Annotated in this window: 53 protein-coding genes and 1 tRNA gene (2 of these 54 running past the window's edge); 23 read left to right on the forward strand and 31 right to left on the reverse strand. The window is 63.2% G+C overall.

Features of this window, described 5'->3' with window-relative positions; all coding sequences use genetic code 11:
• From AC1D3B_RS16290 to AC1D3B_RS16300, 3 genes are all read left to right on the forward strand, one after another.
• Window positions 1-184: the 3' end of a type IV pilus twitching motility protein PilT gene (locus AC1D3B_RS16290; protein WP_478191698.1), read on the forward strand. It extends 860 nt beyond the left edge of the window; only the last 184 of its 1044 coding nucleotides appear in the window; its start codon lies off the left edge, out of view; its stop codon occupies window positions 182-184.
• A gap of 28 nt (window positions 185-212) precedes the next feature.
• Window positions 213-1349, forward strand: a complete 1137-nt coding sequence (locus AC1D3B_RS16295; RefSeq protein ID WP_478191699.1) for a PilT/PilU family type 4a pilus ATPase — start codon at window positions 213-215, stop codon at window positions 1347-1349.
• 129 nt (window positions 1350-1478) lie between these two features.
• Window positions 1479-2399, forward strand: coding sequence for an NAD(P)-dependent oxidoreductase (locus AC1D3B_RS16300; RefSeq protein ID WP_478191700.1), 921 nt, complete (start codon window positions 1479-1481; stop codon window positions 2397-2399).
• Window positions 2400-2416: 17 nt separating this feature from the next.
• On the opposite strand, the gene AC1D3B_RS16305 is transcribed toward AC1D3B_RS16300, so the two are convergent.
• The 3 genes from AC1D3B_RS16305 to AC1D3B_RS16315 form a co-directional block, all read right to left on the reverse strand.
• Window positions 2417-3202 (reverse strand): BON domain-containing protein, encoded by a 786-nt coding sequence (locus AC1D3B_RS16305; protein ID WP_478191701.1) that lies wholly within the window; start codon window positions 3200-3202, stop codon window positions 2417-2419.
• Window positions 3203-3242: 40 nt separating this feature from the next.
• Window positions 3243-3878, reverse strand: a complete 636-nt coding sequence (locus AC1D3B_RS16310) for an SIS domain-containing protein (protein WP_478191702.1) — start codon at window positions 3876-3878, stop codon at window positions 3243-3245.
• 95 nt (window positions 3879-3973) lie between these two features.
• Window positions 3974-4330 (reverse strand): YraN family protein, encoded by a 357-nt coding sequence (locus tag AC1D3B_RS16315; RefSeq protein ID WP_478191703.1) that lies wholly within the window; start codon window positions 4328-4330, stop codon window positions 3974-3976.
• Window positions 4331-4369: 39 nt separating this feature from the next.
• Between AC1D3B_RS16315 and rsmI the strand changes: the two genes are divergently transcribed.
• A complete protein-coding gene (rsmI, locus tag AC1D3B_RS16320) occupies window positions 4370-5305 on the forward strand; it encodes a 16S rRNA (cytidine(1402)-2'-O)-methyltransferase (RefSeq protein WP_478191704.1) in 936 nt (311 codons plus the stop codon).
• An 18-nt stretch (window positions 5306-5323) separates the two neighbouring features.
• Here the strand turns inward: rsmI and AC1D3B_RS16325 are convergent, their stop codons facing one another.
• Genes AC1D3B_RS16325 through AC1D3B_RS16335 form a run of 3 tightly spaced genes read right to left on the reverse strand, consistent with a single transcriptional unit; the run spans window position 5324 to window position 7300 of the window.
• Entirely contained in the window at window positions 5324-6052 is a 729-nt protein-coding gene (locus AC1D3B_RS16325) for a glutathione S-transferase (protein WP_478191705.1), read from the reverse strand.
• Between the two features lie 3 nt (window positions 6053-6055).
• Window positions 6056-6322 carry a hypothetical protein gene (locus AC1D3B_RS16330; protein ID WP_478191706.1) on the reverse strand — a complete coding sequence of 89 codons (267 nt, stop codon included), beginning with the start codon at window positions 6320-6322 and terminating at the stop codon, window positions 6056-6058.
• A gap of 42 nt (window positions 6323-6364) precedes the next feature.
• Window positions 6365-7300: a pseudouridine-5'-phosphate glycosidase gene (locus tag AC1D3B_RS16335; RefSeq protein ID WP_478191707.1), complete on the reverse strand. Its 936-nt coding sequence runs from the start codon at window positions 7298-7300 to the stop codon at window positions 6365-6367.
• Window positions 7301-7473: 173 nt separating this feature from the next.
• Between AC1D3B_RS16335 and AC1D3B_RS16340 the strand changes: the two genes are divergently transcribed.
• The 3 genes from AC1D3B_RS16340 to AC1D3B_RS16350 are packed head-to-tail and all read left to right on the forward strand — an operon-like array spanning window position 7474 to window position 9675.
• Complete coding sequence (locus AC1D3B_RS16340) at window positions 7474-8295, forward strand: alpha/beta fold hydrolase (RefSeq protein WP_478191708.1); 822 nt, start codon at window positions 7474-7476, stop codon at window positions 8293-8295.
• A gap of 35 nt (window positions 8296-8330) precedes the next feature.
• Window positions 8331-9032 (forward strand): dienelactone hydrolase family protein, encoded by a 702-nt coding sequence (locus tag AC1D3B_RS16345; RefSeq protein ID WP_478191709.1) that lies wholly within the window; start codon window positions 8331-8333, stop codon window positions 9030-9032.
• Window positions 9033-9051: 19 nt separating this feature from the next.
• On the forward strand, window positions 9052-9675 hold the full coding sequence (locus AC1D3B_RS16350) for a cysteine hydrolase family protein (RefSeq protein ID WP_478191710.1): 624 nt from the start codon (window positions 9052-9054) through the stop codon (window positions 9673-9675).
• Between the two features lie 42 nt (window positions 9676-9717).
• On the opposite strand, the gene AC1D3B_RS16355 is transcribed toward AC1D3B_RS16350, so the two are convergent.
• Window positions 9718-10359, reverse strand: coding sequence for a Bug family tripartite tricarboxylate transporter substrate binding protein (locus AC1D3B_RS16355; RefSeq protein ID WP_478191711.1), 642 nt, complete (start codon window positions 10357-10359; stop codon window positions 9718-9720).
• Window positions 10360-10525: 166 nt separating this feature from the next.
• Here AC1D3B_RS16355 and AC1D3B_RS16360 point away from each other — a divergent pair, with 166 nt between their 5' ends.
• Window positions 10526-10786, forward strand: coding sequence for a helix-turn-helix domain-containing protein (locus AC1D3B_RS16360; RefSeq protein WP_478191712.1), 261 nt, complete (start codon window positions 10526-10528; stop codon window positions 10784-10786).
• Window positions 10787-10961: 175 nt separating this feature from the next.
• On the opposite strand, the gene AC1D3B_RS16365 is transcribed toward AC1D3B_RS16360, so the two are convergent.
• Window positions 10962-11156, reverse strand: coding sequence for a hypothetical protein (locus AC1D3B_RS16365; RefSeq protein WP_478191713.1), 195 nt, complete (start codon window positions 11154-11156; stop codon window positions 10962-10964).
• Window positions 11153-12796: an anti-phage dCTP deaminase gene (locus AC1D3B_RS16370; RefSeq protein WP_478191714.1), complete on the reverse strand. Its 1644-nt coding sequence runs from the start codon at window positions 12794-12796 to the stop codon at window positions 11153-11155. Before AC1D3B_RS16370 ends, AC1D3B_RS16365 begins: the two co-directional genes overlap by 4 nt.
• 211 nt (window positions 12797-13007) lie before the next feature.
• On the opposite strand from AC1D3B_RS16370, the gene AC1D3B_RS16375 reads away from it, so the two are divergent.
• The 7 genes from AC1D3B_RS16375 to AC1D3B_RS16405 all read left to right on the forward strand — a co-directional run bounded on the left by AC1D3B_RS16375 (window position 13008) and on the right by AC1D3B_RS16405 (window position 24424).
• On the forward strand, window positions 13008-13466 hold the full coding sequence (locus AC1D3B_RS16375) for a hypothetical protein (protein ID WP_478191715.1): 459 nt from the start codon (window positions 13008-13010) through the stop codon (window positions 13464-13466).
• A gap of 754 nt (window positions 13467-14220) precedes the next feature.
• The gene (locus AC1D3B_RS16380) at window positions 14221-16779 is read left to right on the forward strand and encodes a sigma-70 family RNA polymerase sigma factor (protein WP_478191716.1); all 2559 of its coding nucleotides are present in this window, start codon (window positions 14221-14223) and stop codon (window positions 16777-16779) included.
• Between the two features lie 38 nt (window positions 16780-16817).
• Window positions 16818-18269, forward strand: coding sequence for an ATP-binding protein (locus AC1D3B_RS16385; protein WP_478191805.1), 1452 nt, complete (start codon window positions 16818-16820; stop codon window positions 18267-18269).
• The gene (locus tag AC1D3B_RS16390) at window positions 18266-21175 is read left to right on the forward strand and encodes a Z1 domain-containing protein (protein WP_478191717.1); all 2910 of its coding nucleotides are present in this window, start codon (window positions 18266-18268) and stop codon (window positions 21173-21175) included. The genes AC1D3B_RS16385 and AC1D3B_RS16390 overlap by 4 nt, the downstream gene beginning before the upstream one ends.
• Complete coding sequence (locus AC1D3B_RS16395; protein WP_478191718.1) at window positions 21159-22169, forward strand: PD-(D/E)XK motif protein; 1011 nt, start codon at window positions 21159-21161, stop codon at window positions 22167-22169. Before AC1D3B_RS16390 ends, AC1D3B_RS16395 begins: the two co-directional genes overlap by 17 nt.
• A 53-nt stretch (window positions 22170-22222) precedes the next feature.
• Window positions 22223-23947 carry an AIPR family protein gene (locus AC1D3B_RS16400; protein WP_478191719.1) on the forward strand — a complete coding sequence of 575 codons (1725 nt, stop codon included), beginning with the start codon at window positions 22223-22225 and terminating at the stop codon, window positions 23945-23947.
• 18 nt (window positions 23948-23965) lie between these two features.
• Complete coding sequence (locus AC1D3B_RS16405; protein WP_478191720.1) at window positions 23966-24424, forward strand: very short patch repair endonuclease; 459 nt, start codon at window positions 23966-23968, stop codon at window positions 24422-24424.
• Here the strand turns inward: AC1D3B_RS16405 and AC1D3B_RS16410 are convergent.
• Complete coding sequence (locus AC1D3B_RS16410; RefSeq protein WP_478191721.1) at window positions 24402-25931, reverse strand: DNA cytosine methyltransferase; 1530 nt, start codon at window positions 25929-25931, stop codon at window positions 24402-24404. The two genes, AC1D3B_RS16405 and AC1D3B_RS16410, sit on opposite strands and share 23 nt — an antisense overlap.
• A gap of 589 nt (window positions 25932-26520) precedes the next feature.
• Here AC1D3B_RS16410 and AC1D3B_RS16415 point away from each other — a divergent pair.
• A complete protein-coding gene (locus AC1D3B_RS16415) occupies window positions 26521-28041 on the forward strand; it encodes a restriction endonuclease (RefSeq protein WP_478191722.1) in 1521 nt (506 codons plus the stop codon).
• Window positions 28042-28229: 188 nt separating this feature from the next.
• Here the strand turns inward: AC1D3B_RS16415 and AC1D3B_RS16420 are convergent, their stop codons facing one another.
• The 6 genes from AC1D3B_RS16420 to AC1D3B_RS16445 form a co-directional block, all read right to left on the reverse strand.
• Window positions 28230-28988, reverse strand: a complete 759-nt coding sequence (locus AC1D3B_RS16420; RefSeq protein ID WP_478191723.1) for a hypothetical protein — start codon at window positions 28986-28988, stop codon at window positions 28230-28232.
• Complete coding sequence (locus AC1D3B_RS16425; protein ID WP_478191724.1) at window positions 28921-29784, reverse strand: hypothetical protein; 864 nt, start codon at window positions 29782-29784, stop codon at window positions 28921-28923. The genes AC1D3B_RS16420 and AC1D3B_RS16425 overlap by 68 nt, the downstream gene beginning before the upstream one ends.
• Window positions 29785-30070: 286 nt before the next feature.
• Window positions 30071-30370 carry a hypothetical protein gene (locus AC1D3B_RS16430; protein WP_478191725.1) on the reverse strand — a complete coding sequence of 100 codons (300 nt, stop codon included), beginning with the start codon at window positions 30368-30370 and terminating at the stop codon, window positions 30071-30073.
• 632 nt (window positions 30371-31002) lie between these two features.
• Window positions 31003-31884 (reverse strand): tyrosine-type recombinase/integrase, encoded by an 882-nt coding sequence (locus AC1D3B_RS16435; RefSeq protein ID WP_478191726.1) that lies wholly within the window; start codon window positions 31882-31884, stop codon window positions 31003-31005.
• Window positions 31885-32060: 176 nt separating this feature from the next.
• Window positions 32061-32135, reverse strand: a tRNA-Arg gene (locus tag AC1D3B_RS16440).
• 44 nt (window positions 32136-32179) lie between these two features.
• Entirely contained in the window at window positions 32180-32818 is a 639-nt protein-coding gene (locus AC1D3B_RS16445) for a TetR family transcriptional regulator (protein ID WP_478191727.1), read from the reverse strand.
• Window positions 32819-32980: 162 nt separating this feature from the next.
• Between AC1D3B_RS16445 and AC1D3B_RS16450 the strand changes: the two genes are divergently transcribed.
• The 4 genes from AC1D3B_RS16450 to AC1D3B_RS16465 all read left to right on the forward strand — a co-directional run bounded on the left by AC1D3B_RS16450 (window position 32981) and on the right by AC1D3B_RS16465 (window position 39634).
• A complete protein-coding gene (locus tag AC1D3B_RS16450) occupies window positions 32981-34225 on the forward strand; it encodes an efflux RND transporter periplasmic adaptor subunit (protein ID WP_478191728.1) in 1245 nt (414 codons plus the stop codon).
• Between the two features lie 13 nt (window positions 34226-34238).
• Window positions 34239-37394, forward strand: a complete 3156-nt coding sequence (locus AC1D3B_RS16455; RefSeq protein WP_478191729.1) for an efflux RND transporter permease subunit — start codon at window positions 34239-34241, stop codon at window positions 37392-37394.
• 79 nt (window positions 37395-37473) lie between these two features.
• Window positions 37474-38877, forward strand: coding sequence for an efflux transporter outer membrane subunit (locus AC1D3B_RS16460; RefSeq protein ID WP_478191806.1), 1404 nt, complete (start codon window positions 37474-37476; stop codon window positions 38875-38877).
• A gap of 85 nt (window positions 38878-38962) precedes the next feature.
• Complete coding sequence (locus tag AC1D3B_RS16465; RefSeq protein WP_478191730.1) at window positions 38963-39634, forward strand: c-type cytochrome; 672 nt, start codon at window positions 38963-38965, stop codon at window positions 39632-39634.
• 63 nt (window positions 39635-39697) lie between these two features.
• On the opposite strand, the gene AC1D3B_RS16470 is transcribed toward AC1D3B_RS16465, so the two are convergent.
• The 4 genes from AC1D3B_RS16470 to AC1D3B_RS16485 all read right to left on the reverse strand — a co-directional run bounded on the left by AC1D3B_RS16470 (window position 39698) and on the right by AC1D3B_RS16485 (window position 42558).
• Window positions 39698-40243 (reverse strand): DUF2946 family protein, encoded by a 546-nt coding sequence (locus tag AC1D3B_RS16470; RefSeq protein ID WP_478191731.1) that lies wholly within the window; start codon window positions 40241-40243, stop codon window positions 39698-39700.
• Between the two features lie 35 nt (window positions 40244-40278).
• Window positions 40279-41256 (reverse strand): YheT family hydrolase, encoded by a 978-nt coding sequence (locus AC1D3B_RS16475; protein WP_478191732.1) that lies wholly within the window; start codon window positions 41254-41256, stop codon window positions 40279-40281.
• A complete protein-coding gene (locus tag AC1D3B_RS16480; RefSeq protein WP_478191733.1) occupies window positions 41256-41708 on the reverse strand; it encodes a YybH family protein in 453 nt (150 codons plus the stop codon). The genes AC1D3B_RS16475 and AC1D3B_RS16480 overlap by 1 nt, the downstream gene beginning before the upstream one ends.
• A 76-nt stretch (window positions 41709-41784) precedes the next feature.
• Window positions 41785-42558 (reverse strand): hypothetical protein, encoded by a 774-nt coding sequence (locus AC1D3B_RS16485; protein ID WP_478191734.1) that lies wholly within the window; start codon window positions 42556-42558, stop codon window positions 41785-41787.
• Between the two features lie 44 nt (window positions 42559-42602).
• Between AC1D3B_RS16485 and AC1D3B_RS16490 the strand changes: the two genes are divergently transcribed.
• From AC1D3B_RS16490 to AC1D3B_RS16500, 3 genes are read left to right on the forward strand one after another with little or no spacing between them, the layout of a single operon-like run.
• Window positions 42603-43199, forward strand: a complete 597-nt coding sequence (locus AC1D3B_RS16490) for a LemA family protein (protein WP_478191735.1) — start codon at window positions 42603-42605, stop codon at window positions 43197-43199.
• Between the two features lie 16 nt (window positions 43200-43215).
• Complete coding sequence (locus AC1D3B_RS16495) at window positions 43216-44163, forward strand: TPM domain-containing protein (RefSeq protein WP_478191736.1); 948 nt, start codon at window positions 43216-43218, stop codon at window positions 44161-44163.
• Between the two features lie 2 nt (window positions 44164-44165).
• Window positions 44166-44684: a TPM domain-containing protein gene (locus tag AC1D3B_RS16500; RefSeq protein ID WP_478191737.1), complete on the forward strand. Its 519-nt coding sequence runs from the start codon at window positions 44166-44168 to the stop codon at window positions 44682-44684.
• A 9-nt stretch (window positions 44685-44693) separates the two neighbouring features.
• Here the strand turns inward: AC1D3B_RS16500 and AC1D3B_RS16505 are convergent, their stop codons facing one another.
• From AC1D3B_RS16505 to atpG, 11 genes are all read right to left on the reverse strand, one after another.
• The gene (locus tag AC1D3B_RS16505) at window positions 44694-45251 is read right to left on the reverse strand and encodes a cyclic nucleotide-binding domain-containing protein (RefSeq protein ID WP_478191738.1); all 558 of its coding nucleotides are present in this window, start codon (window positions 45249-45251) and stop codon (window positions 44694-44696) included.
• A 123-nt stretch (window positions 45252-45374) separates the two neighbouring features.
• Entirely contained in the window at window positions 45375-47021 is a 1647-nt protein-coding gene (locus AC1D3B_RS16510) for an ATP-dependent DNA ligase (protein ID WP_478191739.1), read from the reverse strand.
• Entirely contained in the window at window positions 47018-48067 is a 1050-nt protein-coding gene (locus AC1D3B_RS16515; RefSeq protein ID WP_478191740.1) for a ligase-associated DNA damage response exonuclease, read from the reverse strand. The genes AC1D3B_RS16510 and AC1D3B_RS16515 overlap by 4 nt, the downstream gene beginning before the upstream one ends.
• A 66-nt stretch (window positions 48068-48133) precedes the next feature.
• A complete protein-coding gene (locus AC1D3B_RS16520) occupies window positions 48134-49300 on the reverse strand; it encodes a Gfo/Idh/MocA family protein (protein WP_478191741.1) in 1167 nt (388 codons plus the stop codon).
• 130 nt (window positions 49301-49430) lie between these two features.
• Complete coding sequence (locus AC1D3B_RS16525) at window positions 49431-50393, reverse strand: substrate-binding domain-containing protein (RefSeq protein ID WP_478191742.1); 963 nt, start codon at window positions 50391-50393, stop codon at window positions 49431-49433.
• Window positions 50394-50454: 61 nt separating this feature from the next.
• Complete coding sequence (locus AC1D3B_RS16530; protein WP_478191743.1) at window positions 50455-51477, reverse strand: ABC transporter permease; 1023 nt, start codon at window positions 51475-51477, stop codon at window positions 50455-50457.
• The gene (locus AC1D3B_RS16535; RefSeq protein ID WP_478191744.1) at window positions 51446-52954 is read right to left on the reverse strand and encodes a sugar ABC transporter ATP-binding protein; all 1509 of its coding nucleotides are present in this window, start codon (window positions 52952-52954) and stop codon (window positions 51446-51448) included. The genes AC1D3B_RS16530 and AC1D3B_RS16535 overlap by 32 nt, the downstream gene beginning before the upstream one ends.
• A complete protein-coding gene (locus AC1D3B_RS16540; protein ID WP_478191807.1) occupies window positions 52951-54120 on the reverse strand; it encodes an ROK family protein in 1170 nt (389 codons plus the stop codon). Before AC1D3B_RS16540 ends, AC1D3B_RS16535 begins: the two co-directional genes overlap by 4 nt.
• Before the next feature lie 275 nt (window positions 54121-54395).
• Window positions 54396-54815 carry a F0F1 ATP synthase subunit epsilon gene (locus AC1D3B_RS16545; RefSeq protein ID WP_435518178.1) on the reverse strand — a complete coding sequence of 140 codons (420 nt, stop codon included), beginning with the start codon at window positions 54813-54815 and terminating at the stop codon, window positions 54396-54398.
• A 44-nt stretch (window positions 54816-54859) separates the two neighbouring features.
• The gene (atpD, locus tag AC1D3B_RS16550; RefSeq protein WP_435518177.1) at window positions 54860-56275 is read right to left on the reverse strand and encodes a F0F1 ATP synthase subunit beta; all 1416 of its coding nucleotides are present in this window, start codon (window positions 56273-56275) and stop codon (window positions 54860-54862) included.
• Window positions 56276-56318: 43 nt separating this feature from the next.
• Window positions 56319-57158, reverse strand: partial view of a F0F1 ATP synthase subunit gamma gene (gene atpG, locus AC1D3B_RS16555; RefSeq protein WP_478191745.1) — the 3' portion only. 36 nt of this gene lie beyond the right edge of the window; the window shows 840 of its 876 coding nt (coding positions 37-876); its start codon lies beyond the right edge, outside the window — the gene reads right to left on this strand; the stop codon is at window positions 56319-56321.

A 57158-nucleotide genomic window follows, 5' to 3' on the forward strand; every position in this document is an offset into this window, starting at 1 on the left:
GCCCGCGATCCGGAATTTGATCCGCGAAGGCAAGGTGGCGCAGATGTATTCGTCGATCCAGACCGGCAGTGGCCAGGGCATGCAGACGCTGGACCAGAATCTGACCGACCTCGTGCGCCGCAGTGTCATTTCGGCAGCGGAAGCGCGCGGCAAGGCAAAGATCCCTGAGAATTTCCCGGGCTGAGCCTCGGCCAACGCATTCGGAGCACCACATGGAACGCGATCAAGCCAGCCAGTTCATCAACGACCTGCTGAAGCTCATGGTGAGCCGCAATGGCAGCGACTTGTTCATCACGGCCGAATTTCCGCCGGCGATCAAGGTCGACGGCAAGGTCACCAAGGTGTCGCAGCAGGCGCTCGGCGCACAGCACACGCTGGCGCTCACGCGTTCCATCATGAACGATCGCCAAACGGCCGAGTTCGAGCGCACCAAGGAGTGCAACTTCGCGATCTCGCCGACGGGCATCGGCCGCTTCCGCGTCAATGCCTTCGTGCAGCAGGGCAAGGTCGGCATGGTGCTGCGGACCATTCCCGCCAAGCTGCCGACCATCGACGGCCTCGGCATGCCGCAGGTGCTCAAGGACGTGGCGATGACCAAGCGCGGCCTGACCATCCTGGTCGGCGCGACGGGTTCGGGCAAGTCGACCACGCTCGCCGCGCTGATCGACTGGCGCAACGAGAACTCCTTCGGTCACATCGTGACGGTGGAAGACCCGGTTGAGTTCGTTCACCCGCACAAGAACTGCGTGGTGACCCAACGCGAAGTCGGCATCGACACCGACAGTTGGGAAGCCGCGCTCAAGAACACCCTGCGCCAGGCGCCGGACGTGATCCTGATGGGCGAAATTCGCGACCGCGAGACCATGGAACACGCGGTGGCCTTCGCGGAAACCGGCCACCTGTGCATGGCCACGCTGCACGCCAACAGCGCCAACCAGGCGCTGGACCGGATCATCAACTTTTTCCCCGAAGAACGCCGCGCACAGCTGCTGATGGACCTGTCGCTGAACCTGCGCGCGCTGGTCTCCCAACGACTGATTCCGACTGAAGATGGCCACGGGCGTATCGCCGCCGTCGAGATCCTGCTGAACACGCCTTTGATCTCCGACCTGATCTTCAAGGGCGAAGTCGGCGAGATCAAGGAGATCATGAAGAAGAGCCGCAACCTCGGCATGCAGACCTTCGACCAGGCGCTGTTCGACCTGTTCGAAGGCAACGCGATCAGCTTCGAGGACGCGATCCGCAATGCCGATTCGGCGAACGACCTGCGGCTGCAGATCAAGCTCAACAGCCAGCGCGCCCGCACGACGGACCTATCCGCAGGGACCGAGCACTTCGCGATTGTCTAGGCTCGCCCCCAGGCTTGCTCACTTCGTGTAGCCGCCCACCCCCTGCCGGGGGCAACACCGGCGGCCCGGCGGAGCCGGTTCCGCGGTGTTTCTGGAATGGGACCGACAGGCTCGCGCTAAGCTAGCGCCATGAGCAGCCTCAACCCCAAAACCTACGACTCCATCCCCTCGCAGAAGGTCGCCTTTCTCGGCCTGGGCGTGATGGGCTATCCCATGGCCGGCCATCTTGCGTTGGCGGGCCACAGCGTGACGGTCTACAACCGGACCGACGCCAAATCCAAGGCCTGGCAGGAAGAATTCAAGACACAGTCCAAGGGCGCCCTGACCCATTCGGCGACGCCGAGGGGTGCGGCCTCCAACGCCGACATCGTCTTCTGCTGCGTCGGCAATGACGACGACCTCCGTTCGGTCGTGCTCGGCGAGAACGGCGCCTTCGCAGGCATGGCCAAGGGTTCGGTGTTCGTCGACCACACGACCGCCTCGGCCGACGTGGCGCGGGAACTCGCCAAGGCAGCGCTCGACCGCGGCCTCCAGTTCATCGATGCGCCCGTCTCGGGCGGACAGGCCGGCGCCCAGAACGGCGCGCTGACGGTGATGTGCGGCGGCGATTCGGCCGCCTTCGATCGCGTCGAGCCCGTGATCGCCGCCTTCGCGCGCGCCTGCACCCTGCTGGGCGACAGCGGCGCAGGACAGCTCGCGAAGATGGTCAACCAGATCGCGATTGCGGGCCTCGTTCAGGGGCTGTCCGAGGCCATCGCGTTCGGCCAGCGCGCCGGGCTCGACATGAACGAAGTGCTGGGCGTCATCGGCAAGGGCGCCGCGCAGAGCTGGCAGATGGACAACCGCGGCAAGACCATGATCGAAGGCAAGTTCGACTTCGGCTTCGCGGTGGACTGGATGCGCAAGGACCTCGGCCTCGTGCTCGACGAAGCCAAGCGCAATGGCGCCCGGCTTCCGGTGACCGCGCTGGTCGATCAGTTCTATGCCGACGTCCAGCAGTCCGGCGGCAAGCGCTGGGACACTTCGAGCCTGATCACCAGGCTCAAGTAGCCAGCCAGCGGCCGACCTCAGCGAACCGGCGTAGTCGTCGCGCCGCCGCCGGGCGCCGACGGCAACGGTGGCAGCGGTTCCATCGGCGGCAGCGGCACGTTCGAGCGCGAAGCCGGTGCCGGGCTCGTCCCGCCCTGCGTCGCGCCTGACGCCGCCGGCTGCTGCTGTTGTTGTTGCTGCTGCTGACTCTGGATGTTCGCCAGCTCCTGCTCGCTGACGATCTCCACGACGCGCACCACCTTCTGCACGCCGGACACACCGCGCGCGACGTCGGTGGCGCGATCGGTTTCGCGACGGGTGGCGATGCCCATGATGTACACCACGCCGCGGTCGGTCACGATCTTGAACGAATTCGCAAAGATGTCCTTGGAGTCGAGCAGCGAGGCCTTGACCTTGCCGCTGATGAAGGTGTCGTTCGAACGATCCTGGAAGCTGCTGGGCGGCCCGACCACCAGCTCGTTGTAGACCGTGCGCACGTTGTCGACGCGGCGAATGACGTCCTCGGCCTTGCGGCGATCGGCCTCGGTGCCGACCGAGCCCGTCAGCAGCACCTGGCGATTGAAGCTCGTGATGCTGACGTACATGTTGTCGTTGGCGATCTCGCGGATACGCGCCCCGCCACGCAATTCGATGCCCTGGTCGTCCACCTGCGCGCCGGAGCTGCGGCGGTCGGTCGCCACCATGCCCACGCCGACGGCTGCGGCCCCTCCGACGACCAGCGGAACGCAGGCGGAAAGGCCAGCCACCAGAACGGCGCTTGCGGCCAATGCCATCGCGATGCGTTGAGTGGATCTCGTCGTCATAGGTAGGACCTTCCTGTTGATTGTTCGTATAAGGGGGACGTCAGGCGGACAGGAGCGACGAATCGCTGTCCTGGTCGCCGAGCAGTTGCGCATCGACGCCATCGCACAGGCAATGCAGCGCGAGCAGGTGGACTTCGTGGATGCGCGCCGCGCGCTCGTGCGGCACGCAGACCTGGACGTCGGTTTCGCGCAGCGCGCGGCCCACTGCCCCGCCCGTGCCGCTGCCCGGGCTGGCTGCGTTGCCGAGCAGCGCGACGACCGTCATGTCGCGCGCATGCGCTGCTTCGACGGCTGCGAGCACTGCCGCCGACTGGCCGCTCGCGCTCAGCACCAGCAGCACATCGCCGGCCTGGCCGAGGGCGCGCACTTGCCGTGCGAATCGATCGGCATCGAGGGCCTCCGGTGTGTCGGCCGCGGGATCGGTGGCATCGCCGGGCAAGGCGATCGCCGCGAGCTCAGGGCGATCACGCTCGAAGCGGCCGACAAACTGCGAAGCGAACTGCGCCGCCAGAAAGCCCGAGACGCCCGCGCCGCACGCGAGGATCTTGCCCCCGCTGGTGACGCACGCAAGCAGCGCCTGCATGGCCTGCGAAATCGGTTTGCCGAGGAGAGGACCCGCCTGGTATTTCAGGTCGGCGCTATCGATGAAGTGCTGCTGGATGCGTTGCTCAAGCATGGGGCGGGATGATAACTGCGCGATGGAGCGCGCCTCGTGAAACAAAACGTGTTGCGTTGTGGAGCCGCGATCGGCGCGTGGGTTCCCGAAAAGATTCAACCCGCATCGAAAGCGCCCTGGAGCCACTCGATGCGATCCTCGATCAGCACCACGTCGAAACGGCACGGAGGCATCGCCCGAAGCCGGCTGACGTAGTGCCGTGCCGCGAAGACGATGCGGCGTTGCTTCACCCCCGTGATGCTGCCACCGGCACCGCCATGCGTGCCGCTCGCGCGCTGCCGCACCTCGACGAACACCAGCGTGCCGTCGCGTGGATCGCGCATGATGAGGTCGATCTCGCCGCCGCCGCGTCCGGGGGTTCGATAATTGCGCGCGACCAGGCCCAGGCCCGCCGCCAGCAAGTGGTCGAGCGCGGCATCTTCCGCCGCGTCGCCTCGCTGCTTCGTCGTCATTGTCGCGACCTCCCTGTCGTCTTGTTCTGGAGAAAACCTTTGAACGCACTCGCTCCCGCTTCATTTGGCGCCGCCTTGCAGGCTGCGCGCGATGCCGCGGGCGCGCAGCATTATCCGCAGGCGACGCTTTACGTGGTCGCGACGCCGATCGGCAACCTGGCGGACATCACGCTGCGTGCGCTGCACGTCCTGCAGATCGTCGATGCGGTGGCCTGCGAGGACACCCGCCACACGCAAAGCCTGCTGCGCGCCTACGGCATCGAGCGGACTTCCGCCCAGCTTCTGGCACTGCACCAGCACAACGAGGCCGAAGCCGCGCAGTCGGTCATCGCAAGGCTCGCGAACGGTGAACGCATTGCCTACGTGAGCGATGCCGGCACGCCCGGCGTGAGCGACCCAGGCGCCCGTCTTGTCGCCGCGGTGCGCGAGGCTGGCTACCGCGTGCTCCCGTTGCCCGGGGCGAGCAGCGTGACCACGCTGGTCGGCGCGGCGGGGCTGGTTTCGGGGGGCGACGCTGGCAGCGCATTCGTCTTCGCCGGTTTCCTGCCGAGCAAGGCCGGGGAGCGCGATGCCGCCGTGCTCGAACTGGCCGATGAACCGCGCAGCGTGGTGCTGCTCGAAGCGCCGCACCGCATCGAGGCGCTGGCGCGCGCACTGGCGACGCTGGGGGAACGGCAGATCACCGTGGGCCGCGAACTCACCAAGCAATTCGAGGAGATCGCGACCATCACGGCAGCCGCCCTGCCCGACTGGTTCGCTGCGAGCCGCGATCGCACGCGCGGGGAATTCGCGCTGGTCCTCCATCCGAAGCCAGCGGCGGTCGACGATGGCGTCGAAGGCGAGCGCGTGCTGCGCCTGTTGCTGGAGGAGCTTCCGCTCAAGAGCGCTGTGCGCATCGCCGCGGAGATCAGCGGCGCGCCGCGCAACGCGCTCTACGACGCGGCACTGCGCATGCGCGAAGAGCCGAACGATTAGGCTCTCCGCGGCGCGCGTTCAGCCGTCGAGTTCGGCATACGCCCGGAAGATGCCGTCCTCGTTGAAAGCGATACGGCGCGGGCTCTGCAGATATTCGTGCACCCGCTGCCGGCGGCTGATGTTCGTCGCGAGCTTGGCGACGGCGGGCGTTTCCGCAAGTGCCCGCGCCGTCGCCTTGGGGAACGCATAGCGCAGACCCGACACGAGCTGAAACAGCGAGAGGTCGGCATAGGTCAGCACGTCGCTGACCAGGTGCACGTCGCCCGACTGATTGCGCTGAAGCACCGTCTCGAACCAGCCGAGGAACTTGGGGATGCGCTCTTCGCGAAACGATTTCGCCCGCTCCAGCGCCGCCTCGCGCTGGTCCTCGTAGAAAAGGCCGGTCGAGAGCGGATGGTGCGTGTCGTGCGCCTCGGCCACTGCGTCGGCGATGGTGAGCTGCAACTGGTGCGTCCACAACCCGTCGGCCTCGCCGATGCCCGCCAAGCCGAGTCGCGGGCCGAGGTACAGCAGGATCGCCGCCGTCTGCCCGACGACGATGTCGCCATCGACCAGAAAGGGCGGCGCGAACGAAGGGCGCGGATTGTCAGCATCGCCGAGCCGTCGCCCCAGCGCGGCCTCACCGCCGCCTTGGGAGGGTGGCGCGCGCGCCACATCGACATAGGCCGCGCCAGCAGCCTCGAGCGCCAGACGAACGAATTCGCCGCGGCCCTGGATCGTGGGCCAGTAGTGGAGTTGATAAGTCACGGCCTACTGCCCGACCACGGACCAGCCCGCCTGCTGGTTGGTCTTGTCGTTCTCGTATTCCCAGCGCGTGCCGCAAGCGTCGCAGCGATAGCTGGTGAGTGTGACGGTGTGGCTGCCGCCGTCCGCATCGCTGCGCTCGGCCTTGCGGCTGGACGACTGCACCAGCTCGGCATGCCCCGGTGCACGGCGCCAGTTGCGCTGGATGCCTGCGCAGGAGGCGCAGAGCGTCATCTTCTTCAGTTCGGCTCTTCGGTTTTCTTCGTTTGCCATGTGGCCTCCGCTCACTGTCGTTTCGTCAAATCAGCGGGCATGTTAACGACGTGATGACGCGGACAATGCCAGCGCAAGCCTCGCGCCCACCTCGGCGTTGTGCTTCACGAGCGCGATGTTGGTGGCCAGGCTGCGACCGCCGGTCAGCGCCTTGATGCGCGCCAGGAGGAAAGGTGTCACCGCCTTGCCAGTGATGCCTTGCGCCATAGCCTCGTCGAGTGCCTGATCGGTCAACGCGTCGATCTCCTCGCGCGGCATCGCCGCGGCTTCCGGCACCGGCGTGCTCAGCACGACGCCGCCTGCCAGGCCGAGGTCCCACTTCGTACGTATGAATCGCGCCTGCGCTGCCGCGTCGTCGAGCCTGTAGTCGGCGCGGAAGCCGCTGTCGCGCGTGTAGAAGGCCGCGAAGTTGTCCTGCTCGCAACTGAGCACCGGCACGCCGTGCGTTTCCAGGTATTCGAGCGTGAGCCCGATGTCGAGGATGGACTTCGCACCCGCGCACACCACGGCCACCGAGGTCCGCGCCAGCTCCTGCAGGTCGGCGGAGATGTCGAAGCTTTCCGATGCGCCGCGGTGCACACCGCCGATGCCGCCGGTGACGAAGACTTCGATGCCGGCCAGCGCCGCGCAAATCATCGTGCCGGCCACCGTGGTCGCGCCAAGACCGCCGCCGGCGAGCACGGCAGGCAGGTCGCGGCGGCTGACCTTGTGGGCCTCTTTCGAGCGACCGAGCAGTTCCAGCTCGTCGTCGGACAGCCCGATGCGGATACGCCCGCCGATCACCGCGATCGTCGCCGGCTCGGCGCCCATGTCGCGGATCAGCGCTTCCACCTCACGCGCCGTCCGGACGTTTTCCGGGTACGGCATGCCGTGGGCAATGATGGTCGATTCGAGTGCGACGATCGGCCAGCCGGCCGCCTGCGCCGCAGCCACGGGCGCGCTGAAGGCCAGCCAGGAGCGGGCAAGGTCAGAAGTCATGGGCGGGCATCTACCTCCAAAGACCAATGCGCAATGACACCGATGGCCACTGCGCCGATTCGCAATCGGGAGGGGTCCGAGGCGCCCCTCGGGAGGACGCCAACGGCGGGGTATACGAGCATACTGCGCGCACCGCCATCTCCTCCCACCCACTCCCAAAAGGAAGCTTGACCATGCCCAGCATCACGACCAAAGACGGCACCGAGATCTACTACAAGGACTGGGGCACAGGCCAGCCCATCGTCTTCTCGCACGGCTGGCCCCTGTCGGGGGACGACTGGGACAACCAGATGCTGTTTTTCCTGTCGCAGGGCTACCGCGTGATCGCGCACGACCGTCGCGGCCATGGCCGATCGACGCAGACGTGGACCGGCAACGAAATGGACACCTACGCCGACGACCTCGCCGCCCTCACCGCCGCGCTGGACCTGAAGGATGCGGTCCACATCGGCCACTCCACCGGCGGCGGCGAAGTGGCCCGCTACATCGGGCGCCACGGCACGAAGCGCGTCGCCAAGGCCGTGCTGATCGGCGCCGTGCCGCCGATCATGCTGAAGACCGAGGCCAACCCGGGCGGCCTGCCGATCGACGTGTTCGACGGCATCCGGGCCGGCGTCGCCGGCAACCGCGCAGAGTTCTACCGCGACATCACCCTGCCCTTCTACGGCTACAACCGCGACGGCGCGAAGATCTCCGAAGGCATCCGCCATAACTGGTGGCGGCAGGGGATGATGGGCGGCATCAAGGCGCACTACGACTGCGTCAAGGCCTTCTCGGAAACCGACTTCACCGAAGACCTGAAGAAGATCGACGTGCCCACCTTCGTCATGCACGGCGACGACGACCAGATCGTGCCCATCGCCGATTCGGCGCTGCTGTCGGCCAAGCTGGTGAAGGGTGCGCAGCTCAAGGTGTACCCGGGGCTGCCGCACGGCATGTGCTCCACGCACCCGGACGTGATCAACCCGGATCTGCTGGCCTTCATCAAGGGCTGAGCGCTCGTCGCCATCCAAAAAGCGCCGGTGAAGCCATGACGAGCACCAACACCACCATCTCGACGCCCGACGGAAGTTGGGCTGCCTACGTCGCCCGCCCGAAGGACGGCGCCAAGCTTGCGCCGGCCATCGTGGTCTGCCAGGAGATCTTCGGCATCAACGGCGACATGCGGCAGAGCTGCGACGAACTGGCCGAGCAGGGATTCATCGCGCTGTGCCCCGATCTGTTCTGGCGCCTGGAGCCGGGCGTCGAACTGTCGCACCTGACCGATTGGCCCAAGGCCCTGTCGCTCTACCAGGCCTTCGACCTCGATGCCGGCGTGCGCGACGTCGCGGCCACTCTCGCGGCCGCGCGCACGTTGCCCGGCGCCTCGGGCAAGGTCGGCGTCATGGGCTATTGCCTGGGCGGATTGCTGACCTACCTGAGCGCGGCGCGCGGCAAAGTCGATGCGGCCGTGGCGTACTACGGTGGCCGGACGGATGAGTTCCTCGGCGAGGCCGACAAGGTCACCTCGCCGCTGATGATGCACCTGGGCGAGGAGGACGAATTCATCTCCAAGCCCGCGCAGGAGGCGATCGTCGCGGCACTCGCGGGCAAGCCGAACGTCGAGGTCTACCGCTACCCGGGCTGCATGCATGCCTTCGCGCGGCACGGCGGCACCCACTACGACGCCGCGGCGGCGGCACTGGCCAACGGCCGCACCTTCGACTTCCTGCGATCCAGGCTCGGCGGCTGACCCGCCGAAGGAGACGACCATGAGCAAGCTTTCATCGACCGGCTTGCTCCTGGTCGACCCGTACAACGACTTTCTGTCGGAGGGCGGCAAGCTGCAAGGCCGCGCCAAGGCCGTGATCGACCAGACGGGCACGATCGCGAACATGCGCCAGGTGGTCACGGCTTGCAGGAAGGCGGGCATCCGCGTGTTCTATGTGCCGCACAACCGGGCGAAGCCTTCGGACTTCAGCGGGTGGGCGCACCCGACGCCCTATCAGTTGGGCGGGCATCGCATCCAGCTGTTTGCCGAAGGCACCTGGGGGGCGGAGTGGCATCCGGATTTTCAGCCGGAGGCCGAGGACGTGATGATCAAGGAGCACCGCGGGTCGAGCGGGTTTGCGAATACGGACCTGGATATCCAGTTGCGGCAGCATGGGGTCAGCAAGGTGGTGCTGATCGGGTTGCTGGCGAATACATGCATCGAGACGACGGGGAAGTTTGCGGTGGAGCTGGGGTACCACGTGACGCTGGTGCGGGATGCGACTGCGGCGTTTTCGGTGGAGGCGATGAAGGTGGCGCATGAGATCAATGGGCCGACTTATGCGCATGCGATTGTGACGACGGGGGAGTTGGTTGCTTCGCTGAGTGGTGGTGAAGGCGGGTGACGCGGCCGAGGGTTGGGCACGCGGTGCTGCGGCTCGGTTCTGTCAATCCTGGGCAAGGAATGCACGCGCAGCCGGCCCTGTGAGAAGCACGAGGTCGACGCCCTGCTTTATTAATTGCGCCTGCACGTCGACAGTCCGTATCGTGTGCCTGATCGCTGCGGCCAGCTTGTCGACGATTGCGCCGGGCGTGCCCGGCGGTGCGTAGATGCCGTCGACCCTGGAACCGCTGCTCTTCAACCACTCGATGCGAGCCTGGAGGTCATGTGCAGATACTGACGAGTTCGCCGCCAAGCCCTCTGGTAATGGGCTGAACAGCGCCACGGGCACGAAGTCGCCGCGCGGGCCGTCCGGGAGTTCGTTGTACAGATGCCGCGCGACCCACATCGTCGTGGTGCTGGTCATCAGCAGCGTGTAGCCGTCTGGCGCCGCCCGCGCCGCCACTGTGAGGCCCAGTGTGCCGCCAACGTGTGGGCCGCTGTCGAAGACGAGAGGCTGCCGGAATTCGGCGCTGAGCTTGGCGGCGACTGCCTGCGCGATGCTTTCGATGGCGCCGCCGCGCAAGTAGCCGACGACCATGTGGATCGGGCGGGCGGGGTAAGCCGAAGCGGCGGATTCGGCCACCGAGGCGACTCGCTGCAACGACGATTTGGCGGCGAGGGTGAGATGTCTGAACGGGCGGTGCACGGTGTCTCCCTAATGTTGTTGAAATAGAGACGAAGAAGTGCCCGGTGCCGAGGTACGTCAGCGAGTTCGGATGTCGTGGTGCATACCGTGGACCTCCTTGTATCTCGATTCGATTTGTACCATACAAGCGGGTGCATAACGGATGCATAGCAACGAGATTCGTTGCATGCGATCCAATCAAGACCCCGCTCTGCTAAGAGCATTTGCAGCCGAACTGAAAGCCCGGCGTGCCGCGTTAGACATTAGCCAAGAAGCCCTTGCCTATGCATCAGAGGTGAATCGAACGTTTGTGGCGAAACTGGAACTTGCAACAACCAGTCCTTCGCTGACCAGCATCTTTCGGCTCGCCAACGGCTTGCAGATCGCACCTTGGGAGCTTGTGTTGTCGCTTCAGGAGCGATACGAGAAAGAACTGATGTCTTTCTAGACGACTGCGAAAACAAAAGGCCGGACGCCTTGGAGAGCGTCCGTCTTGCGTTTCCCGCTAGGAATCGAAAATCAGGCTGCAGGGCGCATGGGCCGCGATTCCAGACTTTGCGCGACTGGAGATACCTACCAAAGTAGCCGCAATAAAACCACCTGTAACTTTGGCGCAACGGTGACTAGGCTGTCACCTTTCGCCGGTTGGGAGCAGAAAATGTGCCCAACTTGGCATCGACCGATGGCTGTTTGCGCGTCAGGTATGTATCAACGCCTTCAAGATGCAGAGAGGAACGTTTCCGTTCAGACCAGGTGTTCACAGTCTGCTGAGCTTGTCGAACCTGCTCGGCGAGATTGGTGCGGGGCTTGGTGGTCATTTTTTCGCCTGTTCTCCATCTAGGTCCAACTCTAGACTAATCCCGAGAGCCTTAGCAAGGCGCGGCACCTCTTCGGCCACGATCGCATCCTCGATGTCACGATAAGTGTTGCGAAACCTCAGGAACCGCGGCTTGCCGCTGTTTAGCCTCCAAGCAACCGCGCGACCTTCAGCGTCCTTTCTGAGGTCGGCCGAATCGAAAATCTCCTGGTACTGCCTCGGGGCGACGCCTTCGAAGGGCTCGAAGTTGACAAGTTCTGATGATGGAACGGTTGGATCGACGCTTATCGCGTCGGGGTGAAGGAGCTTTGCCTTGCTCTTGGGATATGGCTCAACATATACGACACGCTTCACGCCGCTCGCGACGATATGCCTCGCGCACATGTGGCAGGGAAACGTAGTGCAGAAGAGCGTCGCCCCCTTAACGGAGACACCTAGACGAGCTGCGGACATCAGGGCGGCCATCTCCGCATGCACACTCCGACCAAACTCAAGCAGGTTCATTACGCTTGTGCCCTTGAGCACCGATTTTTTCGAGCCTGTGATCAGGTCTTGAACGAGCTTTCCGGTTTTCTCGCTTGACGGCCCGGCCGAAAGAAGGCCGTGGTCCTTGAATCGTTCTATCAACTCGCCGAGGACCTGGACCCGTTGGTCGGCGCTCGCATCAACGCCTCTTTGGAAATCGCGAGCATCCCCCTTGTCGCCTGGCCAGTAGAGATCTCCACCAGACTTCGGTACATCGTTGCATCCAACAACCACGAGATCGCCGTCAGGCCTAAAGATGGCAGCTCCAACCTGGCGATTCAGATCTGCAGACCTCAGCGCCGCTGATCGAGCGTGGTACATCCCATGCTCGTCACGGCTGGGCGTGTGGAAGACGTTGCCGAACAATAGCTCAATGAATCTGGACACCTGTGCCGCAACCGCTGACTTGCTTCGGCCATCAACGAAAAGATCAGCGAGCGGAAACGCATCCTTCACATCTTGCCCCAGCTTGGTGTTTTCCTCCAGCTCGTCTCGCTCGACGATCCCTTCTGCCTTGACGCGAGCACCCTTTGAGGCTCCGTATAGAGACTTGCTGATCCGCTCAGCCATCGCACCGACGCGCACATCCCGAGGTGAGTACACCGAGATCAAGAAGAAGCCCTTGCCATACACCTGCCGCAAGGTCTGCACTTCGTGCGGATGCTTGAGAGAACGAAGGATGTAGGAATTTTTCTCCGAGTGCCCGCCAAAAACCTCCTCTCTGATGCGGCGAATCTCTGCGACGGCCAAAAGCGCGACAGCATCACCTCGCCCGCTTTCTTCACGGAGGCGGGTTCCTTCGTTCATGAGATTCGTGATCCGCTCGTCTTCTGCATCCTTACTGTGATCCGACCTGAAGAACTGCTGGATCTGATCGCTTAGTCGAACGACGTGACTGCGATAGTGAGCGATCTTCAGTTCCTTGGTTAGCGCATCGACTACCGGATCAAGATCGACTCCGACCGGTCCCACCAAGCCGAACACGAGCTCAGGATGTGCGCGTGGAACCAAAGCACTTTCCGCATCAAATGGGGACTGCACCGTGTCATCGCTTGGCTTCGTGAACTTGGCGCGTTTGGTTCTTGGGGGCGGTACTTGCCTAGACGTTGTCGCCATCTAGACTTCTTCCTGCAGCGTAGCGTCAAAAATTTGGTTCAAGGCCGATTCCTCGCCTCCAGATAGGGCAACGCGAGTCTCACGACTTGACTCTGAGAGGCAACTAGGGGTTTTCACCGCGTTCCGCCAACTATTCCTCACAACCCCTTCCCGGAGGGCAAGCAGGCCTGATCTCATGAGCTAAGAATCGCCCTCGACCAAGAGGACATGCATGGACAAGCTACCCCTTCCCACGGACAACATCTACAAGTTCTATGCCTTTTTCGGACTGTTGCTCTTCATCTTCGGTGCAGGAGCTACTGTGGCTCTGCAGCGCGGCACGAACGATTCGGTTTACAAGCTATACGTCGAGCTTGACTCCGTCCGAGCGCCGAGCACGGCCCCTAGTGCCGCGATGGATCAGAAGAGCGAGAAATCGATACGCGAAGCGCTGTTGGAACGGCTGATCGAGGTAGCCAGGGAGGACAAGAAAATCCTCTCGATGTACCTGTCGGTCCTGATCGCCTTTTCAGTTCTGCTTACCGTTGCGGGCTTCTACAAATGGCATACGCAAATCCAACCAATCCAGGACGAAATGATGCGTCTGCAGCTTCAGAAGCTTCGCCAAGAGGTGGGGCCGCTGCTGCCGAAAGTTGAGGAACGAGCGGTCGGCTCAGAGGCTACCAGGTAGTCTCGAGCGGTCTTTCGGAAATGGGCTTCGCCGGCCGCTGCTCGATGAACGTCGCGATCACCTTGCGGGCACCCTTCGCTTCCCCGGGATAGCACCCGGTGAGCAAGAGGCAGGCCAACGAAAAGGCGACGCTTTGGGGCCGCCAGCTTGCTACTCATACGTAGTGAGAAGGTCGGGTGTTCGATTCATCTCTCCGGCACCAATATAGATAAAGCCTCGTTGCTATCAAACGTATAGCAACGAGGCCTTTTTCTTGGCCGATGTAACGGCAGATGTAAGGCGATTTTTTCGAAGGACCCTTCGACGAAACGCCCACGACCAACGTGGATTGCCCGCCTCGATCGCCATGTCGCTTTGCCCCAACAAACGGGCTATCGTGACAGAACGCGGGGCCACAAGACTTCCCTCCCACCTTTGGACCTCTCTGTCGTCGCTGAGCCCCGTTCACGATGACCCGTGAGCGCTATGCGCACAAGCTCGGCCTCCTGTCTCCTCGCGAGCGCCGCGTCCAAGGCTGCTGGCGCAGCACCAGAAAACTACCCAACTCATGGGGAATATTGCCGAGACCTGAACTCCACATTGCAGATGCCGGGTAATCGCTCCGACCCGCCCGATAGAATCTGTAACGGAAAACAACCATAACCAAAATGGCCGCAGGACGGACGACCTGCTTGGCCTAGTCCGGCAACGGTGGAGCAATCATTCAGTGACTGAGCGAGACCGCCACACACACGGGTGACAGGAGTGCGCGCGCGTGAATGAAGCGAACCTCGCTGTTCCCCGGCCTCTGAGCCAGTTCCTGCGAATGGCAGTCGTAGCCGGCGTCGAGAGCGCCGTTCGAATTCACATCGACCGCGGCGATGACCTCAATGCGCGCGACGGGAACGGCATGACGCCTCTCATGCTGTCTGCAGCCCGCAACAAGCCCGCCATCTGCAGATTGCTCCTTGATGCTGGTGCCGATCACTGCCTCGTTGACCCCTCAGGCAAGACGGCTCAAGCGATCGCCATCGCTGCCGGAGCGCATGAAGTCGCCGCTGTTTTACTAGCAGCCGAATTCTTTCCCCCTGTTTTTGAGCGTCCCGCCGCCGACCTCGAACTAAAAAGCACCGCCCCTGGCCACAGCCCCCTCGACGACACCCAGCCAGGCTCTGAAGCACACGAACCGCCCTCGTCGCCCGAACCTTCGTTCGTCGAAGCACCCGCACCGAAAGCCGCAAGGGAGGTCATCGCCCTGGACGAACTGGTCGAGTTTGAACTATCGGGGTGGGAGGCAGAAGAGTACAACCCTCCGCCCGAAGCGAACCCGTTGATTGAGGAGACTGCAGGCGCGATCCAAGTTGCCATTTCGGCCCATGAGCCTATCGACTCTTCGGCGGAATGGGAGGAAATCGATGCGTATTTGCCGGAGCAATCAACGCCACTCGCCCGTGCGGACGATGACGAGGGGCGCGCACGATTGCGTCTGCTTTTGCTCCGAGCGATTCGTGAAGGGAGTGTCCCACGTCTGAACGTAGAAGAACTCTCGACTGACGATGACCGCTCCGCCAACCCCGAAGCCGAAGCACTACTGAGCAGAGTCATCAACGATCTTGGGGCAGAACTTGATGAGCGTTTTGAATACTCCTGCGCCGGCGAAAGCTTTGAGGTGTTCGTTAACCCCGATGAGGCGCCCGGCGAAGAAGACACCCTCGATGAGGCGCTTGCCGCAGTCGACAGCGCGATATCTCCTCGCAACGAGCCGCTGCGCATATATCAGCGAGAGTTTCAGCGCCTGCGGCTTATCTCCGCTCAAGAAGAAGTCGCCATCGGCCAAGCCATGGAGAACGCCATGGAGGCCGCCCTGGACGCATTGGCGGCATGGCCAACCGGCGTTGCATGGACGTTGGCGGTCGGTGCCGAAGTAGTCGCAGGCATCCATCCCCTGGCCAGGATTGCAATCACTGGCGCTGAAGGCCATACCGATCCGACCTCCGCAGACGCTTCCGATACCGAAGCCCCAGCAATCGAAGGGGAGGAAGACACACCGGATGACGAGGACGAATCGCAAGCAAAGACTCCGGCACTTGGCGCGTCGGCGTTCAAAGACACACTGGAGCAGTTGGGGGCGCTCACTATCAGTGCCGATCCGCAAGGGTCCGCCTGGATTGGAGTCCGCGACCTGCTTGCCGCCCTCCGGCTAAATCGAAGCTTCTTGGTAGAACTTTGCGATGTAGAGGGCGCTGCGACTTCCGCAGCCGGCGTCCGATACACAACGGCGATGCAGTCCTATCAACGGACGCGCGATCGCATGGCGGCCGCAAACTTGAAGCTGGTCTTCCACATCGCGAAAAAATACCAATACAGCGGCGAGCCGCTAGGCGACCTCACCCAAGAAGGGAATCTAGGTCTTCTCAAGGCGATCGAACGCTTCGATTGGCGGCGCGGCTTCAAGTTCTCCACCTACGCGACTTGGTGGATACGGCAGCAAATTGGCCGCTATGTCGCCGACAAATGCAGGACGATCCGCATCCCGGTTCATATCTACGAAAAGTCCCAACGCCTGCAACGCGAATCCCAGGCATTCGAATCTGTCCACGGACGCCCTCCGGAAATCGACGAAATTGCGGCACGCACGGAGATACCCGCGGCCAAAGTGCCGGCGCTTCGGCGTCTGGCGGTTGCCCCATTGTCTATCCATGAGCTGCCCATCGAAGAGCTCGTCGTACACGACGACCGCGAGATCTTTGCTACACGGGACCCTGAAGAGATCGTTTTCACGACCGAGATCCGGCGAGAAATCGACAACCTTCTATCGACATTGACGGCAAAGGAACAACGAGTTATCCGCCTGCGCTTCGGCCTTGGCGTCCAGGATTCGTTGACGCTGGACGAAATCGGTAAGCGGTACGAAGTCACACGGGAGCGGATTAGGCAGATTGAGGCGAAGGCACTCAAGACCCTCAAACAACCCAGCAGGATGAGCGCCTTCATGCGCACGGCGCTGGGTGTCCAGACCGCTCCAGCGGAGCTCGCACCGTCAAGCAAGGAAGGCGACGGCGCCAGCATGGACGCCATCGAGTCACACAATGAATCCGAGTCGCGTCAACACACGGCACCCTCCAGACCTCCTCCGGGACAACCGTCAAAACTCGATCGACTGTTGGCCGACGCGACAGAGCTTGGCATCCCTATCGACGATGATCGCGCAGGCCCGTCCGGGCATATCTGGGTGAACTTCGTCACCGAGCCAGACAACCACCACCGCCAGCTCGCCCGCAAGCTGGTCGACTTCGGTTTCGAGTTCTGGCCGGGCAAAGGCTATTGGAAATGATCCCGAGAACCCGAAAAGCACCTCCGCGCGCCATGGCAATGCTCGAATCCTTGAGAGGACTGGGCTATTCAACGGCTGCAGCACTTGCCGACATCGTCGACAACAGCATCTCCGCCGATGCCGACGAGGTGCGGATCGACTTCAAATGGGATGAAGCTGAGAGCCGCGTCTCCATCCTCGACAATGGGCGCGGCATGGGCGATGCCGAGCTAGAAGGGGCCATGCGACTGGGCGACAAGAACCCCTTGAGCGAGCGCGACACACACGACCTGGGCCGCTTTGGCATGGGATTGAAGACGGCTTCCTTCTCACAGTGTCGCAGACTGACCGTCGCTAGCGTCAAGGACGAGATCCAAAGTTGCCTGCGATGGGACCTCGACGAACTGGCGGCTAATCCCGACAACGAGTGGCTGCTCTTTGAGGGCCCCGCCGACGGCTCGCAACGATACCTCGCCAGCTTGGACGGCAAGAAGACGGGGACGCTCGTGCTCTGGGAGAAGCTCGATCGCATCGTCACCGCCGGCTACACCGCCGACAACTTCAACGACCTCATCGACAACGTCGAATCACACTTGGCGATGGTGTTTCACCGCCTGCTGCAAGGTCCTCGCGCGCGCCTCAGGTTGCTGCTCAACGGTCGCTCCGTCGCGCCTTGGGACCCCTTCATGTCTGGCCATCCCTCCAAGCCTTGGACATCACCCGTCGCCAACCAAAAGACCGGCTACGGGATCGTGTCCGTGCAGTGCCACGTCCTGCCGCACCGCGACAAGCTGAGCAAGGACGAATTCGAGGAGAACGCTGGACCGGCCGGATGGACGGCTCAGCAAGGTTTCTATGTCTACCGCAACGAGCGCCTCTTGGTAGCCGGCGGATGGCTTGGCCTAGGCAATTCGCGAGCGTGGAACCGGGAAGAAGCCCATCGCTTGGCCCGCATTCGCTTGGACATACCCAACACGGCCGATGCCGACTGGAAGATCGACGTCCGCAAATCGACTGCGCGTCCACCCGTGTCACTGCGGCCCTGGCTCACCTCGTTGGCTGACAACACGCGCGATCGCGCCCGGCGCGTGTTCGCCTTCCGAGGGTCGCCCGCCCCAACAGCAGGCAATCAACCCATCGAGCAGGCTTGGCGGGTGGAGAGACTCAAGTCCGGCTTGCGGTACCGGATCGACCAGTCACACCCGTCAGTGGCCGCGGTCATGGAGCGCGCAGGCGAGCTGCAGCCGCTAGCACAGGCAATGCTTCGCGTGATCGAAGAGACGGTTCCAGTCCAACGCATCTGGCTGGACACCGCCGAGAACAAGGAAACGCCGCGAACCGGCTTTGAGGGCGAGCCTAACGCAGCGGTGATCGAGGTCGCGAGCGTGCTGTTCAACGATCTGATCGAACGCAAGGGCCTGAGCGTCGAGGACGCTCGCAAATCGATGCTCAGGACCGAACCATTCCAGAAATACCCAACGCTGGTCGCCAAACTGGAGAAGAAGCAATGACCGCAGCAGAAGAGGCAGCCGCGCAAGCGGAACTGCTTGAGAACGTCATCGCCACCGCGCAGCGGCTGGTGAAGGCCGAGAAGGACAAGTCCAAGATCACCCCGGCCTTCATCGCCGAGAAGGTCCACCTGGCGGCGACGACGTTCGCGGGCGACTCGCCACACGCCGTGGATCAGGGCAAGGCGGTCATCACGTTGATCCAGCGCTTTAGCCACTGGATCGGCAAAGCGACCACGCTCAAGGACAACGCGGGCCACTTCGATTGGCTCACCGCGGCGCGCAAACGCGATTGGCACTACTGGCGGCGCTACCGGGACTACCTGGAATCCAAGCTCTCCGACACGGTCGTCGAGGGGCTCGACGAGGCGACCGACGACATCCTCGGCCTGCTGGAAGACCCGCGGCGAGCTGACGACTGGGATCGTCGGGGACTTGTCGTCGGCCATGTGCAGTCCGGCAAGACCAGCAACTACTCAGGGCTCATCTGCAAGGCAGCCGACGCGGGCTACAAGATCATCATCGTGCTCGCAGGCATGCACAACAACCTGCGCTCGCAGACCCAGATGCGGCTTGAGGAGAGCTTCCTGGGCTACGAGACGACCATCGACCGCGATCCGGGCATGCCCATAGGCGTGGCCGAGTTCGGCGAAGACCTGAAGACCAACTCCGCGACCACGCGCGCGGAAAACGGCGATTTCAACAAGGCGATCGCCAAGCACTTTCACGGCATTTCGCCCGAAGAGCGGCCGTGGCTATTCGTCGTCAAGAAGCAAAAGACCGTCCTCACCGCCCTGCTGCATTGGATTCAAACGCGCGTGGCCGACAGCACCGACGCGAGCGATGGCCGCAAGCTCGTGACGAAGTTGCCTCTGCTGATGATTGACGACGAGGCCGACAACGCCTCCGTCGATACGGGCGAGCAGATGTTCAACGACGACGGAACGCCGGACGAGGAGCATCAGCCCAAGACCATCAACAGCCTCATTCGCCAAGTGCTGCACGCCTTCACGCGCAAGGCCTATGTCGGCTACACGGCGACACCCTTCGCCAACATCTTCATCCATCACAAGGGCGCGACGGCCAAGGAAGGCCCGGACCTCTTCCCTCGATCTTTCATCATCAATCTGGCCGCCCCGTCCAACTATGTGGGCCCCGCTCGCATGTTCGGCAAGATGACCAAGGAGGGGCGTAGGGGCGCGCTTCCCCTCTCCCGGGACATCACGGATCAGTACGATCCGGAGTCGGACTCGGGCTGGATGCCGCCCAAGCACAAGAAAACCCACGTCCCGACCCACAACGGCCAAGAGACCATCCCTCCTTCACTGCGAGAGGCAATCTGCGCCTTCGTTCTCGCTTGCGCGGTTCGAGAGCTGCGCGGCCAGGGCGATCAGCACAGTTCCATGCTGGTCCACGTCACCCGCTACGTCGATGTGCAGAACCATGTGCGCGAGCAGGTCGAAGAAGCCGTGCGCCGCATGCGTCAGAAGATCACCCGTGGCATCGACGCAGAAGAGCTACTGGATCAGTTGCGCAACCTTTGGGACGAGAACTTCTTACCCATTCGGGACCAGGTCGCGGAGCTCTCCCCGGCCGAGGAGCGTCCGCCAGCGATGCCGAGTTGGGACGACATCCTCGCCATCCTTCCCGATGTGCTGGACGACATCGAGGTCCGTTCGATCAACGGCACGGCCAAGGACGCTCTCGACTATGCAACGCCCGGCGCGGCCCTCAAGGTAATCGCGGTCGGCGGCGACAAGCTCGCTCGGGGCCTGACGCTGGAGGGCTTGTGCGCGAGCTACTTCGTGCGCACCACGAAGATGTATGACACGCTCATGCAAATGGGCCGTTGGTTTGGCTACCGACCCGGCTACCTGGATCTGTGCCGCCTTTACACATCTCCCGACCTGGTCAAATGGTTCGGCCATATCGCCGACGCTTCGGAAGAGCTGCGGGAGGAATTCGACTTCATGGCCGAAGCCAAGCTGACGCCAGAGCAATACGGCCTCAAGGTCATGTCGCATGAGGTGCTCACCGTCACCTCCCCCTTGAAGATGCGCAATGCGCAGACCCTCTCGCTGACCTACAGCGGCACTCGCCCACAAACCATCCTCTTCCATCGAGACCCGATCATCCAGCAGCAGAATCTCGACGCGACCGACGCCCTGATCGGGTCGCTCGGCACCACCTGGGAAGAGTCGCCGAAGTATGGCCGCGATGGTGATCCGGACTCCTGGCCAAGTGCTCGCCTCTGGAAAGACATGGACGCGTCCAAGGTGCTCACGTTCCTAGGTGCGTATGCGACCCATCCGAATGCCACCAGCGCCAAGGCCGCCGTACTGTCGGAGTTCATCACCAAGATGGTCGACACCGGGCAATTGACGAAGTGGAGCATCGCCCTGCTCGGCGGCGGCAATGGCGAAGGGGACGAACACGCTTTCCCTGGCGGCGATCTCTCGAAAAGCTATTCGATCCGTAAGACCGAGGACCCCACCGAGCCCGAGAAGATCGATCCGAAGAATTTCGCCATCGGCGTGCTCACCGACCCCAAGGATGAAGGCATCGACCTCGGCGACGGCGCTTGGCGCGAGGCCTTGGCCCTGACTCGCGCAGCCTGGAAGCCTGATCCGGCGCGCGGTCGGGTCACGCCGCCGAACTTCCCCAGCGGCAAGGGCATCCGCGAAGCCCGTGGAAAGCTGGGCGGCGACGCGGACTGCGGGTTGCTGCTTCTCTATCCGCTCACGCCCTACTTCTACAAGGACAAGACGCCGGAGAGGCTCATCGTCCCTGGATGGAGCAAGCCCATCATGGCCTTCGCCATCGCGTTCCCCGCCAGCGACAACCCGATCAGCGTGGAATACGAAGTCAACCTCCTCTACTGGATGCAGGAATATGGCCCGTCCGAGTGAAGAGTTCCTGCTGGCTTGGTCGTCGCTGTCCGGCAATGACCCAATGCCGGGGTGGCAAGCGATCGCCCTGCCGCCGGCCGGCCCCGTCGAAGTGCAGGCGGGCCGGCGGTCGCCGGACAACGCCGAGGCCATCCTGCTCGGGTTCCCGTCCGCTCGGTTGGCCCCGGCAGAAAAGCTACCCGAAGGCCAGGGCTTCACAGTCGAGCGCGCGGACCCGGAGGGCATGGGCCAGCTTTGCCTCGCGCTGACGCACCGGGCCGCCGGCAGCGCCGAGCTCTTCGCGGCCATGGCCTGCGATGTGGTCGGCGCGCTGGACGAGGCCGCGTCTTCCGGCGCGGGAGAAGCCAAGCTGCTGCGCGTCTTTATCGGGCGAGTCGGCGCGTGGCAGGAGTTCATGCGCAAGGGCTCGCAGACGCTGAGCCCCGAAGCCGAGGTCGGCTTGGTGGGCGAGCTCAAGCTGCTGCGGGCGATCGTCGACGCGGGCGTTCCGCTGGCCGTCGCCATCGAGTCCTGGGTGGGACCGCTTGACGGCGTCCAGGATTTCGAACTCGGGACCGGCGCACTGGAGGTCAAGGCCACGCTGTCCGCCGCAGGATTCCCAGCCAGGATCGGCTCGCTCGAACAGCTTGACGATTCGACGCGCCAGCCGCTGTTCCTCGCCGGCGTGCGCTTGCGCCAAGCCGAATCGGGGCAGAGCTTGCCGGAACTGGTGGCGGCGATGCGGGACGCCTCCAAGGGCGACGCGGAGGCCACCCGGCTACTGAGCGAGCGGCTGATCGCGGCAGGCTACTTCGACGCCCAAGCGGACCGCTATGTTCGGCGCTTCACCCTCGCCGACACTCGAGTCATCGAAGTGAAGGACGGATTCCCCAGGCTCACTCATGGCAGCGTTCCGCTGGGAATCACACAGGCTACCTACGAGGTCGATCTGGAAAAGACAGCAGGCGACAGCATCGCCGCGGCCGATGTATTGAGAAGATTGGGAGCAATATGAGTTCAACTCTGCCGGACTTCCTGCGCGAGACGCAGGCCGCCGTCCGATCGCAAATGCGCGACGGCGCGTTGTATGAAGAACTGGTGTTCGCCGGCATCGTGATGGAGCACATGTCGGAGATCGGCATGACCTTCGAACCCGTCGAGTGCCATTTCGAAGGCAAGATGGGCAATGCCAACCTGCGGCTGAGCGGCTACTCTATCTCCGACGATAGCGACCAACTCGACTTGTTCGTCAGCCTATATGCCGGCGTCAACGAGCCGACGCCCATCCCGGACTCCGAAACCAAGACGGCTGTCGAGCAGTGCTTGCGCTTCTTGACGCTTTGCGCCGAGGGCAAGATGGCGCCAAAGCTCGACCCATCCAGCGACGTGCGCTCGCTGGCCGAGACGCTGCAGGCCATCTACAACGAGCTTGAACAGGTTCGCGTCTACGTCATCACGGACCGCGTGGCCAAGTCCAAGAGCTTCAAGACGCGCGATATCGGCGGTAAGGCCGTGCGCCTGGAGGTGATGGATATCGAGCGGCTGCACCGGCATTGGTCCGAAGGCAAACCGCGCGACGAGCTGGTTGTCGATTTCAACGAGGTCTCCGGCTCGCCGCTGCCTTGCGTGTTCGTGCCCGGCGAAAACGACGACTACGACTACGCGATGACGGCCATGCCTGGCGAGGCGCTGCGACTGCTCTATGAGAAGTTCGGAGCGCGCCTTCTGGAAGCCAACGTGCGCTCGTTCCTGAGCGTCAAAGGCAAAGGCGTGAACGCCGGTATTCAGTCTACGCTGCGGACGGCCCCCGAGCGATTCATGGCCTACAACAACGGCATCGTGATCGTCGCCGATGAGATGCGCTTGGGCAAGGCGGCGGACGGCGCTGCGGGCATCACTTGGCTCAAGGGCTTGCAGATCGTCAACGGCGGCCAGACCACGGCCTCGCTCTACTTCACCAAGAAGAAATACTCCGAGACGGACCTTAGCAGGGTGAGAGTCCCTGCAAAGATCATCGTCATGAAGGCGCAGGACTCCACCAAGGAGGAGGCCCTGGTGTCCGACATCTCGCGCTTCGCCAACAGCCAGAATGCCGTCCGCCAATCCGACCTCTCGGCGAACAAGCCCTTCCACGTCGAGATCGAGAAGCTTTCACGCTCGATCTACTGCCCAGATGGGGTGGGCCAATGGTTCTATGAACGCGCCGCAGGCAGCTACAACACCCTGCTGGCTCGCGAAGGAAACACGCCCGCAAAGCTCAAAGCGTTGAAGGAAGCAATCCCCCCTGCGAGGCGCATCACGAAGACTGATCTAGCCAAATACCTGACCGCATGGGACCGCAAGCCCGACATCGTCAGCCTCGGCTCCCAGAAAAACTTTGACCGTTTCATGGCCGCACTCGCACCAACAGACGGCCAAGAGGCGCCACTACCCACGGTACCGGAGTTCAAGGCCATGATCGCAAAAGCCAAGATCTACCGCGAGGCGCAGAAACTGTTGCGGCCCATGTTCCAGGCCTTTCAAGCTAACGTAACCGCCTACACGGTTTCCTTGCTGGCCGAGAAGCTCGGGGATCGCATCGACCTCGATCGAATCTGGACCAAGCAGGCCGTTTCACCGGAGTTGCTGACCCAGATAGGCACATGGGCGAGAGAAGTTAACGACGTTCTGCATTCCTCGTCCGGCGGGAGAATGGTGTCTGAATGGGCCAAGCGGCCCGAGTGCAAGGAGGCGGTCACGAACGCGAGCTATTCGGCCCCTGCATCCAACATTCCGGAAGTGCTGCGACTCTGAACGGCTGCGGAGCGTCAATTGATCGACGTCGTCTCTCCCCAAACTCGAAGCCGGATGATGTCCGGCATCCGGGGCAAGAACACCAAACCAGAGGTGGTGGTGCGCCGCGCTTTGTTCGCTGCCGGCTATCGATTCCGGCTACATCGCCGCGACTTGCCGGGAGCGCCGGACGTGGTTCTGCCGAGCCGCAAGATCGCGATATTCGCGCATGGTTGCTTCTGGCATATGCACGAGGGCTGCAAAAACGCGAAGCTTCCATCTACTCGCCCGGAATTTTGGCGCAACAAGCTTGCAGGCAACGTCGAGCGCGATCGAAAGGCTATCGAAGCCCTCCGCTCCGACGGTTGGCGGGTACTAGTGGTTTGGGAATGCGCGACGCGCCAGCCTGCCGCGTCGGCAACTATGCCGAAGTCACTTTCCCAATGGATCGAGAGCGGCGACGCAATCGGCTATATCAGCGGCGCGCAGCCTGCATGAAGTCAAGGACGACCTCCGCGATCTGGCGGGCCAAAAGCGGCGGCACAGCATTGCCGACTTGGTGATATTGCTGCGTCCGCGTGCCCTCGAAGAAATAGCTGTCGGGGAATGTTTGCAGCCGCGCGGCCTCCCTAACCGTAAGGCTGCGGCATTGCGACGAGTCAGGATGGATGAAGTAATGGCCATCCTTGCAGATATGAGACACGACTGTCGACGAGGGCTTGTCAGCAAGCTGGACCCGGAAGCGATCGACGAACGGAATGTCCTCGTCCTGCATGTTTTCGTGATCAGGCAGCAGCTTGGGAGGGAATAGCCCAAGCTTGGGCGAATACCCCTGCAGCCGCGCGAAGCATGCGGCAAACATGTAGCGATGCAAATCCGACGCCATATGCTGACGCGTCTCGTGCTGCAAGACGCCGCCCAGCTTTGGGTCGTGCAGCCATCTACGAAGAGACGCGGGCACGGTATCACAAAGGGTCACGGGCGCGGGAGCGAAGTGCGAGCCGTGCGACGTATGCGCATCCGCCTCCTTCCAAGCGACCTTCATTTCCGCCTCGATATCCGGCCGGATGGGCGCCCGCCAATAACTCAGGGATTCAGGCGCAGATTTAAGCACCGAACGCCACACGCGATGCGAGTCGTCCCTCTGCGAGAGGCGGCTGCGCAGCGCAGGCAACCCGCTCAAAGCAGCCTGAACGCTCACCATCTTCGTGGCAGCTTTGAGCTTGAACTTGCCGCTCCCCCATATCGACGCCGGCATCGTCTTCACCATGTCCGAACGCACGCCAAACAGGATCACTCGATGCCTGCACTGAGGCACTCCGAACTTCTCCGATTCGATCAGGTAGTCCAGCGGCCTGGGCTCATCGCCATCGACGACCAGCGAGCGTACGAGGTAGGTCGATCCGTTTCCAGGATTTCTGAGGTCGGCCAAGATGCGGTCAAAGATCGGCGAACCTCCGTGCTTCGAATTGAGCATGCCCTTGACGTTCTCCATGATGAACACGGAAGGGCTGAATGACCTGATGATCCGAAGATATTCCGTGTAGAGGAAATGCCGCTTGTCGCTCTCGAATGCCTTCTCGTTGTTGGGCCGCAGGCGCGATCGTCCAGCCAACGAATAAGCTTGGCACGGCGGGCCACCGATGAGCACCCATTCGCTTGCGCGACCGATAGCCTCGCGAATCCAGCCGTCGATCGTCTTATGCGGCGTTATTCCCAGTTCTGCGCAACGCGCCTCAGATAGCGCCTTCTCACCTTCCGCCTTAACCAAGGGGTGCGCGAAGAGTTGCTCGCGCTGGATCTTGCCCTTGACGTAGTCGTAGTAGCAATCAGGAACCTTACCGTCTGGAAACGCCCTGAACAGTGCCCGGAGTGCCAGGGTCTTGTGGGCGGTTTCGTCCTTCTCTATGGACACCTTCACTTCGAACGCCTTGTGGCCGTCTGTATGGGTAGCGGAAGAGAAGCCCTCGCCGAGCCCGCCTGGGCCAGCGAAGAGATCAATCACAGGTATTGGGCTCGGACGAGTCATCGATTTCGTTGCTTTCTGCAGGCGCCGAGCACACCCGCCAGCGCGCCACCAGGTTAACCGAAATCGGGACCACGACGCGGAACGCGGGAGTCTACTTGGTCAACAAGCAGACGAGGCCGTACATGAGCGCAGCATTGACGCGCCGAGGAAACACCGAAACTCGCCGCGGGGTGCGACGGCGCAGCTCGGCACAACCGCCACCTGCAGCGGCTCGCGGCCCTGCCGCGGGGTTCTCTGAAAGACGCGTCCGGCCCCTATGCCTTGGCGGCCCTCTTGTCTCGGTGTGTTAGTAACAACTCTTCAATTCTTTGGCGCGACGACTATCAACTTATGCAGAGCGCAGGTGAACCGACTCACGTCTCATTTGACCAACAGGGTGAAACAAGGCGCGCGCATGGCCGCGGAGCTTCGTAAGCTTTGGGGCCGGCAGAATGCAGGCCTGCGCGGAACAGAAGAGGAACGATGACCCAAATATTTAGCCCCGATAAACTTAACCGTTTGCACGGCTCCTACTGGAGCTCGGTATCAAGCATAGCCTTAACAACACGCTTCTTGGGTCTTCGTTATGCAAGGTGAGCCATCAATAGTTATTGACCTGGAAGATATATCTCTGCAAGAGATGTCTCAGAAAGAGCTTGCCTTCAGAATTGAAGGTCGTGAAGGGGTACTCCTCCGAATCCCTCTGCCTTCCATCAACCGAAGCAATGAACACATCGACATAGTAAACGACTACCTTGATGCCTCTTACGCGATTGAATTAATTTCCCAAGATTGTCCAAATAGCAGCCTCGAAAAGAAATGGGAAAACAAATACTTCCCATGTTACCTTCTGACAATACAAAACCCGCAAGCAGAACCCCTATCCACCGCCATACTTGATCTCATTTGGGCATTTCAGTATCCGGAAAATGAAACCTCAGAGGCAAATCATATAAATATCAGAGAAAAAGTAATCGAATACGAGGAATCCATAACCACGAAGCAGTTAAGATTTCCCGAAATTATCGATGATTATTTTGCCAATTTGATCAATGGTGCATACTATCAACTAGAACCCGAAGAGGTTGCAGCTCTTATTAAATCCCATCCGGAGCGGGCCTACGGATTCTGGGTTTCGGCCTACTACAACAATAGAACACCCAAAGTCTACATGTCCACGGATTCCTGGATTGTTCCTCGCGAAATAGCAGTAGAGAGCATTTTGGAGGAGTTTGAATACGGCAACGACCTCTCCCTATTAAATGCAGAACTTTTGCTCAGCAACGGAAGAATTCTTGCGATATCCGAAGGAATCGCGCTAGAAATACCTATCGCGGCCGTTCTCAGGACGCTGTCGTGCGCGGAAGAGGTATATTATTCAACCGACGGCTACACGCTTAAATACGAATGGAGTAGCCGAGTCTTTTGGCAGGAGTTGCGAAAGAATAGCGATCAGCCGATGCCTCCTAGGGCAAATCGCAGGGAGGAATCGAAGCTTACTTGTTATGTTTCCGAGTATTCCGACTTTGTGGTTCTGGAAGCCGGCGGTGCACGAAGTGTTATTTTTGATGTCTGCGCATTGAAGAAACAAGAGATTCTTGAAATCGCCGCTTCATCCCAGTATCTTGTCGAGTCGATACAAGACGAAATTCAATCACCGCCCGATATTTCATTACCCTGGTCGAAATTGAATGACGAAATTTTTGAGCAGCTCTGCTACGACATCATTTACCAAAACTCAAGATTTGATCGCCATACCATCAGAAAAATGGGAAAATCAAGATCCCGTGATGGCGGACGAGATATCGTGGTCTCCACCAAACCGCGGCCGGGCGAGAGGAGCACGAAGTACATTTTTCAATGCAAGTTCTACAATTCAAATGGATCAGCAAATACTTCGAATGTAACCTCGATCTCTGACGTCATAGATCAATATGGTGCAGATGGGTATGGACTCATGTGTAGCTGCTACATCGACTCGACTCTCTATGACAAACTGGATGGAATAGGCAAAAATAGATCAATCGCCATTGAGACTTGGTCGAAATTTGAAATTGAACGATACATTGCTCGCAGACCTACATTGAGAGCAAGATTCTTCTCGTAGTCAAGCGCCACACTTTTTCAAAGTGGGCCGGCATTCGCGCGTCTATCAATTCCGCCCGTCTCCAAAATAATTTCCTACTGCGTTTTTCTCTTCAGTGGCAGGAGCAGCCTCCGAAGCCTCTGACTCACTGAAATTTGCTCATCGAGTCGTATGAAAATCGACCCGGAATAAGGCATCCGGAGCTGGGTTCAAATTGCCCCCCGATAAGCCTCGTCCGGGGTATCATATTTATACGCCTCCATAACATTGTTGACTTTCAGGATGCTCTCGGGCTCTGTGGATCCACGGCCGTTGGTTAAGATTGAACAGTTGCGGAGAAGTCGTGCCCGCTTGTGAAGCGATCCCGCGCAAATGCCGGCCCACCAAGCAGCATTCGCCCTATCGACGAGAGAAGTCACTTCCATGGCAAAGGTATAGATTTCTTGGCGGGCAATTCGGCCTTCGGGGTTGGACCGATGCTTGGCGTCCCACATACAAATGATTTGCTCGTCAAGCGAATTTGGCGCCGTGAGCCGTAAGCTCACGTCTGGAGCCATCGTAGCATCATGGCCCGGCATTTTTGCTTCCACGCCCGGCCGAATTACCACGGTCTTGCCATTCACATTCGCCGACAAATAAGAATAAAAGTCGGGATGCCCCGGCGCTAGGGGCCAAATTAATCTCGCCGATCCATTTTCAGAAATCTTTGGGCTATGAATCCTCCATAAGGAAGACGCATTGGCATCGACAATTTCACAAGCAAGCGAAAAGAATGACGCAAATTCAAATAGATAATCGGAACAATCCCGTTTGCACATATTCCTTAGCGAATGCATCGCCTTGCCCCAAGAATGTAGGTTTACATCTTGACGCCGGTCATTGAGCATTTTGCTGATCTTATTAAAGCTCATCGTAAAGACCCCCGGGAAATTCAGGAAATCGCCGACCAACGATTTTCGCTTGGGCATCGATGGCAATTCGAGCGATCTCCGTCAAGAGATCAGATTGGATTCGCCCCTTGGCATCTCGCGTGATGCTCCAATCCTCTGCGACAATACCTGCAGCAGAAAAGTCAAACTCTTCTCCCAAGCGCGCTGGCCCAGCGTCCCTAACTCCGCGACTTCCCCTCAACGTAAATATACCTCCCTCGTGTATAGCATCTCGGCCAGACACCCGTGCGCTTAGACTATCGAATTTATTATTTCCTTCGTTTGCCCAAAATGCTGGAGCCATCAACTCTTGATTGATTTCGTCAATAAGTTCGCGAAATAACCGCCACCACCTCTCAATTCCCTTGATTTTTACAGGCAAAAATATTTTATTCAGCAAATCATCTAAGCTCACTCCAACATGCCTTCGAAGAAGCCAAATTGTCGTCGCAATCGGAAACTCGCGCCATGAAATGATCGCATTCGCCCCTCCTGCCGACAATTGAACCAGATTATTTGATTTCAATCTCGCAATCTTTTTGAGAGAATCACGGTCCGCGCTGGAAAACGTCATCCACAAGGCGTCAAGATTTCCGGATCCTTCAGGCAACTCAAGATGTGACTCCTCTAGCGTCACTTGGCATTGAAAATTGTTGATAGGCCTGACCTCAGAAGCAATACCCAAACGCTTGAATTGCAGCTCCCTCCCAGACGCTCGCTTTTCTAGAATGAAGAAGCGGTCTTTTTGTGTGGGAATTTCCTTTAAGGCGTGCCGGATGAATTTAAATGATCCAAGCCGCGATTCTGGCCCCAGGTCTACTAACCAGCTGTTCAATTTGCGCCTTTTCAACCTTTAGTTACAGGCAATCTTAGTCGACTTATGGGTCAACGCAGGCAGAGGCAGCTAGGTCGGCAAGATGCCGGGCGCAGCGCCAGCGCGATCCCCACGCAACGGCCGTTCTCGAAGGCGGCCAGCACGGCGTGGGCGCGGGACACCATGTACGCGAGGCGCTTCGTCCTCGGAAACGCAGCGACCCTCCCGACGCGCGCCTAAATCGCGTTCAGCTCGAAGCTATCCAAACTATCAAAGCATGCGGCCGCCGCCGGTACGCCAGGCCTTCCTAGGACAGATGCACTGCGGCCACTAGGCGTGCTTCGTCTAACCATCGCGGCGCGGCATTGCCGTCCAGAACGGCGGGCTTACGCTCTAATTCAGGCGCGAGTACTTTCCCGATCGATTTTCGCTCGCTCGTCTCAACGAGAATTATCTCAGCAATGAAAACAGCAAGAACTTCGGCCAGATAGTCCGTTGTCTCTTGGAGCAAGTCGATCATTTGATCGATAAGCGAAATCATGCTACCGACGGGCACGGTGCATGTGCTTTTGATCCACTGCTGCGCAACATTCTCGGATGCGGTCATAGAACGTATTGCCGTTTTGATTTTCGAGGTAAATCACATCCTCAACCCATTCGTCACTCGCGGTCGTGATCTCCCTCCACTCCTTGAACGTCGGCGCATGGAATCCGAGTTCGTTGCGCAGTGGTGCTAGCCACTTAGCGTCTACGACCAGTTGATTGAGTGACTTGCGTCTTGCCGATCCAGATTTCATAAGCGGGAGGACGCTTTCATTAAGAGTCCTAGCAATTTCCTTCGAATCCAGCGCGAGCTTTATTTCCTATATTTTTGAGGAGGCCATTCGAAATAGAAGGCCGCTTGGCCAAGTTCTGGACCCCGCCGGGCATCACGGCCGCCCTGATGCTTAGGCAGGGCAAAGCCGACCAGCTTTTGAAGGCACATGAGTTCATTGAACATGTGCCCCAAGCTGTAGTACGCGAAGCGCTGCTCCTCAGTAAGTCGTCTCACTGCCAGTACAGGAGTACAGGAACACGAACTTCGAAGATCTCGACAGACCGATGCCTCACGAAGCGCCCCGCGAAGGGAACAGTACTTGATTCACACTCATGTGGACAAGCCATGGCGGCTAAACCAGTCCAGTTTACGAACTGCAACTGGAAGCTGCTCGTATACATCCGTGTGCTCGACCTTAATCGTCAGTGTTCCAAGTGAAGGGCGGACCTTGTCGCGCGCCAATTCAAAAAGGGCTCGGGACGCACTGCTACCCTCATCAAGGTCCACCAAAAACAGTTCTCCCCCGGCGGCACGCTTCTTCCTGAGATTTCTTCGACGAAGTTCGTCCAGATAGCCTTAGGCGGAAGCTCCGGCATGGCGTTGATTAGTGGCTTTTCCGGCTCCATGGCGCCTTCAATGACGACGCCCTTAACAATGAGTGGGCCGACACCGTTGTTCTGAATCTTGACGTAAATCCGATTCTCATAGTCACCCACCGCCAACGCGCCGCGGAGGTCGGCAGTAACGTCGCGTTCAACCAGCCCGGTAGCAACCGCGTAGCGAAACACCTGAGAGCAAATCTGCACGATGCGGTGGGTACTTTCGTGAATGCCACGGGCCTCCATCCGGCGGGCTACCTTGTCCAAGACGTCTTTGGCCTTGATCGTCGCGATGGGCATCCGGCCGATGAAAGGAAACACATCTTTTTCCAGCCAATTGATGACCTTCGCTCGTGTGACTTCGGCGCGCTTGTTCGAGGTCTTGACCAACCAGTCGCGCGCAACCACCTCAAAAGTGTGCGTCGCTGCCTCTGGTTTTGCGACGCGTTCGTCACGCTTCGCCGCGCCGGGATCGATGTCATCGGCCAACAACTCACGGTGCCCGCGCGCCTTCGCAAGCGACACCGCCGGATAGACGCCCAACGCAAGTGTTTTGCGCTTGCCGTTGTAGCTGTAGTCCATTCGCCAGTAGCGCGCCCCGGACGGCTTAACCAGCAAGCACATCGCCCCGCCGTCGGTGTACTTGTCGCCAGCCGTCTTGCCCGTGGGCTTCACCTGCCGAACGAATGTGTCTGTCAATGCCATCGCGACCCCTCTAACGGTATCTGTTTTTCGGTACCCCCGCAGGTACCGTCGAAAGTAACGGTATTTCCGCGAGATGTGATGCTAAGTTGCGAGGCAACGCGAGACAACAAAAAACCCGCTATGCCTTGCAGCATGCGGGTTTCGGCGTATTTGTGAGACCTATTGAGCAGAAGTCTTGGTCCCGCCGCCAGGAATCGAACCTGGATCTCAGCCTTCGGAGGGCCGAATTCTATCCGTTGAAATACAGCGAGATGGGTGTCCCCTGACCGTGTCAGGAGCCCACCATTATCGCCTATCAGCCAGCACTCGCCAAAGCCCGCTCAAACCCCAGCCCTGAAAGATAGACCCGGAACGTCCGCCGCCCCGTCGACACCAGGTCGAAGGCCTCGGGGTCCAGCAGCCAGTCCTGGATCAGCCCGCTGATCAGCGCGTGCAGCCCCTGCGCCGCCGCCGCCGCGGGAATCGGCAGCCGGGTGCGGGCGCGGCGGGCACCGGCGAGCAGGGCTTTCTCGAAATCGATCACGCAGGCGTTGCGCGCTTCCAGGTGCCGCTGATGCACGGATTGCATATCGTGCGTGTATTCGACCTTGTGCGTGGCCACATCGAACACGCGCCGCAGCTGGGGGTCGGTGGTCATCTGCTTCAGGGCCTCGACCATCATGCGTTCGACGTCTTCGACGGGGTCGGCGTCTGGGCCGCCGGCCACCTTCTGCGCAGCGGCCTCCAGCGGCAGCTTGACGCGGTCCATCATGGCGTTGAAGAGGTCCGCCTTGTCCTTGAAGTGCCAGTAGATCGCGCCACGGGTCGCACCCGCCTTCTGCGCGATCTGCTGCAGCGACGTTTGCGATACCCCTTGGGCCTGGAAAAGCACTTCGGCGGCATCGAGCAGGCGATGTCGCGTCTCCTGTGCTTCTTCCTTTGTACGACGAACCACTTAGTCTCCTTCTTAGAATCAACCCGTTTCCGTTAAGGGTGTCACTATACATGCATGAATGTATGTAAACTAGCGCCCTTTCCCGATGGTCATGTTCGCCGTGTTGCTTTAGGCGCTGGCGCGAACCATGCATCGTCCCCGACCTCGCTTCAAAGGAATCGCATGCCCGTCCTGCATGTCTCGCGCCATTCATTGTTTTCGCCGCGCCTCGCGACCGCTGCCGCCGCCACTGCCGTGCTGCTCGCACTGACGGCCTGCGGCAAGGGTGAGGCCCCGGCCAAGGCCGGCGGCGGCGGGCCGCCCCCGCCCGAAGTCGGCGTGGTGGTCGCCACGCCGACCAACGTCGGCCTGGTCACCGAGCTGCCGGGCCGGCTCGAAGCCTCACGCGTTTCGCAGGTGCGTGCCCGTGCGGCCGGCATCCTGCTGGAAAGGACGTTCAAGGAAGGCTCCGACGTGAAGGCCGGCCAGTTGCTGTTCCGCATCGATCCCGCCCCCTACGCCGCAGCCCAGCGCAGCGCCGAGGCCAGCCTGTTGCGCGCCGAGGCCAATGCGGTGCAGGCCAAGGCACTGGCCGAGCGCTACAAGCCGCTAGTGGCCGCCAACGCGGTCAGCAAGCAGGAATACGACAACGCGGTGGCCGCACAGAAGACGGCGGAGGCCGACGTGGGCGTGAGCCGCGCCGCGCTGACCACCGCCAAGATCAACATGGGCTACGCCGCGGTGACCGCGCCGATTTCCGGCCGCATCGGCCGCGCGCTGGTGACCGAAGGTGCGCTGGTCGGCCAGGGCGACGCCACCGAGCTGGCCATCATCCAGCAGATCGATCCGATGTACGTGAACTTCACGCAGTCGGCAACCGACGTTCTCCGCCTGCGCCGCGCGATGGAAGCCGGCCAGTTCAAGCGCGCCAGCGGCCCCAACGCCGCCAGCATTCGCGTGGTGCTCGAAGACGGCACCGAATACGCGCTGCCGGGCCGGCTGCTGTTCTCCGACCTGACGGTGGACGCCACCACGGGGCAGGTCACGCTGCGCGCCGAGGTGCCGAATCCCAAGGGCGAGCTGCTGCCCGGCCTGTATGTGCGCGTGCGGCTGGAGCAGGCGCAGGCGGCCAACGCGATCGCGGTTCCGCAGCAGGCGGTCACGCGCACGCAGCAGGGCGACACGCTCACCGTGGTCGAGCAGGACGGCAAGCTCACCAAGCGCACCGTGAAGATCAGCGCCGCACAGGACAACCAGTGGGTCGTGCTCGAAGGCCTGAAGGCCGGCGAGCAGGTGATGGTCGACGGCTTCCAGAAGCTCCAGATGATGCCCCCCGGCACGCCCGTGAAGGCGGTGCCGTGGAAGCCAACCGCTCCGGCCGCTCCTGCTGCCGCGGCAGCCGCTCCGGCTCCCGCCGCGAAGCAGTAAGGAGCGCGCCCGCATGGCCAAGTTCTTTATCGACCGACCGATCTTTGCGTGGGTGATCGCGCTGTTCATCATCGTGATGGGCAGCGTGGCGATCACGCAGCTTCCGATCTCGCAATACCCGCCGGTGGCACCGCCGGCGATCGTCATCAGCACGGCTTACCCCGGCGCCTCGGCCCAGACACTGGAAGACAGCGTGCTGTCGGTGATCGAGCGCGAGATGAACGGGTCGCCCGGCCTGATCTACATGGAGTCGGTCGCGCAGGCGGACGGCACCGGCACGATCACGATCAGCTTCGAGACGGGCACCAACCCCGACTTGGCGCAGGTGGACGTGCAGAACCGCCTGTCGCGCGCCACGCCGCGCCTGCCGGCGGCAGTGACCCAACAGGGTGTGCGCGTGGACAAGTCGCGCAACAACTTCCTGCTGTTCACGATCCTGTCCTCGGACAACCCGGCCTTCGATCCGATCGCGCTGGGCGACTATGCGTCGCGCAACGTCGTGCCTGAACTGCAACGTGTCGCCGGTATCGGCCAGGCGCAGCTCTTCGGTACCGAGCGCTCCATGCGCATCTGGATCGATCCGGCCAAGCTGCATGGCTACGAGCTGTCGCCGAACGATGTGAACGCGGCGATCCGGGCACAGAACGCGCAGGTGTCTTCCGGCATCATCGGCGACCTGCCCAATTCGCCCGGCCAGGCGATTGCGGCCACCGTGGTGGTCAACGGCCAGCTCACGACGGTCGAGCAGTTCGGCAACATCGTGCTGCGCGCCAACACAGATGGTTCGTCGGTGCGGCTGCGGGACGTTGCGCGCATCGAGCTGGGCGGCCAGTCGTATTCGACGTCGGCGCGCCTGAACGGCGAGCCAGCGGTGGGTATCGGCGTCCAGCTCGCGCCGAGCGGCAATGCGCTGGCCTCGGCCAAGGCCATTCGCGCCAAGATGGACGAACTCTCGCGCTTCTTCCCCGAAGGCGTGAAGTGGACCATCCCCTACGACAGCTCGCGCTTCGTGAGCATCTCGATCACGGAAGTGGTCAAGACACTGTTCGAGGCCGTGGCGCTGGTGTTCCTGGTGATGTTCCTGTTCCTGCAGAACTGGCGCTACACGATCATCCCGACCATCGTGGTGCCGATCGCGCTGCTGGGCACTTTTGCGACGCTGCTGGCGCTGGGTTTCTCGATCAACGTGCTGACGATGTTCGGCATGGTGCTGGTGATCGGCATCGTGGTGGACGATGCGATCGTGGTGGTCGAAAACGTCGAGCGCATCATGGGCGAGGAAGGGCTTTCCCCGCTCGAAGCCACGCGCAAGGCGATGCGGCAGATCTCCGGCGCCATCATCGGCGTGACGGTGGTGCTGATCTCGGTGTTCGTGCCGCTGGCGTTCTTCGCGGGTTCCACGGGCAACATCTATCGCCAGTTCTCGGCGGTGATGGTGGCGTCGATCGGCTTCTCGGCCTTCATGGCGCTGTCGCTCACGCCGGCGCTGTGCGCGACGCTGCTGAAGCCGGTCGATCCCGACCATCACGAGAAGAAGGGCTTCTTCGGCTGGTTCAACCGCGGGTTCTCGCGCACGGCCAAGGGCTACGAGAGCGTGGTCGCGCGCATCCTGAAGCGCGCTGCGCGCTACCTCATCATCTACGCGGCGATCATCGGCGCCGTGGTGGTGGTGTACAGCCGGTTGCCCACCTCCTTCCTGCCGCAGGAAGACCAGGGCAACATCATCATCAACGTGCAACTGCCGCCTGGCGCGACGCAGGAGCGCATGCTGTCGGTGATCAAGGACGTCGAAGGCTACATCCTCAAGCAGCCTGAAGTCGAGAGCATGGTCGGCGTGCTGGGCTTCAGCTTCTCGGGCCAGGGCCAGAACGCGGGCCTCGCCTTCGTGACGCTCAAGGACTGGAAAGAGCGCCATGAGCACAGCCAGTCGGCCGATGCGCTGGCGGGCCGCGCCTTCGGTGCGCTCTCCAGCGTGCGCGATGCCTTCATCTATCCGCTGAGCCCGCCGCCCATTCCTGAACTGGGCAATGCGAGCGGCTTCACCTTCCGTCTGCAGGACCGCGCGGGCCTGGGTCACGAGGCGCTCGTCAACGCGCGCAACCAGTTGCTCGGCATGGCCAGCAAGAGTCCGCTGCTCACGCAGGTGCGGCCGGACGGCCTCGAAGACGCGCCGCAGTTGCAGATCGAGATCGACCGCGACAAGGCGAATGCGCTGGGCGTGACTTTCGATGCGATCAACACGACGCTGTCGACGGCGCTCGGCTCGACCTACGTGAACGACTTCCCCAACCGGGGTCGTCTGCAGCGGGTGGTGGTGCAGGCGGATGCGCCGGCGCGCATGCAGCCCGAGGACCTGCTCAAGCTCAATGCCAGCAACACCAAGGGCGTGCCGGTGCCGCTGTCGGCCTTCGCGAGCACGCGCTGGATCACCGGCGCGCAGCAGACGGTGCGCTACAACGGCTATCCGGCGATCCGCATTTCGGGTTCTGCCGCACCGGGCTACAGCTCGGGCGCCGCGATGGCCGAGATGGAAAAGCTCGCCGCGCAGTTGCCATCCGGCTTCGGCTACGAATGGACCGGACAGTCGCGCGAAGAAAAGCTCGCGGGCTCGCAGGCCATCATCCTCTACGGCTTCGCGATCCTGGCGGTGTTCCTGTGCCTGGCCGCGCTGTACGAGAGCTGGACGATTCCGCTGGCGGTGATCATGGTGGTGCCGCTGGGCGTGCTCGGCGTGCTGCTCGCAACCCTGTTCCGCGCGTACTCGAACGACGTGTACTTCCAGGTGGGCCTGATCACGATCATCGGTCTGTCCGCGAAGAACGCGATTCTGATCATCGAGTTCGCCAAGGACCTGCAGGCGCAGGGCAAGGGCGTGATCGAATCGGCACTGGCTGCCGCCCACCTGCGGTTCCGGCCGATCGTGATGACGTCTCTGGCCTTCGGACTTGGCGTGCTGCCGCTGGTGCTGGCCACGGGTGCCGGCTCGGCGAGCCAGCGCGCGATCGGCACGGGCGTGCTGGGCGGCATGGTGACCGGCACCGCCCTCGCGGTGATCTTCGTGCCGGTGTTTTTCGTGGTCGTTCGCAGCCTGTTCAAGGGCAGCGAGCGCCAGCACGAGGCCGACCGGCGCCATGCGCAGGCGGCGGGTATCGAGGAATCAAATGAATAAGCACACCCCCAGGCTCGCGCACTGCGTGTCGCTCTCCACCCCCTTGCAGGGGGCAACGCCTGCGGACCGGCGGAGCCGGATCCGCGGCATTTCACGAACGCGCCTTGCTGCGCTTGGCGTTGCCTTGTTACTTAGCGGGTGTTCGCTGATTCCGAAGTATGAGCGGCCGGCTTTGCCTGTGCCTGATGTTTATCCCGGGGCGCAGCCTTCCAGTGATGGACAGCCATTGGCCTCGACGGTGGCTTGGCAGACGTATTTCATTGATCCGCGGCTGCAGAACCTGATCGAGATTGCGCTGGACAACAACCGGGACCTGCGGATCGCGGTGCAGAACATCGAGCAGGCGCGGGCGCAGTTCCAGATCACGCGGTCTGCCCTGTTCCCGGCGGTCAATGCGAGTGCGAGCGGAACCCGGCAGCGGCCATCGTTGGTCGGGGACGGGGTGGCCTCGACCTACTCGGTGGGGCTGGGTTTTACCGCCTGGGAGCTCGACTTTTTCGGGCGTATCTCCAGCCTCAAGGACGCGGCGCTCGCGCAGTACCTTTCCACGGAGGAAGCGCGCAAGGCAACGCAGATCAGCTTGATCGCTTCCGTGGCCAACGGATGGCTCGCGGTGCTGGGCGATGACGAAATTCTGGAGATCACTCGCCAGACGATGGTGACGCGCGACGAGTCGCTCAAGCTGACGAAGCTGCGCTTCGACAACGGCGTGTCTTCGGAGATCGACTACCGGTTCGCGGAATCGCAGGCCGAGACGGCGCGCGCCGCCTATGCGGAGCAGCAGCGCGTGCGGATGCGCGACGAGAACGCACTCGCGCAACTGATCGGCGCCCCGGTTCCACCGGAGGCCATGGAAGGAAGCAAGGAAGGGCTCAAGGCGCTGGCGCCGATGCCGGATCTGCCGGCGGGGCTGCCGTCCGACCTGCTGGGCGAGCGTCCGGACATCCGTGCCGCGGAGCAGCAATTGATCGCGGCCAACGCCGACATCGGCGCGGCGCGGGCGAACTTCTTCCCCAGCATCACGCTGACCTCGTCGATCGGCACGACGAGTACCGAGTTCTCGGGGCTCTTCAAGAGCGGATCGAAGGCCTGGGCCTTTTCGCCGCAGATCACCTTGCCGATCTTCAATGCCGGCGCCAACCAGGCCACGCTGGATTCGGCACGCGCGGGACGCGAGATCGCGGTGGCGCAGTACGAGAAGTCGATCCAGGCCGCATTCCGCGAAGTCGCCGACGCCCTCGCGGGCCGGGCGACCTTCGACGACCAGTTGCGCGCCCTGGTGGCGCAGTCCAATGCCGAGCAGGTGCGCTTCAACCTGTCCGACATGCGCTACCGCAACGGCATCGCGAGCGGGCTCGACCTGCTCGACGCCCAGCGCTCGCTCTATACGTCGCAGCTGGCCACGGCGCAGACGCGGCAGTCGATGCTTCAGAACCAGGTGACGCTCTTCAAGGCGCTCGGTGGCGGCTGGGCCACGCAGTGATCGGCGATGTGTGAAGGAGGCGCGCCCGGGCGCCTCCCTATAATCCCCGGTTGATCCGAAAAAAGCCCCCGATACCGAGGACGTAATGAGCGACGAACCGCACTACCAGGCGACAGAAGAAGCCCACACCGGCCCGATCAAGAACCCGAAGCAACTCCTGCTGGCGGTATTTTTCTCCTTCATTGCGCCCATCCTGATCATTGCGGGTCTCGTCTCGTACGTGGTTTCGGGGACCCATCCCTCGGGTACCGCCCAGGGTGACGGCATGTCGCTCTACGGTGTGTCGAAGGATTCGCGCGATCGCGAAGTCGCGGACCGCCTGAAGAAGGTCGGCTCCATCGAGATCCGCGATGCCAACCGGCCCCTCGCCACCGGCGAAGCGGTCTTCAAGGCCCAGTGCGTGACCTGCCACGGCGCCCCGGGCATTCCCGGCGCTCCGCACTTGAACGACGCCGCAGCCTGGGGCCCTCGCATCGGCCAGGGCTTTGCCACCCTGCTCGAGCATGCACTCAAGGGCAAGGGCGCGATGCCTCCGCAAGGCGGTGGCGACTTCGAGGACCTCGAAATCGGCCGTGCAGTGGTCTACATGGCCAACGCGGGCGGTGCCAAGTTCCCGATCCCTGATCGTCCGGCCTCCGCAGATGCAGCCGCCGCCGATCCGGCAGCGCCGGCGGCACCCTCTGCACAGGCAGCCCCTGACGCTGCAGCCGCACCGGCACCGGCACCGGCAGCTCCAGCAGTGGCGAACGGCAAGTAAGTAGCCTTCCCATCCAGGAAAAGAGCCCGCATCGCGCGGGCTCTTTGCATTTCCGGCGACCGTTCAGTGCGGAGCGGCGGGCCTGGCCGGCTGTCTTGCGGCCGGACTCGGCACATGCCCGAAGCGCGCGGGCAGGTCTTCGGCCCGAACGTTTTCCGGCACCCATCGCCCTTGCTCGACGGCTTCGGCCGCCATGCTCATGTCCAGCGTGTGGACCAGCCCCAGGCCGATGGGGGCGACCAAATAGAGCTTGCCTTCCTCATCGAGCAGGCAGGCGGACGGCTCGACCGCCAAGCCGGTATGAGACTTGACCGATAGATCCTCATGGACGCGCCAGATCCAAGGTGTCGCCTCCAGTTCGACGTAAACACGCTGCGGCCCGTTCTGGAAGAACCACTGCCCGGTCTCGTCATGCTCGTAGTTGCGCTGGATGAATTCGATCAGCTTCTCATGTCGCAACATCGAGCCCTTGACCATGGGAAACGGGCCGGCCGCCTGCGTGGCGTCGTCGCGAAGGTACCAGTTGCCGCGCCCGTCGAGCCCGAGCCAGCCGTAGCAATGCGGCACGTTGGGCCACTTGGAAAGGGCCTGTCTGACGATGTCATCCATAAAGGCATTCTGCTCCCGCAGGCGGAGCGTGGGTATCAGCGGCCGGCCAACCAATCGACCACGCGCTCGGGCATGCCGCGGACATGGCCCGGCGGCAGGCCGAGCGGAAAGCCCACATGCCCGCCATGCGCGGGCTGCCACAGCGTGACGTAGCTGCCGACCTCGCCGGCATGCGGCAGGCTGCTCGCGGGCACGAAGGGATCGTTGGCGGCGTTCACCACCAGTGCGGGGACGCGGACTTCGCGCAGGTGCGGCTTGGCCGAGCCCCGTGCCCAATAGTCATCCGTGTCGCGAAAACCGTGCAGCGGCGCGGTGAAGACGTTGTCGAACTCGTAGAGAGTCCGAGCCGACATGAGCCTGTTTCGGTCGAACAGCCCCGGATGCTGCGCCAGCTTGGCCAGGGCCTTCGGCTTCATGGTCGACAGGAACATGCGCGTGTAGACCAGCCGGTTGAAGCCCCGCCCGATCGCGGCGCCGCCCGCCGCCAGATCCAGCGGCGCCGAGATCGACGCCACGGCGCTCAACACCTTCGTGGCCTGGCCGCCCGCCTCCTCGGCCCAGCGCATCAGCGCATTGCCGCCCAGCGAGACGCCGGCCGCCAGCATCGATCCACCGCCCCTCTGGTCCTGCTGCGCACGCAGCCGCGCGAGGATCCAGCCGATCTCTTCGAAATCGCCCGAGTGATAGGCGCGCGGCGCAAGGTTCAGCTCGCCGCTGCAGCCGCGGAAATGCGGCACGGCATAGTCCCACCCCCGCTCCATCGCAAAGGCGGCAAAGGCTTCGGCATAGTGGCTGCGCGACGAGCCTTCGAGTCCGTGGAACAGGACCAGCAGCGGCTTCGGCGTCGGCCCCGGTGCGTCGAGAAAATCCACATCGATGAAATCGCCGTCCGGCGTGGGCCAGCGCTCGCGGCGGTAGTCGGGCAAGGGCACCCCGACACGCCGCGCATACAGCGCGGGCCAGATGGTCTGGAGGTTGCCGCCCGGCAACCAACGTGGCGCTACATATTGCATCAATGGATTGTCTGGGGCGCGTCTCCGGTGTCCCCGGGCTCCTGTGCGCTACCCGGACTGGCGTGATGGGCAACCATGCGCCAGCCCTGCGCGGTCTTGTGATAGACATTCGTGGCCAGCACGAAGGCATGGCGCGGGCCCTCGGCCGTCAGCACCTCGATGCGTTCCAGCACGTTATGCACGGCGCTGGCGAGCGATTCGACCTTGCGCACGCGCGCCGGCGTCGCATGAATGGCGCCGTTGCTGAACATGTGTTCGAAGGCCGCGCGGATCGCATCGGCGCCCACGAGGCGCGGACCGCCGGGGTGGACGCAGAAAATCTCTTCCTCGTCGGCCCAGCAGCCCATCAGCGCGTCGACGTCGCCGCGCTGCAAGGCTTCGTAGAAGGCCGTTTCGATGTCGTCGGCGGTGCCGCCGACCGTGGCGGCGCGGAGTTTGGTCTTGGTGGACATGGGTAGAACTGTGGATGCGCCGATTTTGCATCGGGTCGCGAAGGACGGGGGTGACGCGCCGTGGCGTCGTTTCGCATCATGAAGACCGTGACGAGGGCCCCACCCAGCCTTCCACGACGGCACGCAGATCGCCCTGCGACGCCTGCCACACGACTTCGGGCGCGGCCACGTGCACGCCGGGCGGCGCGATGCGCAGTGCCACGTCGACCAGTTCAGCCACCTTGGACGCGCGCACCGGCTGCTCGCTCTGGGGAACCATGAACCTGGCGATCGACAGCATCCACGCGGCAAGCCGTTCGGCCGGATTCGCGAAGCGCCCCGGCGCGGGCTTCTGCGCCGAGCGCACGAGCATCACGCGCTCGAAGCCGAGCGACACGACGGCCTGCTCGTCGAGGCTCGCGAGGCCGCGCTTCAGCGCCTCAGGCAAGCGACCTTGGGCATGCGGCTGCACGACGGCCAGGGTCCGCACGCCGCATGCGCGCAGCCAGGCGGCAAGCGCCGGCAGTTGCGCGGGTTCCGGCGTCCACAACGCGCGCTCGCGGTCGTAATAGAGACGCGGCGGCTCGAACAGCACGAGCGCCGTATCGGCCTTGACCAGAGGCCATTGCGAGATTGGGGTGCTGGGTGCCAGCACCGTCTCGACGCCCTTCAGCGCATCGCGAATCGGCTCGCGCGCGAGCACGAGCGTGTGGGCGAAGCGGTGCCGGCCCGCGAGGCGCCGCACCAGTTCATGGCCCAGCACGCCGGTCGCGCCCGCGATCAACAGGGTGCCTGCCGCCTCCCCGGGCACAAGGCCGGGCGCAGGCCCGCGGTTCGCGGCCTGCAGGACTTGAAGAGGGTCGACCGCCATCCATCTATGCTACCTTTGCCGACTTCGAAACAAGGGGCTCCGTCATGGTGAAACGCTGGCTATTGATCATCCTCGCAGCGCTGTCGCTGGCGGGGTGCGGCTACAACGATTTTCAACGCCTCGATGAAGCAAGCAAGTCGGCCTGGAGCGAGGTGCTCAACCAGTACCAGCGCCGCGCCGACCTGGTTCCGAACATCGTCGCAACCGTCAAGGGCGAAGCCAACTTCGAGCAGGAAACGCTCACCAAGGTGATCGAGGCGCGCGCCAAGGCCACGTCGATCCAGGTGACGCCGGAGACGCTCAACAACCCCGAAACCTTCAACAAGTTCCAGCAGGCGCAGGGCGAATTGACAGGCGCGCTGTCGCGCCTGATGGTCGTGGCGGAGCAGTACCCCAATCTCAAGGCCAACCAGGCCTTTCGCGATCTGCGCGTGACGCTGGAAGGCACAGAGAACCGCATCACCGTGGCGCGCAACCGCTACATCCAGACGGTCCAGGAATACAACGTGCTGGCGCGCAGCTTTCCGACGAACCTGACGGCCAAGGTCTTCAGCTACGCACCGAAGCCCAACTTCACCGTGCAGAACGAAGCCCAGATCTCGACGCCGCCGACGGTCGATTTCAGCGCACCGAAGAAGTAGGCACGGCAAGCCCGACATGACGGCTGTCCGCATCCGGCACGCGCTGACGGCCCTTCTCCTGTTGGTGGGCGCGCTCTTCGGCGCGCACGCGCAAGGGCTGCTGCCGGTGCCGGCGCTCGGCGCGCGCGTCATCGACCAGACGGGCACGCTGAGCGCGGCGCAACGCGAGGCGCTCGAAGCCAAGCTCAAGGCCTTCGAGGAACAGAAGGGCTCGCAGATCGTGATGCTGATGGTCCCGACCACGCAGCCCGAAGACATTGCGAGCTACGCCAACCGGGTCGGCAACGCATGGAAGATCGGGCGGAAGGACGTCGGCGACGGCATCCTCGTGGTGGTCGCCAAGAACGACCGCAAGATGCGCATCGAGGTCGCGAAGACGCTCGAAGGCGCGGTGCCCGATCTCGCGGCCGCGCACATCATCGACGACGTGATGAAGCCGCGCTTCCGGCAAAACGATTTCGCCGGCGGGCTCGATGGTGCGGCCGATCAGCTCATCGCGCGCGTGAAAGGCGAAGCGCTGCCGGAAGTCGACGCGCGCGGCGGCGATTTCAGCGAAGGCAAGGCCGGCAGTGGTTTCAACTGGCAGGACCTCGCGATCTTCCTTTTCGTCGGCGTGCTGGTGGCCGGGCCGATCGCTCGCCGCATTCTCGGCAAGATCCCTGGTTCGCTCGCGATGGGCGGACTCACCGGTGTCGTCGTGATGGTGCTGACGTCCAGCATCGTCGTCGCGGTGCTGGCGGGCCTGGGCGCCCTGCTCTTCACCTTGCTGTCGATGGCCTTTGGCGCAGGCGCCGGACGGCGCGGCGGCGGCTTCGGGGCCGGCGCCTTGGGCGGCGGCCTCGGAGGCTGGGGTGCAGGACGCGGCGGAGGCGGCGGCTGGGGCGGTGGATCCTCGGGCGGCGGGGGTTTCAGCTCCGGTGGCGGTGGCGATTTCGGTGGCGGCGGCGCCTCGGGAGACTGGTGACCATGGCATCGATGTTCTCCCGTCTCGCGCGGCTCTGGCGCCATCGGTGGGTCGACGAGGCGGAGGTGCGCCGCGCATTGCCGGCCGATGTGCTCGAACGCCTGGAGCGCCGCGTCGGCGCGAGCGAGCGGCGGCACAGCGGCGAGATCCGCATCTGCGTCGAAGCCGGCCTGCCCATGTCCTACCTCTGGCGCGATGCGCGGCCCCGCGAGCGCGCCATCACGCTGTTCGGCAAGCTGCGCGTGTGGGACACCGAGCACAACAACGGCGTACTGATCTACCTCCTGCTCGCCGAGCACGCGATCGAGATCGTGGCCGACCGCGGCATCGATTCGCGTGTCAGCGACGCGCAGTGGGCGGCGATGGCCCAGCGCATGGGCGCGGCGTTTCGCGAGGGACGCTTCGAGGACGGGCTGACCCAGGCGCTCGAAGAAGTCTCCGCGCTGCTCGTCGAGCATTTCCCGCTGGCCGAGGGCGAGGCGGACCGCAACGAACTCCCCGACGCACCCGTGGTGCTGTAGGTCGGCGCGTCAGGAATCCTGCGAATCGAGCAGCCTGCGGTTCACCGAGTGCACCGCGTCCAGTTCGGACTGCAAGGCACGCGTGACCTGCGACACCGTGCGCAGCCGCCGATTGCTTTCGCGCACCCGCTCGGCCAAGCCCCTCGCCAGGCCCAGCATCAGGCGCGCCGCGGCGGCGGGGTGCGCGTCGATCAGCGTCATGAGCGAGGCACGCGTGAGTACGCCGAGCTTGACGTCGGTGATCGCCGTGCAGCTTGCGGAACGCGGGCTTCCGTCGATCACACCCATCTCGCCGATCAGGCTGCCGGGGCCGATGACCGAGATCACCACGTCCTCGCCGGGAAGGCCGGTGTTCGTCTCGGCACGCACTTCGCCGTCGAGCAGGAGGGCCATGTAGTCGTTGTCGACGGCGTCCCCTTCCTCGAACAGCAAGGTGTCGGCCAGGACGTGCAGGGGTCGCATCGCATCGACTACGAGTCGTGCTTCTTCGTATTTCATGCCGGCCATCGGCGCGGCTTCCGTCAGCAGGTAGACGGCGTGCTCGCGCAGATCGGCGCCTGAATTCATTTCGCCAGAGTTGTCCATGCGGCTATTTTGCCCATCGCAACGACGATCTCATACCCTCCACACGGCATGGGCTCCGACCGCATGGAAGCGGAAACCAGTCGTCCAGAGCGCGCTTCGTCGTGGTCATGACGGCAGCAGCGCAGCGAGCGACTGCAAGGTGTCGGCCTCTTCGATCGGCTTGTCCTCTCGCCAGCGGAGCATGCGCGGGAAGCGCACCGCGATGCCGCTCTTGTGCCGCGTGCTGCGCGCGATGCCTTCGAAGCCGAGCTCGAAGACCAGCGTCGGCCGCACGCTGCGGACCGGGCCGAAGCTCTCGACCGTGGTCTTGCGGATCACCGCATCGACGCGCGCCATTTCGGCATCGGTCAGGCCCGAGTAGGCTTTGGCAAAGGGCACCAGCTGGCGATCCTCGACTTCCGGCGGCCCGTCCCAGACCGCGAAGGTGTAGTCGCTGTAGAGGCTTGCGCGGCGACCATGGCCGCGCTGCGCGTAGACCAGCACGGCGTCGACCGACAGCGGATCGATCTTCCACTTCCACCAGATGCCCACGTCCTTCGTACGCCCGACACCGTAGTGCGCCTTGCGTTGCTTGAGCATCATCCCCTCGACACCCATCGAGCGGGCGGCTTCGCGCTGGCGCGCAAGGTCCACCCAGCTTTCGCCATGAAGCATGGGACTGGCGACGAGCGAGGGATGCTGCGCATCGGTCAGCAAGGCATCGAGCAGCGCGCGGCGCTCCTGTTGTGGCAGCGTGCGCAAGTCACGGCCTTCCCATTCGAGCAGGTCGTATGCCAGCAGCACGACAGGGATCTCGCGCAGCAGCTTCGGGCCGAGCGTCTTGCGGCCGATCCGCTTCTGAAGCTCCGCAAAAGGCTGGACCCGATCGTCTCGCCACACGACGACTTCACCGTCGATCACGGTGCCTTCGGGCAGTGTCCCGCCCATTTCCGCCAGTTCGGGAAAGCGATCCGTCACCAGTTCCTCGCCGCGCGACCACAGCCAGACGCGCCCGGCACGCTTGACCAGTTGCGCGCGGATGCCGTCCCACTTCCATTCGATGATCCATTCGGAAGGTGGCCCGAGCGTCGCGTCGAAAGCTTCGAGGGCGACGTTGAACGGATGCGCCAGGAAGAAGGGGTAGGGCTGGCCGCTTGTCTGCTGGTCGAGTTCGCCGGTGCTCTCGGGCGCGATCAGGGCCGCATAGTCTGCCGCGGTGGGTTGGCCGCTGATGTGCGTGTAGCCCATGAGCCGCTGCGCAACGCGCTTGGGATCGAGCGCCCCGACCGCCGCCAGTGCCTGCGTGACCTGCAGCCGCGACACGCCGACGCGAAAGCCGCCGGTGATGAGCTTGAAGTACACAAGCCGTTCTTCCACCGCGAGACCTCGCCATTGAGAGCGCAGCGCATCGGCGAGCGCGTCGGGCGGCGTCTTGCGCAGCGGAAGCAGGTGATGCTCGATCCATGCCGCGAGGCCCATGTCGTGCGTCCCTTCCGGTGGCGGCAGCAGGAGGGAGATGGTTTCGGCCAGGTCGCCGACTGCCTCATAGCTCTCGTCGAAAAGCCATTCGGGCAATCCGGCAGCCTCCTGCGCCAGAAGCCTCAGCAGCTTGGTCGGCACGAGTTGCCGCGGCTTTCCTCCCGCAAGAAAGTACACGGCCCAGGCGGCATCTTCGGGCGCGGCGCTCTGCAGATAGCGCTGCAGGGCCGCCTGCTTCCCGAGGCTGGAGGTGGTTGCGTCCAGTTCGCGATAGAGCGCGGCGAACTGCTTCATGGTGCCGGCGCGGCGGCTCCGCCCTCCACGTCTTCGTCTCCGTATTCGGTCTTGAAGCCCTGGGCATCGAGGCCGTTCTCCGTCAGCCATCGCACCATCACGGCCACGCTGCCGTGCGTCACGAACACGCGCTCCGCGCCTGTCCCGGCAACTGCCTCCTGCAGTCCGGGCCAGTCGGCGTGATCCGACATCACGAAGCCGCGATCCACGCCGCGACGCCGCCGCGTGCCGCGCAGTTGCATCCAGCCGCTCGCGAAGGCATCCGAATAGTTGCTGAAGCGGCGCATCCAAGGCGTGCCCTGCGCCGACGGCGGCGCAAGCACCAGCGCACGCTGGAGCAACGAGGCATCGACGCCGGGATCGCTCACCCGCAAGGTCGGCGGCAAGGCCACGCCGGCTGCGCGATACACCTCGTTCAGCGGCTCGACCGCGCCATGCACAACGATCGGCCCGATGCTCGCATCCACACCGTGCAGGATGCGCTGCGCCTTGCCGAACGCGTAGCAAAGCAGCACCGACGCCCTGCCCTGCTGCGCGTTGGCGCGCCACCAATCGTCGATCTCGGCGAAGAGCGCGGCTTGCGTCGGCCAGCGGTAGATGGGCAGGCCGAAGGTCGATTCGGTGATGAAGGTGTCGCACGGCACGGGCTCGAAGGGCGCGCAGGTGCCGTCGGGTTCAGTCTTGTAGTCGCCCGACGCGACCCACACCCGCCCGTCGTGCTCGAGCCGCACTTGCGCCGAGCCGAGCACATGCCCGGCAGGATGCAGCGAGAGTCGAACGCCGTTGTGGACGATGCTCTCGCCGTACGCCAGGGTCTGGAGCGTGATGTCGCCCAGCCGCGTGCGCAGGGTGCCCGCGCTGTCGGTGTGCGAAAGATAGTGGCCATGGCCCACCCGCGCATGGTCCGAATGAGCGTGCGTGATGACTGCGCGATCGACCGGGCGCCATGGGTCGATGTAGAAATCGCCCGGCGGGCAGTAGAGACCTTCGGGGCGAGCGACGACAAGGTCGCTCGAAGAGGAGGCGTCGGACGATGGGTGGGTCATGAACGGCCCCATCCTAGGACTTGCTGACGCGCCGCGCTGTCGGCAAGTGCCTACGCGCGGGTCAGCTCACCAGGGCGTCCACTTGGTTTCGCTCCGCGACGACGCCACCGTGCGTTCGATGAATCGCACGCCCCGCGCGCCATCCTCCACGTGCGGATAGTCCGCCGCCAATGGATCGGCCTGGGTGTTCGAGAGCCGCGCACGGATGTCCGCCGCCACACCCTCATAGACATTCGCGAAAGCCTCGATGAAGCCTTCCGGATGCCCGGTCGGCAACCGGCTCGCACGCCGGGCCGCCTCGCACAGCCAGGGCGCGCCGCGCGTCAGGACACGCTTCGGTCCATCGTGCGGCAGGTGCACCAGCTCGCTCGGCCGCTCCTGCCGCCAGGCGAGAGTGCCCAGCGAGCCCGACACACGCAACCGAAGATCGTTCTCGAGCCCGGTATTGATCTGCGACGCCACCAGCACGCCGCGTGCACCACCACGAAATCGCAGCAACACGCTGCCATCGTCATCGAGCGCACGTCCCGCCACCATCGAACTGAGGTCCGCGCAAAGGCTCTCAATCTCCAGCCCGGTGACCGTCGCCACCAGGTTCTCCGCATGCGACCCGATATCGCCGATGGCACCCGCCGCCCCGCTCCGCGCCGGATCGCTACGCCAGGCCGCCTGCTTGTTGCCCTCCCCTTCAAGCCGCGTCGCGAGCCAGCCCTGGTTGTATTCGACAACCACCTTGCGGATCTCGCCCAATTCGCCCGAGCGCACCATCTCCCGCGCCTGCCGAACCATCGGATACCCGGTGTAGTTGTACGTGACCCCGAACACCGTGCCCTTGCGCGCCACCGCATCCACCAGCGCATCCGCTTGTTCGCCCGTATGCACCAGCGGCTTGTCGCAAACCACGTGAAAGCCCGCTTCCACGAACGCCTGTGCCACCGGAAAGTGCATGTGATTGGGCGTGACGATCGAGACAAAGTCGATCCGCTCATCGAGTGGCCGTCTCAGTTCGTCCGCGAGCAAGGATTGCCAATCCCCGTGATTCCGATCGTCCGCAAGGAACAGATCGCGCCCCGATGCCTTCGCCTTCTCTGGACTGGACGACAGCGCCCCCGCAACCAGCTCGACCTGCCCGTCGAGCGCAATCGCCTTGCGATGCACCGCACCGATGAAGGCGTCCCGCCCCCCGCCAACCATGGCGTACCGCAATTTGCGCAAAAGAGTTTCGTCAGTCATGAGCATTCATGCGCCGCGAAGCGCGCGCCGTTGGTGAAACACCGCGGAACCGGCTCCGCCGGTCCGCTGGTGTTGCCCCCGGTAGGGGGTAGGCGAAGCGACACGAAGTGCGCGCAGCCTGGGGGCGAGCTTAGAACGGACTATCGGGGTGATAGAAGCTCTTCGCGTTGTCCTTCGTGATGAGCACCGAAGGAATGATCGTCGTCGCCGGCATCTTCTCGCCCTTCAGGCGCGCCTCGGCCGTGAGCTTGATCGCGTCGTAGATGAACTTCGGCGAGTAGCTCACGTCGGCCTGGATGCGCGGGTCCTTGCCGTCCATGATGGTCTTGACCATGCCCTTCGCGCCGGCACCGCCGAACACCACCAGAATGTCGTCGCGCTTGGCCTGTTCGATGGCCTTCAGCACGCCCACCGCCATGTCGTCGTCGGCGGCCCAGATGGCGTCGATCTTCTTGAAGCGCGTCAGGTAGTCCTGCGTGACCTTGAAAGCGTCGTCGCGGTTCCAGTTGGCGTACTTGGCGTCGAGCAGCTTGATGTCGGGGTAGTTCTTGAGCACGCTGTTGAAGGCGTCCATGCGCTCGTTGTCCAGCGTGGTGGCGATGCCGCGCAGCGCGACCACATTGCCCTTGCCGTTCAGCTTCTTGGCGATGTATTCGGCCGGGATCTTGCCGAAGGCGGTGTTGTCGCCGGCGACGTAGGCGTCCTGCGCGCTGGTGTCGGTCAGGCCGCGATCGACCACGGTGACGTAGGTGCCCTTGGCCTTGACCTGGGCCACCGGCTTGGTCAGCGCCGCCGATTCGAAGGGGAAGATCACGAGCGCGTTGATCTTCGTCACCGTCGAGAGATCCTGCAGCTGGTTCGCCTGCTCGGCTGCGTTCGCTGCGGTCTTGATGGTGATCTTCAGGTCCTTGTGTTCCTTCTCGAGGTCCGCCTTGGCCTGGTTGGCCCAGTAGTTGATGCCGCCCATGAAGCTGTGCGTCGCGGCCGGGATCGACACGCCGAGATTCACCGGCTCGGCCGCCAGGGCCGGAAAGGCCGCGAAGCTCGCGGCGGCGACGGCGCTCAGCGCCAGGCGTCGGGTGATGGAAGTCATGCTGCTTGTCTCCTTGTGGTGAATGAAACGGAACGGACGGAAATCAATAGGCCAATAGGCATCAGCGTCGGCCGCGCTGCAGGAAGGCCACGACGATGATCACGATGCCCTGCACCGCAGCGTTGAGGTACACGCTGATGATGCTGGTGAGGTTCAGGATGTTGCTGATGACCGAGAGCAGGATCGCACCGATCACCGTCCCGGTGATGCTGCCCGCGCCGCCCTTCAGCGCGGTGCCGCCGACGATCACGGCGGCGATCGCTTCGAGCTCCCACAGCAGGCCGGTCGTCGGCGATGCCGAGCCGAGCCGTGGCACGTAGAGCAGAGTCGCGATGCCGACGCACACGCCGAGCAGCACGTAGGTCAGGATCTTCACGCCGTCCACGCCGACGGCGGCATAGCGCGCGACCTGTTCGTTCGAGCCGATGGCCTGCACGTAGCGGCCGTAGGCGGTGCGGTTGAGGATCAGGCCGCCGATCACCGCGACGATGAGAAACACCCAGACGGGCACCGGGATGCCCAGCAGGCTCGCGTAGTACACCGGTGCGTAGAGGTCGGAGAGTTCGTTGTCGAGCGTGAGCGCGCCGCCGTTCGCGAAATACGTGAGGTAGGCGCGAAAGATGCCGAGCGTGCCCAGCGTCACGATGAAGGGCTCGATGCGCCCCTTGGTGATGAGCAGCCCGTGCGCGAGCCCGAACGCTGCGCCCAGGACGACGGCGAGGACAGCACCCAGGACCACCGCGAGCAGCGGCGAGCCGAGCGCCGGGCCCATCGCGTTGATGAACATGATCACGCAGCCCGCGATCAACGCGGCCATCGAACCCACCGACAGGTCGATGCCGCCGGAGATGATCACGAAGCACATGCCGACCGCGATGATGCCGATGAAGGCCGTGCGGGTGAGCACGTTCATCGCGTTGTCGAGCGTGGCGAAGTCGCCGTTGAGCAGCGTGCCGGCGATGCACAGCAGCACCAGCCCGATGACAGGGCCGAAGCCGTGCAGGCGCACGGTCCAATGCGCTTTCGCTTCGCCGCGATGGGCCGCACTGGCCTCAGGCGTTGCTGGTGGCGGTTCCGGTGGCATGAGCGATGAGCTCCTCTTCGGTTAGATGGTCAGCGTCTAGCGTCGTGACGAGTCGGCCCGCGCGCATCACCGCGACGCGGTGGCACAGGCCGATCAGCTCCATCAGTTCGGACGAGACGACGATCACGGCCAACCCCTGGCGGGCCAGGCGCTGGATCAGGAAATAGATGTCCCGCTTGGCGCCGACGTCGACACCGCGCGTGGGCTCGTCGAGCACCACGACCTTGGGTCGCGGCTGCAGCACCTTGGCGAGCGCCAGCTTCTGCTGGTTGCCGCCGGACAGTGACGAGGCACGTGCGTCGAGGTCGCCGGTTCGGATGCCGTAGTCCTTCACCGCCTGGGCGAGCGCAGCGCGTTCTGCATCGGGCTGGAGCCAAGGCTTGGCATAGCGTTCGAGCGCCATCAGCGTGAGGTTCTGGCGCAGGCCGAGGTGCACGTGCAGGCCCTTGCCCTTGCGGTCTTCGCTGAGGTAGGTCAGGCCGTGTTTGGCAGCTTCGCGGGGATTGCGGAGATGCACCGCGCGGCCCTGGATCTCGACCGTGCCGCTTGCAGGGCGCAAACCCAGCAGGCCTTCGAAGAGTTCGGTACGCCCGGCACCGACCAGGCCTGCGAAGCCGAGGATCTCGCCGGGGCGTACCTCGAAGCTCGCGTTGTCGGCCCAGCCCGGTACGGTGAAGTTGCGCACCTGCATCGTGGGCGGCGTGTCCATCACCACCGCATCGCGCGGCGGATAGAGATCGGCGAGTTCGCGTCCGACCATCAGGTTCGCCATCTGGTGGCGCGTGACGTCGGAGGTGAGCGCGCGCGTCACGAAGCGGCCATCGCGCATCACGATCACCTCGTCGGTCACCCGCTCCACTTCGTCGAGCTTGTGCGAGATGTAGACGATGGTCACGCCGTCCGCGCGAAGCTGCGCGATCAGCTTGAAGAGGCGCTCGGTCTCGCCGGGCGTGAGCGTGGCGGTGGGCTCGTCCATGATCAGCAACCGCGCGTGGCGCGAGACGGCCTTGGCGATTTCGACCAGCTGCTTCTCGGCCACGATCAGGCGGCGGACCTTCGTCGTCGGGTCGATGTTCAGCCCGACCTGCGCGAGCGCGCTGGCGGCGTCGCGCTCCATCGCGGCATCGTCGAGCAGCCAGCCCTTTTTCTTCTCGTGGCCGAGGAAGATGTTCTGCGCGACGCTCAGGTCTTCCGCGAGGTTGAATTCCTGGTGGATCAGCACGATGCCCAACGCCTCGGCGTCGCGCGAACTCGCGAACTCTTGCTGGTCGCCGTTGACGCGCAAGGTGCCGCCGGTCAGCGATTCGTAGCCCGCCAGGATCTTCATCAGCGTGGACTTGCCGGCGCCGTTCTCGCCGAGCAGGCCGTAGATGCGGCCGGGTTCGAGCGCGAAGCTCACGCCATGCAGCACTTCGACCGGGCCGAAGGATTTCACGACCTTGTCGAATTCGACCGAGACGGCTGCCTTGGGGCTCATGGTGCGACCCCGCGTGCCTTGAGCGTCTCTTGCATGGCCAGCACGCCCGCGCCGATCAATCCTGCTTGCGCACCCAGCGGGGTGTACTGGATCTCCAGGTGCCGGGTGGAAAGCGCCAGTGAGCGCTGATAGACGCTCTGCCGCACGGCCGCGAGGAACAGTGGCCCGATGCGCGTGATGCCTCCGCCGATGAACACATGCGACGGGTTGAAGAAATTGACGATTGACGCCAGCATCTGCCCGATGAGGCTGCCGGCGCGCTGCACGATCGCATTGGCCGCCGCGTCGCCCGCGCGGCTGGCCTGGCCGACGTCGACCGCCTCGATGCGGCCTTGCGTGCGCAGGCATTCCGCGAGCGCGGCGCTTTCCCCCGCTTCCGCCGCTTGTACGGCCATGCGAGTGATCGCAGGACCGGCCGCCATTGCCTCGACGCAGCCGAGGTTGCCGCAGTGACAGCGCGGGCCTTCCTGGTCGACGCAGATGTGGCCCACGTCGCCCGCGGACCCGGCCGCGCCGCGGTACACCTCGCCGTGGCAGACGATGCCGCACCCAATGCCGGTGCCGACCTTGATCACGAGGAAGTTGGAGAGCGAGCGCTTCAGCCGCCACAGCTCGCCAAGCGCCATCAGGTTGACGTCGTTGTCGACGAACACCGGCGCCGCGTAGTCCTCGCGCAGGTAGTCGCGGATCGAGAAGCTGTCCCAGGCCGGCATCAGCGGCGGATTGACCAGTTGCCCGATCTCGAAGTTGACCGGGCCGGGCACGCCGATGCCGATGCCGATGACCTGCCTGGCGTCGAAGCCCGCCTGCACAAGAAGCTCGCGAATCAGCACTCTCACCCGGGCCAGGACGACGCCCGGACCTTCGCGCACGTCGGCCGGCTCCGCGTGATGCGCGAGCACGGTGAGGTCGGGTGCGAGAACGGCCACGTCGAGGCTCGTGGCGCCGATGTCGACACCGACGAGCGCACCGAGGCCGCCGTGGAGTTGGAGGTTTTCAGGCCGACGGCCGCCGGACGACCGCTGCAAGCCTGCTTCGGCGAGCAAACCTTGCTCCACCAGCCCGGCTATGAGTGCGTTGGCCTTGCTCTTGGAAAACCCGAGCTGCTCGGCCATGCCATGACGCGAGCCGCCGGCCGACCAGAACGTGGTCTCCAGCAGCTGCATCTCGTCCGCAGTCAATCGGCTCCAAGGGGCCAAGCGCTTGTCTCCGTCGTGTTCTTGTGGCTTCCGCCAAGTACAGGTCGGAGCTGACGCGAATACTAGGGGTGGAGCTTCAGCCGAACAAGACTTAACTTCGACCAAATTAGGTCCGAAGTCGGTCGCGATTGTCGAGCGCCAAGCAAAAAGCCGCCCGAAGGCGGCTTTTTCTTCACCAGGAACACCGCAGAACCGGCCCCGCCGGGCTGCAGGTGTTGCCCCCGGTAGGGGGTGGGCGAGCGTTACTTCTTTTCGCGGTACTTGCGCAGGGCCGCGAGTTGCGCAGCCATGACTGCCAGTTCCGACTGCGCCATCGCGATGTCGATGTCAGTCTTGGCATTCTTCAGCGCTTCCTCGGCGGCGGCCTTGGCCACATTGGCCTTCTCGTCGTCGAGGTCCTTGCCGCGGATCGCGGTGTCGGACAGCACGGTCACCGTGGTGGGCTGCACTTCCAGGATGCCGCCGGCCACGAAGACGAATTCCTCGCCGCCGTCAGCCGTTTCGATGCGCACGGCGCCGGGGCGGATGCGCGTGATCAGCGGCGTGTGGCGCGGGTAGATGCCGAGCTCGCCGGCTTCGCCGGGGAGCGCGACGAACTTGGCCTCGCCCGAGAAGATCGACTCTTCCGCGCTGACCACGTCCACGTGAATAGTGTTAGCCATCTGTTGTCCTGTGCGAACTTGAAGAAGGGTGCGGAAAGCAGGCCTTAGGCGACCTTCTTCCCCTTCTCGAACGCTTCGTCGATGCCACCAACCATGTAGAACGCCTGTTCCGGCAGGTGGTCGGCTTCGCCGTTCACGATCATCTTGAAGCCGCGGATGGTTTCCGACAACGGCACGTACTTGCCGGGCGAGCCGGTGAACACTTCAGCAACGTGGAAGGGCTGCGACAGGAAGCGCTGGATCTTCCGGGCGCGAGCCACGGCCAGCTTGTCTTCCGGAGCCAGTTCGTCCATGCCCAGAATCGCGATGATGTCGCGCAATTCCTTGTAGCGCTGCAGCGTACCTTGCACGGCGCGAGCCACGTTGTAGTGCTCTTCGCCGACCACCAGCGGGTCGAGCTGGCGCGAGGTCGAGTCCAGCGGATCCACGGCGGGGTAGATACCGAGCGAGGCGATGTCGCGCGACAGCACCACGGTGGAATCCAGGTGGGCGAAGGTCGTGGCGGGCGAGGGGTCGGTCAAGTCGTCCGCGGGGACGTACACGGCCTGGATCGAGGTGATCGAGCCGACCTTGGTCGACGTGATCCGCTCTTGCAGGCGACCCATTTCCTCGGCCAGCGTCGGCTGGTAGCCCACGGCGGAAGGCATGCGGCCCAGCAGCGCCGACACTTCGGTACCGGCCAGCGTGTAGCGGTAGATGTTGTCGACGAAGAACAGAACGTCACGGCCTTCGTCGCGGAACGACTCGGCGATGGTCAGGCCGGTCAGCGCCACGCGCAGACGGTTGCCCGGGGGCTCGTTCATCTGGCCGTAGACCATGGCCACTTTCGAGTCTTCGAGCTTCTCGAGGTTCACGACGCCGGAGTCGGCCATCTCGTGATAGAAGTCGTTCCCTTCGCGAGTGCGTTCACCCACGCCGGCAAACACGGACAGACCCGAGTGCGCCTTGGCGATGTTGTTGATGAGCTCCATCATGTTCACGGTCTTGCCCACGCCGGCGCCGCCGAACAGGCCCACCTTGCCGCCCTTGGCGAACGGGCAGACCAGGTCGATCACCTTGATGCCGGTTTCCAGCAGGTCTTGCGAGGGCGAGAGTTCGTCGTACTCGGGGGCCTTGCGGTGGATCGAAGCCTGGAGCTCCTGGCCCACGGGGCCGCGCTCGTCGATGGGGCGACCCAGCACGTCCATGATGCGGCCCAGCGTGGCCTTGCCGACGGGCACTGTGATCGGTGCACCGGTGTTGGTCACGATCAAGCCGCGACGCAGGCCGTCCGACGAGCCGAGCGCAATGGTGCGCACCACGCCGTCGCCGAGCTGCTGCTGCACCTCGAGGGTCAGCCCGCCGCTTTCGTACTTCAGGGCGTCGTAGATCTTGGGCATCTTGTCGCGCGGGAATTCCACGTCGACCACGGCGCCGATACATTGAACGATCTTGCCTTGAACTGCTTCTGCTTGAGCCATGTCTGCTCCGATAAAAATTTAAATCTGTTGAGGTCCGAAGGGCTCAGACGCCCGCGGCCGCCGCGGCGCCCGAAACGATCTCCGACAGCTCTTTGGTGATGCCTGCCTGGCGGGTCTTGTTGTAGACCAGCTTGAGTTCGTTGATCACGTTGCCCGCGTTGTCGGTGGCCGACTTCATCGCGACCATGCGTGCCGACTGCTCCGACGCCATGTTCTCGGCCACGGCCTGGTACACCAGCGATTCCACGTAGCGCACCAGCAGCTCGTCGATCACGCTCTGCGCATCGGGCTCGTAGATGTAGTCCCACGAATGCTGGCCCTTCTCGACCTTCAGCGAGTCGGCCTGCAGCGGCAGCAGTTGCTCGACCACTGACTCCTGGCGCATCGTGTTGATGAACTTGGTGTAGCAGAGGTAGACCGCGCTGAGCTTGCCTTCGGCGTAGGCGTCGAGCAGCACCTTGACGGGGCCGATCAGCTTGTCGAGGTGCGGCGTGTCGCCCAGCTGGGTGACATGCGACACGACGCGCGCGCCGACACGGTTCAGGAAACCCAGGCCCTTGTTGCCGATCGCCACCGCCTCGATGGCGACACCGGCGGCCTGCTCTTCGCGCATCTTGGTGGTCAAGGCGCGAAGCACGTTGGTGTTCATGCCGCCGCACAGGCCCTTGTCGGTCGTGACGAGGATGAAGCCCGAAGCCTTTGCCTCGTGCGTCTTCATGAAGGCGTGCGTGTACTCCGGGTTCGCCTGGCCGAGATTGGCCGCGATGTTGCGGATCTTCTCGCTGTAGGGGCGGGCGGCACGCATGCGTTCCTGCGCCTTGCGCATCTTCGACGCGGCCACCATTTCCATGGCCTTGGTGATCTTCTTGGTGTTCTCCACCGA

This window comes from Variovorax sp. P5_A3 (assembly GCF_056400665.1).

Coding starts and splice junctions, on each gene's coding strand:
- AC1D3B_RS16365 (WP_478191713.1), bottom strand. CDS start 11,156: ATGACCACCAAGCCCCGCACCAATCTCGCCGAGCAGGTTCGACAAGCT.
- AC1D3B_RS16300 (WP_478191700.1), top strand. CDS start 1,479: ATGAGCAGCCTCAACCCCAAAACCTACGACTCCATCCCCTCGCAGAAG.
- AC1D3B_RS16540 (WP_478191807.1), bottom strand. CDS start 54,120: ATGCAGCTGCTGGAGACCACGTTCTGGTCGGCCGGCGGCTCGCGTCAT.
- AC1D3B_RS16420 (WP_478191723.1), bottom strand. CDS start 28,988: ATGCCCAAGCGAAAATCGTTGGTCGGCGATTTCCTGAATTTCCCGGGG.
- AC1D3B_RS16340 (WP_478191708.1), top strand. CDS start 7,474: ATGCCCAGCATCACGACCAAAGACGGCACCGAGATCTACTACAAGGAC.
- AC1D3B_RS16495 (WP_478191736.1), top strand. CDS start 43,216: ATGACGGCTGTCCGCATCCGGCACGCGCTGACGGCCCTTCTCCTGTTG.
- AC1D3B_RS16435 (WP_478191726.1), bottom strand. CDS start 31,884: ATGGCATTGACAGACACATTCGTTCGGCAGGTGAAGCCCACGGGCAAG.
- AC1D3B_RS16350 (WP_478191710.1), top strand. CDS start 9,052: ATGAGCAAGCTTTCATCGACCGGCTTGCTCCTGGTCGACCCGTACAAC.
- AC1D3B_RS16505 (WP_478191738.1), bottom strand. CDS start 45,251: ATGAATTCAGGCGCCGATCTGCGCGAGCACGCCGTCTACCTGCTGACG.
- AC1D3B_RS16465 (WP_478191730.1), top strand. CDS start 38,963: ATGAGCGACGAACCGCACTACCAGGCGACAGAAGAAGCCCACACCGGC.
- AC1D3B_RS16530 (WP_478191743.1), bottom strand. CDS start 51,477: ATGCCACCGGAACCGCCACCAGCAACGCCTGAGGCCAGTGCGGCCCAT.
- AC1D3B_RS16335 (WP_478191707.1), bottom strand. CDS start 7,300: ATGACTTCTGACCTTGCCCGCTCCTGGCTGGCCTTCAGCGCGCCCGTG.
- AC1D3B_RS16500 (WP_478191737.1), top strand. CDS start 44,166: ATGGCATCGATGTTCTCCCGTCTCGCGCGGCTCTGGCGCCATCGGTGG.
- AC1D3B_RS16485 (WP_478191734.1), bottom strand. CDS start 42,558: ATGGCGGTCGACCCTCTTCAAGTCCTGCAGGCCGCGAACCGCGGGCCT.
- AC1D3B_RS16360 (WP_478191712.1), top strand. CDS start 10,526: ATGCGATCCAATCAAGACCCCGCTCTGCTAAGAGCATTTGCAGCCGAA.
- AC1D3B_RS16370 (WP_478191714.1), bottom strand. CDS start 12,796: ATGGCGACAACGTCTAGGCAAGTACCGCCCCCAAGAACCAAACGCGCC.
- atpD (WP_435518177.1), bottom strand. CDS start 56,275: ATGGCTCAAGCAGAAGCAGTTCAAGGCAAGATCGTTCAATGTATCGGC.
- AC1D3B_RS16490 (WP_478191735.1), top strand. CDS start 42,603: ATGGTGAAACGCTGGCTATTGATCATCCTCGCAGCGCTGTCGCTGGCG.
- AC1D3B_RS16400 (WP_478191719.1), top strand. CDS start 22,223: ATGCGCGACGGCGCGTTGTATGAAGAACTGGTGTTCGCCGGCATCGTG.
- AC1D3B_RS16390 (WP_478191717.1), top strand. CDS start 18,266: ATGACCGCAGCAGAAGAGGCAGCCGCGCAAGCGGAACTGCTTGAGAAC.
- AC1D3B_RS16310 (WP_478191702.1), bottom strand. CDS start 3,878: ATGCTTGAGCAACGCATCCAGCAGCACTTCATCGATAGCGCCGACCTG.
- AC1D3B_RS16525 (WP_478191742.1), bottom strand. CDS start 50,393: ATGACTTCCATCACCCGACGCCTGGCGCTGAGCGCCGTCGCCGCCGCG.
- AC1D3B_RS16515 (WP_478191740.1), bottom strand. CDS start 48,067: ATGACCCACCCATCGTCCGACGCCTCCTCTTCGAGCGACCTTGTCGTC.
- AC1D3B_RS16295 (WP_478191699.1), top strand. CDS start 213: ATGGAACGCGATCAAGCCAGCCAGTTCATCAACGACCTGCTGAAGCTC.
- AC1D3B_RS16535 (WP_478191744.1), bottom strand. CDS start 52,954: ATGAGCCCCAAGGCAGCCGTCTCGGTCGAATTCGACAAGGTCGTGAAA.
- AC1D3B_RS16545 (WP_435518178.1), bottom strand. CDS start 54,815: ATGGCTAACACTATTCACGTGGACGTGGTCAGCGCGGAAGAGTCGATC.
- AC1D3B_RS16470 (WP_478191731.1), bottom strand. CDS start 40,243: ATGGATGACATCGTCAGACAGGCCCTTTCCAAGTGGCCCAACGTGCCG.
- AC1D3B_RS16375 (WP_478191715.1), top strand. CDS start 13,008: ATGGACAAGCTACCCCTTCCCACGGACAACATCTACAAGTTCTATGCC.
- AC1D3B_RS16395 (WP_478191718.1), top strand. CDS start 21,159: ATGGCCCGTCCGAGTGAAGAGTTCCTGCTGGCTTGGTCGTCGCTGTCC.
- AC1D3B_RS16520 (WP_478191741.1), bottom strand. CDS start 49,300: ATGACTGACGAAACTCTTTTGCGCAAATTGCGGTACGCCATGGTTGGC.
- AC1D3B_RS16415 (WP_478191722.1), top strand. CDS start 26,521: ATGCAAGGTGAGCCATCAATAGTTATTGACCTGGAAGATATATCTCTG.
- AC1D3B_RS16385 (WP_478191805.1), top strand. CDS start 16,818: ATGCTCGAATCCTTGAGAGGACTGGGCTATTCAACGGCTGCAGCACTT.
- AC1D3B_RS16450 (WP_478191728.1), top strand. CDS start 32,981: ATGCCCGTCCTGCATGTCTCGCGCCATTCATTGTTTTCGCCGCGCCTC.
- AC1D3B_RS16455 (WP_478191729.1), top strand. CDS start 34,239: ATGGCCAAGTTCTTTATCGACCGACCGATCTTTGCGTGGGTGATCGCG.
- AC1D3B_RS16480 (WP_478191733.1), bottom strand. CDS start 41,708: ATGTCCACCAAGACCAAACTCCGCGCCGCCACGGTCGGCGGCACCGCC.
- AC1D3B_RS16330 (WP_478191706.1), bottom strand. CDS start 6,322: ATGGCAAACGAAGAAAACCGAAGAGCCGAACTGAAGAAGATGACGCTC.
- AC1D3B_RS16510 (WP_478191739.1), bottom strand. CDS start 47,021: ATGAAGCAGTTCGCCGCGCTCTATCGCGAACTGGACGCAACCACCTCC.
- AC1D3B_RS16475 (WP_478191732.1), bottom strand. CDS start 41,256: ATGCAATATGTAGCGCCACGTTGGTTGCCGGGCGGCAACCTCCAGACC.
- AC1D3B_RS16315 (WP_478191703.1), bottom strand. CDS start 4,330: ATGACGACGAAGCAGCGAGGCGACGCGGCGGAAGATGCCGCGCTCGAC.
- AC1D3B_RS16305 (WP_478191701.1), bottom strand. CDS start 3,202: ATGACGACGAGATCCACTCAACGCATCGCGATGGCATTGGCCGCAAGC.
- AC1D3B_RS16345 (WP_478191709.1), top strand. CDS start 8,331: ATGACGAGCACCAACACCACCATCTCGACGCCCGACGGAAGTTGGGCT.
- AC1D3B_RS16430 (WP_478191725.1), bottom strand. CDS start 30,370: ATGACCGCATCCGAGAATGTTGCGCAGCAGTGGATCAAAAGCACATGC.